This window comes from Mucilaginibacter sp. KACC 22773, assembly GCF_028736215.1.
GTDB lineage: Bacteria > Bacteroidota > Bacteroidia > Sphingobacteriales > Sphingobacteriaceae > Mucilaginibacter.
This window is the reverse complement of sequence record NZ_CP117883.1, coordinates 173,015-230,685: the sequence shown is the minus strand read 5'-3', so window position 1 is coordinate 230,685 and position 57,671 is coordinate 173,015. Positions and strand designations below refer to the sequence as shown.

Genomic DNA, 57,671 nt, shown 5'->3' with positions numbered 1-57,671 from the left:
GTTTATTACCATATTTGTTTGGGCCTTTTTAATGTATGATGTTTGCTTTTAAAGCCCTCTCATTTGCAGGGGCTTGGGTGAGGCTTTTACCTCACCGGCTTCGGAAACACCGGCAAACTCTCATGCCCGTCAGCATCTACCGATTGCACCGCAAAAAAGTAATTATCCTTTGAGTAGGCCAGCGTAGCCATTGTATCGGTTACATAAAACTTACGTTCCCAAAAGGCGCTGGTGGTTTCGCGCATCAGTACGTAATAGCCTGCGGGCTTTTTGCCTGTAGATGGCGCTTCCCAGGTAAGTTTGGTTTTGTTGGTGAGGTCGCTGGTTATGATGCCTACATTTTGGGGCCGGGCAGGGGCGAATGCCAGGTTGGCCAGTACCGACAGGTTCATGCGGGCTACTTTTTGTACGTAGTTAAAATCAACAAAGTCGGGCAGGTCGCCATAGTCTACACCGTTTTCGGTGCGGATGCTCTGGTGCTGGCGGTTAAAATCTTCGTTCATTTCGGTAAACCTTACCGCGGTAAAGCCCTGTTCTAAAAACGGGAGGTGGTCGCCGCCGCGCAGGTAGCGGTCGCGGCGGTATATCAATTTTACATCCAGCTGGTCAACGTAGCGTTCGCCGGTTTCTTTGGCATACCGGGCCAACTCGCGCGATGGGCTGTCATTTTCGCCGCCCAATGATTTTAGCGCAGCCACCTGCTTATCGGTAGCATTGGTGGGGATACCATCGCTGAACACCCTAACACTGCGGTTATCCTTTAAATCGGTTTCCATGCCATGAGTGTTGCCTACAATATCATTGTTCAGCATGGCATCTACGTTCCAGTTTTCGGCTTTGGCGCGTTTGGCCACATTGGCCGATCCATAAAGCCCCTGCTCCTCGCCTACCACGGCCATAAAAATTATGGTGGCCGGGAATTGGCGTTTGGCCATCACCCTGGCCAGTTCCATCGAAAGCGCCGTGCCCGATGCATCATCATTAGCCCCAGGCTCCACCCCGTTTGCGTCCATCACATCGTTAATCCGTGAATCATAATGGCCCGATACCAGGTAAACACGGCTATCTGTTGGGTCGGTACCCTTCAGTATAGCCAGTACATTTTTCAGCTTTACCGGCTTATCAATCCTTGTACCTTTTGGCTGGGTGAATGTATCAAAAGCAACGGTCATCCGCCCGCCCGATTCCAGGGCATATTTTTCCATTTCGGCCTTTATCCAATTTCGTGCCGCGCCGCTGCCGGTGGTTTTGCTGGTTGTATCGCTTAGGGTATGCCTGCTTTTAAAGGTTACCAGTTTGCGAATGGTTGTTTCAATGTTTTGGGAGGATACCTCATCGGCCATTTGTTTAATCCGGGCATCGGGTTTGATGATGGTTTGGGCCGAGGCGGCTGCAGTAATGAACAACAGCAGGGAGATGGTAATGTATTTCATACGGCAATTTAGCTGTTTTTATGCTGACGAGGAATTACATCTGCCGCATTTAATTTTCAGGCTTTAATGCAATTAGCCTCTGTTTAAACAAACCTCTTGTCGTTCACCAGTTGGACTACGTATCGCGAAATATCTTTTAACGGTAAAATCTTATCGGCAGCATTCAGCAAAATAGCTTCCTTTGGCATTCCGAACACAACACAGGAACTTTCATCCTGTGCGATGGTTTTACCGCCTGCCTGCTTAATTTCAAGTAAGCCCCGCGCGCCATCGTCGCCCATGCCTGTTAAAATTATTCCGATGCCATTTTGCCCGGCATAAATAGCTGTAGAGCGGAACAATACATCCACCGCCGGGCGATGCCGGTTTACCAGCGGACTATCACTCAACTCAACATAATATTGCGATCCTCTTCTTTTAAGTAAAAGGTGGCGGTTCCCGGGGGCTATTAAGGCCATGCCGGGCTTAACCAGGTCTCCGTCTTCTGCTTCCTTAACGCCAATCTTACACAAACCGTCCAGCCGCTCGGCAAACAGGCGGGTAAAGTTTTCGGGCATGTGCTGTACTATTACAATACCCGGAATATCAACGGGGAGGCCTTCTAAAAATACCCTTATGGCTTCGGTACCGCCGGTTGATGCCCCTACTGCAATTACTTTATCACTAATAATGCTTTGGTTTTTAGGTTTAACGTATTGCAGCACGGCATCGGCTGATAATTTAGGCACCACCGAAGGTTTTTCGGCAATGGATTTGCGGGCAATCTTGGTAAGTGCTGCCGATTTAACAATTTCGCAAATCCGGCCCCTGGCTTCACTGGTAAGCGCCTGCTCGTCAAACATCTCTTTTGTAAGCACCTCAACAGCACCGTACTCCAATGCTTTCAGCGTTACTTCCATATCCCTCCCGGTGTGCCCCGTTATGATAATAACCGGGATAGGGTGCTGGGACATTATTTTTTTGAGAAAGGTAATCCCGTCCATTCGGGGCATTTCCAAATCAAGGGTAATAACATCCGGAACCTGCATGGTCATTTTGCTTGCTGCAATATATGGGTCGGCCGCTGTGGCCATAACTTCAATTACCGGGTCGGCGCTTAAAATTTTGCCCAGCAATTGCCTGAATATGGCAGAGTCGTCAACAATAAGAACTTTAATTTTATTCTTCATACGGGTGAGGTATTAGCCCTTGGTATCTATTTGCTGATCAGGAAAGTTTTGTTTAATATATTTGATCATTACCTTACCACTTTCCGAGTAAAATAAAACCTTCCGCCCACGGTATCCTCCAACATTATGGCTTAAAACCGGTATTTGCTCCTTTTTTAACACCTCAATAGCCAGCCCGATATTGCGTTCGCCAATATGGAATACGCCATTGGGGGCGCCAGTTTCGCAGCCCCCGAATACCTTGGCCCTTAAATTACTTTTATTGCTGCCCAAGGCCAGCATTTTATTAATAATAGCCGGTATGGCAATGTCGCCATATTTATTTGATGGGGTGCCTTCACCATTCCAGTACGGCAGCATATAATGGTTAATACTTCCAAATTCCAATACAGGGTCCCAAAGGGTCACTGCTACACATGAGCCTAAAATAGTATCGACAATGTGAGGCTTTCTGCTCGCAAAAATCGACCCGGGGTATAAATAATATCTATCCATTATAAAAATAATAGTGGCCGTTTATTTCCTTTTAAAAATATTGGGCCGTATTTGCGTTAATGGTAAATTCATATTCGACACGGATTCTGAATGGCCCAGGAACAAATACCCTCCCGGCTCTAATTTCGAACATAGCTTCAGGATAACTTTTTCCTGTGTTGGCCGGTCAAAATAAATCAAAACATTGCGGCAGAAAATGACATTGAAATTTGCTATCGGACCAAAATCTTCGTCGATGAAATTTAAACGGCCAAACTTTACTTTTTCCCGTAACTGGGGTACAATGCGCACGGTTTTGTTATGCACATCCTTGCTTTTAAGCAGGAACTGGCGTTTTAATGCAATTGGCACGGGGGCTACTTTATCTTCGGTATATACCGCTAATGCCGCAGCCTGCAAAACCCTGCTCGAAATATCGGTACCCCATATATTAAAGCTAAACCCCATATGTGTTTCGGCAAACAGGCTTAAAACCATAGCCAATGTATAGGGCTCTTCGCCGGTAGAGCAGCCGGCGCTCCATACCTTAAAAGGTTTTGCGGCGGAATAATCGCGAAAAACCTCGGGCAATATGTTATTTGATAAATAATCAAAGTGTACAGATTCTCTGAAAAAATCGGTTTTATTGGTAGTCACCACATCAATCATGTGGATAAGTTCAGAACGCTGGCCTTCGTTGCTGAATATAAACTCGCAATACTTTTTATATGATGGTATATTTAAAGTTCTGAGCCGTTTAAGCAAACGTCCCTCCAGCATTATTTTTTTTGATGGCGGCAACTTAATTCCATAATTGGTATAAATAAATGTACTTAGCCTGTTAAAGTCCAGGTCGGTCATTTTGGAATTGTCAAAACTATCAATGTTAAAATATACCATACGGGACAGCTCAAAACATCATGTTAAAACTTTTCATAATCTGCATCAAGGCTATCCATGTTCAGGCTAACCCCGTTTGAGGATGATTTGTATTTTGGCAGATGGCTTATCTTTGTCGTATTCCGCCTGGGCCTTATTAATGAGTTAGGCTGGGCAATTGACGCCTTGTATTTTGAGCCGTTTTCGAACCTGAAAAATGAAATAATTTCCTTTAGCTGATCGGCCTGGGATGAAAGCTCTTCGGCGCTGGCAGCCATCTCTTCGGAGGTAGCGGCATTTTGCTGGGTAACCTGGTTTAGTTGTTGCAAGGCGCTATTGATTTGGCCCGCGCCCAGGTTCTGTTCAGAACTTGACGCGTTAATTTCTTCAACCAGTTTGGCCGTATGCTGAATATTAGGCACAATTTCGCCCAGGAGCCTGCCCGATTTTTCGGCAATGGTAACGCTCGATTTTGAAAGTTCATTAATCTCGGTTGCGGCAACCTGCGATTTTTCTGCCAGTTTCCTTACCTCGGCTGCAACAACGGCAAAGCCCCGTCCCTGGTCGCCGGCGCGCGCGGCCTCAACGGCAGCGTTAAGGGCAAGTATATTTGTTTGCCGCGCTATATCGCTTATAATGGTAATTTTCTCGGCAATAAGCTTCATCGAGCTAACCGCTTCATTAACAGCAACACTGCCATCCTGGGCATCGGCCGAGGCCTTAATGGCTATTTTTTCTGTTTGATGGGCGTTGTTGGTGTTTTGCTGTACGCTTGCCACCATCTCTTCCATCGACGACGAAACCTGTTCGGTAGCGGCAGCCTGCTCGGTCGCCCCTTCAGACATTTGCTGCGACGATGAGCTTAACTCCTGGCTTGCCGCCACAATATTATCAGACGCCGAGCTTACGTACGAAATAACATTTTTAAACTTATTGATCATGCCTTTTAAATCTTCCAGCAAAAAGCCAATCTCATCATTGTTAGCCACGTTAATATCAACTGTTAAATCTCCTTCGGCAAGTTTTGATACTACTGTTGTTGCATTTAAAATGGCCTTTTTGATGCTGTATACAATAAGCAATGATATTGATAGTGAAATGGCTATGCCAAATAATATAATAATATAAGAGTGCACTTTTGCGTCTGAATATATTTCCTGGCCTTTGTCATACTCCTCTTTAGATACCGCTACCTGTAGGTCAATCAATGCGTTGATATTGCTTATAATGGGGTCTATTTTCTGAGATAGCTCATTTTGGGCAAAAGCTGACAGGGCAACTTTATCCTCTTTGTCTATAATCGACTGGAGCGACTCCAACGATTCGTCGGAATTGCGCATCAGCTCTTCGGTTTGAGCCGACAGTTTTTTTTCTTCAGGTGTGGCATAGGTAGCTGTATAGGCTTTCCAGTTGGCATCAATTTCTTCCTGGGCCCTGATGATTTTTCTTTTACCCGCTTTTAAATCAATAACGCCGTCCTTCATTTTTTGAGTAACGCCTTCAATATTTATAGCGTACATTTCGTCAATTAAAGTCAGTTGTTTAAGGCATACTACGCGGTCCTTAAATACCGTTTCCAGCGATCCGTTTACGTTGCTTAAGTTGTTCAGCCCATATAAACCTATTGCCACAAGGGTAAATGAAGTGAGGAAAACCATGACAAATAGTTTTGTCGAAATTTTAATATTGTTCATAACATATGGTCGTTTAAGTTCGGTTTAATATTTCTCATATTTTTCGTCTATCGGGTCTTTCCCGTTCATATCTATGTTGATACCTTTATAAAAACGTTCGGGTGCGGGTTTCTTCTTAACCGGATAATGGCTACCGGCAAAAGTTTTCTGGTATGGTTTATTAGCCGGAACCCGTCGTATCTCTGTCCGGGATTTAACATCGTTTCCGATGTCAAAATTTACAATATCCTTCAACTGATCTGCCTGGCCCGAAAGCTCTTCCGAGCTCGCAGCCATCTCTTCGGAAATTGCAGCATTTTGCTGTATAACCTGGTTTAATTGCTGCAAGGCATTATTAATTTCATTGGCGCCGGTATTTTGCTCCATACTGGATATGCTAATTTCCTGCACCAGCTTACACGTTTTCTGAACTTCGGGCACAATTAAATCGAGTAACTTACCCGATCTCTCGGCTATAGTTACACCCGATTTAGACAGGTTGTTAATTTCATGGGCTGCTGTTTGGCAGCGTTCGGCAAGTTTCCTTACTTCGGCAGCTACCACAGCAAAGCCGCGCCCGTTATCGCCGGCCCTTGCGGCCTCAACTGCGGCATTTAACGCTAAAAGATTGGTTTGGCGGGCAATATCACCAATAATTGAAATCCGCTCGGCAATCTCTTTCATGGATTGTACGGTAATATTAACCGCCTTGTTGCCTTCAACAATATCTTCAACAACCTTTAGGGCTATTTTTTCGGTTTGCAAAGCGTTTTCGGTGTTTTGCTGTATGCTGGATACTATTTCCTCCATTGACGACGAAACCTCTTCGGCAGATGCAGCCTGTTCTGTAGCGCCCTCAGACATTTGCTGCGCCGATGAACTCATTTGCGAACTGGCCGATGAAATATTTTCTGAAGCTACCTGGGCATATGAAACCAGGTCTTTAAGCTTGGCAACAATACTGTTGATGTTTTTAATGATAAAAAAGGCCAGCAATAGCGAAATAGTTATGCCCGAAAATATCACAATATAAGCGTGGGTTTTAGCTGTTGAATACACATTTTGGCCATTTATATATTCGTCATTGGCTACTGAAACCTGGATATCAACAAGCGCATTAACATTATTGAGGATAGAATCAACCTTTGGGTTAACATCGCTGAAAGCAAGGGACGCTACCGCGGGCTTATCCTCTTTGTCCATAAGAACTTTAAGCGACTCTAACGATTCATCTGTGCTGGCCATCAGCTCTGTAGTTTGTGCCGATAGTTTTTTTTCTTCGGGAATAGCGCCTGTTGCTACGTACGCCGCCCAATTAGTCTTAATTTCCTTTTGCGCCTTTGCTATTCTTTTTTTGCCGGTTTTAAAATTGATACTGCCATCATTTATTTGCTGAGTAACATCTTTAATATTAATCAGGTACATATCTGAAACAACTTTTAATTGTTTAAGGCACACAATCCGGTCTTCAAATACAGTTTGCAGCGATCCGTTTACTTCTTTTAAATTAAGCTGCCCGGTAATGCCAATTGCTCCAATGGTAAGGAACAGTACACCAACCAGGATGTAAAGTTTGGCCGAAACTTTTATGTTTTGTAAAATCATATCACGTTTTAATATTAACTTTCAGTAATGGCATACACATCGTCGGCCGAGAAAACTTTATCGATATTTAATATCATCACAAAATTATCCTCTACCTTTCCAATGCCGGTTATAAAATCTTCGCGGTACATAGCGCCCATACTTGCCGAAACCTGTATGTCCTCATCAGGAATATCGATTACCTTTTGTACCGAATCGACAATGGCGCCTACCAGTAATGGTTCTTTTCCGCTATCGATATTCAATACCACAATGCAGGTATCAATAGTAAATTCGGCGTCGGGCATGGCAAACTTGTTGCGGGCATCCATTACGGGCAAAATGTTGCCCCGTAAATTAATTACCCCTTTCATAAATGCCGGCGATTTGGGCACTTTAGTAATAGGGCTCATTTCTAAAATTTCTAATACATCGCCCACGTTGATAGCAAAAAGCTCGTTTTGAAGCTTAAACGTTAAGTAAGATTGTGTTTGCAGTTTTATTGACATATTGCAAGGCGTTTTTGGTGTAAGTATTCTTCAACAACTTTATTGGTATCTAATACAAGAGCAATTTTGCCATCCCCCAATATGGTTGCCCCCGAAATGTGGTCCATGTTCTGGAAATATCTCCCAAGCGGCTTTAAAACGGCCTGAAATTTCCCAACGATATTATCGACAATTAAGGCTACCCTTTTTTCATCGTAGTATACCAATATGATTTCCTGCGAACCCGACAGGTTTTCTTTGCCATCAAATTCTTCGCTTAAGCTGATGAAAGGGATTTGTTCGCCATCAAGTATGATGAGGTTGTTGAAGCGGTTTAGTTGCTGCACGGCAGGCGCTTCAAAACAACGATCGACGGCCGCCAGCGGAATAACAAATGAAACATCGTTAATTTTTACCAGCAGGCCATCAATAATAGATACCGTGATTGGTAATTTTATAGTAATGGTTGTGCCGGTATTTGGCTGAGAAGTTATTTTAATCTGCCCCCTGATATCTTCAATCCTGCGTTTTACAACATCCATACCCACACCCCGGCCCGAAATTTCACTTACCTGTTCTGCAGTTGAAAAACCGGGGAGGAAAATAAGGTTGAAAATTTCTTTTTCGCTCAGTACTTCATCTTTGCCAATAATTCCTTTTTGTATGGCCTTATCCCTTATTTTTTGCGGATCGATGCCTTTTCCATCATCCTGAATTTCGATGTAAACATTAACCCCGGCGCAAAAGGCTTTAAATAAAATTTGGCCGTGCCTTTTTTTTCCGGCCTTAACCCTGTCATCCGGGTACTCAATGCCATGGTCGATACTGTTTCTGAGCAGGTGCATGATTGGGTCGGCCAGGCCCTCCATAATGTTTTTATCCAGTTCGGTATCGGTACCTTCGGTAACAAAGTCTATTTCTTTATTCAGTTCGTTGGCCAGGTCCCTAACCAGGCGGTTAAACGGGTTGAGCATATTTTTAATAGGCACAAGGCACATACTAAATGCGTTGTCCCGAAGCCTGGTTGATATTTTCTCGAGGTTTTCGGTAACTGCCAATAACTCCGATTGCGGGTTTTGGTCGGTAAGTGTGCCAAGCTTGGCCTGTAAGGTCATTAACTCGCTTACAAGGCTCATGAGGCTGTCTAATCTTTCGGATGGCACCCTGATGCTCGATATCACGTTTTTTTTGACTGGTTCTGCAGCTGCCGTTTTTGAAACCTGCGGCACAACATCTTTAGCTTCTTCGGGATAGCCGGCGCTCTCATTTTGCTGCAGCATGGCCTCTTCGGGCTGGGGCATTAAATTAATTTCGAGCTTGCACCGGCCTTCAACAAAAACAAACACCTCCCTGATGGTATCGATATCAACGCCGGTAGCAAGGTAAATATCCCAGGAGGTGTAACAATATGTTGGCTCGATATCCTGCAACGAAGGGATGTCGTCGATATTTGGAATAACTGTACAGTTACCAAGTGTTTGCAATTCCTCTAACAGGTAAACAGGATTAGTGCCATTGTAAAATATCTCTTTATCGGGCGCAAAAATGATGTGATAATTTTTTAACCCGTTATTTTCATATGCTGCTGTTTGGGCAACCGGGCCAAGCGGGTTGCTTTCTATGTTTACTCCGGCCAAAATATCCTTCAAAATTTTCACTACCCTTGCAGTAAGGCTATCGTGTGTTTTTTGATGCTGAATATCCAATTCGCCCTGGTTTTTTGCCAGGTAAGTTAAGTGGTCAAGCGAATCGAGGGTAACATCAATAATTTCTTTGGTGATTTTTTTCTGCCCGCTACGTACGTGCTCGTATATTGATTCAAGGTGGTGAGTAAATTCTGTAATTACCTTAAAGCCAAACATCGAGCTATTGCCCTTTAAGGTATGCATGGCCCTAAAAACCTGCTGTATCAGCGCAGGATCGTCCGGACTGGTTTCCATTAAAAGCAGGCTCTTTTCCATGTCGGCTATCACCTCCATGGCATCGTCGCTAAAGTTTTGTTGGTATTGGTCCATTATCCTATCATTTTTTTAACCGTGGAAACCAATTTTTCTTTGATAGCATCTTTGTTCAATAACACAGTTGCGCCAGAAGTTTTGATGTAATCGCGAATACTGATGGTACTATCCGAAACAAATAGCACAACAGGTAAAAAGCGGTAATACTGCATGTTTCTTATCTCGTTAATCAGTTGCAGGCCATCTTTATTGGGCATGTTAAGATCGGTAATCACCAGGTCGATATTTTTTTTATCAAATTGAGTTAAAGCATCTTCGCCATCGCAACCGGTTAAAACCTGGTAGCCTGCTTTTTTAAGCATGGAGCTTATCAACCTTATCACCATTTCAGAGTCATCAACCAATAACACTGTTTTGCTTGCACCGTTCATTAAACAGATATGAATTTATTAAACCCCGAATTATTTAACACTTCGCTGATGTATGCCGTTGGCTCAAAAATATAGTCAACTTTTTTGCCCTGGTCTGATGCACTTCGCGATAAGGCCATGAGCAGTTGTAAAGCTGTGAGGTCTATTTTTTCGATATTTTTAAAATGCAACTCAACGTGGCCATGATTGGTAAGGAGCAACAAAAGCTCATTTTTTATTTCGGCAGCATCCCTGATCTCCAGGCTGCCGCTAATCAGTACCTGTATACCGGTGTTGCTTATTAAAGTATTTTCGAAAGAAACATTTTCCATGTATAAGCCAATTAATTAGCGTGTTTATTTAACTTATTGGTCTTTAACGCATAATGAGCAGTCAAGGTTATGTTTTGAGCAAAACAGGTTTTAGTTTCAAAATAACAGGTATAAACCCGTTAAAAAATTTGGCCGCGAAGTGATATTGGCCAGTTCAGAATATTTTAAAATTGCAATGGCGACGGGTACGATAGCAAGTAAGCCAGGCAAAAAAAACTGCCCATGTGCGGGCCTTAAATGGTATGCCTAAAACAAATTGGGTAGTATATAATGGTTATAGTCTCGTTTCAGGCGGTTGATTATAGCTGCCCGTAAAAAGGTGCATTTAACGCATGGCACCTGGTAAGTATATAGAATTTAATTTCCCAATCCCATTTTTAAAACTTCAAAGGCCAGCATGATGCAGTGATGACCTTTAAAGATTGGTTATCTGTTATCAAGATTAATCATTTAAGCCTTTTCCGTTAAGAATTTGCGGTATGCATTTTTCAACCCTTTCCTGCCGGGTTTTGGCTTGTTTGGGGGCCGAAAAATGCAGCATGTATGCCCTTTGCCGTCCGGGGGTTAATGCATCAAATGCCATTTTAAGGGTGGGCATCGCATCTAATTTATGTTGAAACTCTTCAGAAATTGTAAATTCTGCAGTTTTTTTAAACTCTACTTTCAAACCTGCTTTTTCTACTTCAATAGCTTCATAAATATAGGTTTTCAGGATGGAGGCTACTTCAACTATCTCCGTTAAGTTGGTAAAGCGCACCTGCCGCGCCGCCTGCACATTTTCTGTTTGTTGTATTAAAATACCATTGGCATCATTTAACAACGCGCCTTTAAAAAACAAAACCGCGCAATACTCTTTAAATACATGTATTAAAACAACGTTACTTTTATGAAAAGTGTAGCAAGGAACGCCCCACTTCAATTCTTCGGTAAGGCCACAGTCAAGAACAATCATTCTCAGCCGTTCCAGTTCCTGTTGCCACTTTTGGGCTTTGTTAAAATAAAAATCAACCTTAGGATTTATCATATTCTCGGGTTTAAATTTATCGCTTGCACAAATTTACACTTTTAGCCAGCCACGGAAACCCCTGGCAGCATAATAGGATTCGGCCCCGTTGTGATAAAGAAATACGGTATCATAACGGCGATCGCAAAAAACAGCCCCGCCAAGTTTCCTGATACCGGCAGGTGTTTTTACCCAGCTCGATGTTTTCAAATCAAACTTCCCAAGCTTTTGCAATTCCCGGTATTGCTCTTCTGTTAAAAGCTCAATACCCATGGCAGCCGCCATGTCAACGGCGTTATTTTCCGGTTTAAATTCTTTTCTTGCCTCATGCGCTTCACGGTCATAACAAAGGCTTCTGCGACCTTTGGGGCTTTCGGCCGAGCAATCGAAAAAAATGTACTCGTTTGTGCTTTTATCATAAGCAACAATATCCGGTTCGCCGCCGGTTTTTTCCATTTCGTTAAGCGACCATAATTTTTTTGTATCCGCTTCCAGCTTTGCTTGTACATTAATCCATTCAACACTGCTATGGCGGTTCTTGTTTTTCTCAAAGCGGGCTTCCAATACTTTGAGTAGATCTTCGCGATGTTCTGGCGACAAATTTAGATTCATGCTATTCGTTTTTATTGGTTAACTGAATTGATCTTTCTATCGGCAGGCCTGAAATACCACGACACTACGGTCAGGATTAACAATAATAATGACGGAAATATCTCAATAGCCGGATGGCCTGACGCAATATGCGAAAATGCCGCCCCCGATGTCACAAAGAAAAATCCGGCGTAAGCCCATTCTTTCAGCAAAGTAAATTTAGGTATCAGCACCGCTATAACCCCTAAAAATTTCCAAACACCTATTATGGTTAAAAAATAGACGGGGTAACCCAGGTGTATTATACTATCAACCCCGCCCTGCCCCTCTTTCATTTTAAGCAATTGTACTGCCGCGGTTGATACCATACCTAATGCAAGCCAGATAGTGGCAACCCAATAAATGATTTTATTTTTTTTTGTCATGATGTGTATTATTTTAATTTGCTTACTATATCCTGCAACCGGTTATGCGCCATATTAAGGCCCTGGGCAAAGGGCAGCTTCAGCAATTGGTTCCTGTCTTCAACTGATTTATATACAATGCGGATGCTGATCTTACTGGTAGCATCGGTAAGCCGCTCAAATTCCAAAAACTCAAGCTGAACAGGAAAAGGCGTGTTTTCCATTTCAAATGTGCGGGTAATTTTTTGCTCCGGAACAAACTCGTGGATAACCCCATTGGCCCTAAACACTACGTTCCCTTTGGCATCAGATGTTTCGAATTGCCAGCTGCCGTGCTTTTTGCCTTCGAGCTTCAAAACCTTGGTCCCCATCCATTGCTCAACAATTTCGGGCTCTACATGAGCTTTAAACAGTAATTCTAACGGCAAATCAAATTCCCTGGTAATCACCAGGTACTGTTGACCTTCCCCGGCATCTATTTTTGTTTTCAGTTCCATATATGCTATTTTTTTGATTGATAGTTTTTCATGATATCTTCCAGTTTGTTAAACCGGTCATCCCACATCTTGCGGAATGGCTCAATAAAGTCGGCTACTTCTTTCATGTTCTTTGCATTAATGTAATAGTATATTTCCCGGCCGTTTTGCTTTTGCTCAAGTAATTCGCACTCGGTAAGTATTTGCAGGTGTTTTGAAACTGTTGGCCTCGCAGTGTCAAAGTTTGATGCTATTGCGCCTGCCGTCATAGATTGTGAGGCAACCAACAGCAATATAGCCCTTCTTGTTGGATCGGCTATGGCTTGAAACACGTCTCGTCTTAAATTCATTGCGTAGCTATTTGACTACAAATATAAATGTAGCTATTTAACTACGCAATTTTTTTCAGAATTTTTTTTCGAATATTTTCACACGTCTATTGAACTTTCTATACGTCAATAGCTGGCAGGACTTCCGGCGGATATCAATACTGAAAATATTGCTCACCGGATTGTGCGCTTTTTAATAAAACTTGATGCAGATACTATCAGGGAGAGGTAAGCACGGCTTCCTAAAACAATTACAGCCCCAATTTCATAAGAAAACGGGCCTTCTGCCGTCGGTAAAAACGTATTGTATCGCCGGCACTATAGGCTGGCAGGCTGCTGGCTGCCTGCCAGGGACATTAATTTAAAACACTTAGCGCTTCTTCTACAGAAATGGCGCCATGCGATTGATCAAGCACGCACTCGCCGTCTTTGATCAGTAACAATTGCGGCGACTCGTGGTGAACATGAAAAAGCTGGGCTACCTGGGCCGATAACTCGCGGTAGCTAATCAGGTCTAAAAAGTAAAGGGGCATATCTTCGGGAAGGTCTTCCCAATCCAGCTCAAAACGGCGCTTGGCCATCATACTGATAGAGCAGCGGGTGCTATGTTTAAAAATCAGGCTGTAACCATTACGGTTCTTTATCTCGTGCAGCTGGTCGGCCGACGTAAGCAATATCCAGTTCATTTTTTTTAGTATTTAGTATCAAGATAGCTGCAATGATGTATGCAATTTCTGCTAAAAGGTATAAGATGTTTTTATAAATATTACATGGGCATACATTGCCTGACTGTAATATTTTATTTTTGTCTTAACTCTTTATTCTAACCTCTTGACTCTGTCACAAACGTAATTATAACACAAAATCTGCCGATAGTGGTCGGCAGATTACAAAAATGACATTTTCCTGTTAGCGGCCACTCTTAGGGTATGAACCATAAGCAGGGCATAATTTGTTAGAGCATGACGATATGCTACCAGCCGCAAGCGCTATAATAGCTATGTAAATAAATTTTTTCATTGTGTTTTGTGCTTAACAGTATAACGTAAATCAACCCTTCAATGTTTCGGCCAGCGCTGCCATTTTTATAGCGGTAATTGCGGCTTCGTCGCCTTTATTGCCATGCTTTCCGCCCGCGCGGTCAATAGCCTGCTGCTGATTATCAGTAGTTAATACCCCAAATATAACAGGTTTTGCATATTTTATGGCAACATTGCTTACACCATTTGCAACCGCATTGCAAATAAAATCAAAGTGGCGGGTTTCGCCCTGTATTACGCAACCCAAACAAATTACGGCATCAAGCTTTCCGGTTTTTAGCAGCAGGTCGGCGCCGGATGTAAGCTCAAAACTGCCGGGTACCGTATAACTCATAATATTATCGGCTAAAGCCCCATTGGCAACCAGGCTATTGTAAGCGCCCTGGTATAGCGCGTTGGTAATTTCGGCGTTCCACTCGGCCACCACAATGCCAAAACGGTACGGCGTCGCAGATGGTATGGTAGTATGCGAAAAATCTGAAAGGTTTTTTAATTGCGATGCCATTGTTTATTGTCGTTATTTTTTTAACCTGTCATCCTGATGAGGCACGAAGGATCTATCAGCTGTGCCTGACCGATAGAAAAGTTCGCCACTAGATCCTTCGTACCTCAGGATGACAGTCGTTTATTTTTGATTGTCATTCCCCTTCAGAGTTTCGGAAATTTTACCACTCAGCATGACAGGTGGTTATAAACCAAATGTTCGATTCCTGATTTGCCAAAGGTAATATTACCAATCTGCAAATCCGAAATCGAACATCTGAATTCCGAAATCCGAAATTATAGCTTCGCGTCTACACGAGCAATGTACTCGTCAATATTTTGTGCTTCGGCGCTTTCAGGATATTCTGTTTTAATCCTGTTGTAAGCCTCGCTTGCCGATTTATTGTCTTTGGTTTCTTCGTAAACCAAACCTAATTTTTTAAGGTAAAGCGGCGATAAAAATTTATTTTTTGCCTTATCAACAGCTTTGTTAAAATAGGTTGCGGCATTGCTGTAATCTTTCAGTTCAACATAAGCATCACCTGCACTTCCAAAAGCTTCGGCAGCAACCATACTGTCATCGCCGCGGTAATTGGTCAGGTTTTCTATCGCTTTATGGTATTCGCCTTTGTTAAGGTAAGCGGTGCCCAGGTAAAAATAAGCCAGGTTTGCAGCTTTGGTATTGCTGTAATCGCTTATTATTTTTTTGAAGCCCGGGTAGCTGGCATCGCCGTTGATGGCTTTGTCCCAGTCTTTTTTAGCCCAAAAATCCTGCGCAACATACATTTGATTGGCAGCCTTGGTTTCCAGCGGACCTAAGTACACTTTAAGGTATAAAAAGTAAATTACAATAAGGGCCACTACAGCACCGCCTATAAAAAGTAAGCTTTTTTGATTCTCGCGTACGAAGTTGCCACTCTGGCCGAAAGTAGTATCCGGTGTTGCAACTTTGGTATTCGCCTGGGTTTTTGACATTGTTATAACAAAATTAAGTTTGCAAAGTTACGGTTTTCAAAATTTCTGGCAATAGCTTAGTGTTAATTATTTAAGGGCAAGTTTATTGGGCCGGATTAGGTGAGTAGTTGATTGCCGCGAACAGCAATCAACCACTCACCATATAAGAATATTTTAGCCCGATTAACCATTCACCCAACAAAGGTGTTTTCCTGTTCATAGAACTATTGTGTACACATTTTTTAACTAAACGAAAATGTCGATAGCGCACGCGGTAGGATTGTGTGGCGCGAAAGAGAAGCTATATCCTGAGCGTAGCGAAAAATCTTGTACGCCCTGGATTCCAAGCGGTTAATCGTGATGCAGGGCGTCTAATTTCTCCTCGCCCCCGCCATTCAAATCACGTCTGATTCGTTCGTGACAAATGGATAATACTATCTGTAATTGGCCCGTTTTACCAGGCCTTTAATATCCGTAACCACAATCTTTCGGCCCTCCCTGATTAATAAGCTTTCATCTTTGAATTCTTTGAGCAGTCGGGTTACATTTTCTTCGGCAATGCCGGTTATATCGGCCAGGTCGGCCCTTGAAATCGTCAGGGCCACGTTTGGATTAACAGTGTCCTCTTTGTATTTTTCGCGAAGCACAATTAACGCTATCGCGAGCCGCTCTGCTGCGTTCCTTTTGGCAAACACCAAAACAGTATTTGCCAAAACCATAACCTCATGACTTAAAGCACCCAGCAACTGCTGTGCAAAGGGAGGGCAGTTTTTTATGGTAAACATAAAGTCTTCGATAGGAATAAAATATATCCGGCTGGCTTCCAATGCTGCTGCCGAGTCGGAATAACGATCCCTCGAAAGTACGGCGTGATAACCCACCAATTCTCCATTACCGGCAACATATATGGTCTGCTTTTTTCCGGCGTGGTCAACTTTATATTTCTTTACCTTACCATTAACCATCAGGAAAACCCCGGCCGGCAAAGTATTTTCCCTGAAAATTATTTCTCCTTTTTTATAGATATGACAAGTGCTATTTATAAGCAAACGGTTATAGTCATCAACTGTCAACAACTTTAAAGCAGAGGCCGTAATAAAGTTCCATTTCTCGATCGGAAAAATCCTGTTTAGGCTCATGTGCAAAATTACAGAAACAGCGTATTATATACATATGATATAAGTATGATAAAAACGTGATAAGTATCACGTTTGCGGGTGATTATTTTCTTTCACTTAGATTAAATAACACATTAAATTTGATTCGAAAAGCAATGTTTGTCTTAACAGGCAATTTAATTTAATCATCTATTAATAAAACAATGTCAATCATTATCCTCATAAGTTTAACTGATTACCTAACTGTTGGAGGAATATGGCAAAATATTGGCTTCTATGCCATATTATTAGTATTAGCATGGATATTAACCAACCAGTTTGCTTTGTTAAAGAGACGCAATAGCGAGAGACAAAAACCCCGGTAAGATGATTGGCAATAAACACAAATAAGGTAATTGTGTGCGCACTTTAGTGCATACCTGCGTTGCGGCCTTATGATTATCGCTTAAATAATGGGAAGACCGACACGACTCAAGCCTTCCCACCCCTAATTAATCTCGTTTAGCTAAATATCAGAACATTTAACTGATTATTATTGCACCATTTGCAAGTTGTATTAAAAGTGTACAATAGTGTATAATAAATGTGTAGTGCCTTATACTAATTTAAAATTTGTACAGCCTTATCATTAACAATTGATAAAATACAAATCCCGGATAACGGGTGATGGATAGTTTTTAGCCAAAAGTGTTAAGTCTTGAATCCAGCCAAAAAAGAATAAATTTAGCTTCTGACTCTGGACTTAACACTATTAACGCAACCCTATTTGCTTATAACAACAGGGCTTATCCCTTTATGCGTAGGTACCACTTCCTTTATACTACCATCATTATTAAACTCCAGCTTATCTATACAAACCTCGCGGTTGTAGCCGGCGGCATCGCCCATGGTAATGCCTTTGGGGTAATTAAAGCGGTGGTATACAATATACCATTCGTCGCGGCCGGGAATCTGTATAACCGAATTATGCCCGGTTCCGTAAATGCCTTCTTTAGCATTTTTGGCAACTACCACATTGTTTGCCGGTACCGTTATTGGCCCAACGGGCGAATTGGATGTACCATAATGCACGGTGTAATCGGGGCTGCGCGTATCGTTTTGCGACCACATAAAATAATAGATGCCTTTACGGTAAGCTACATAAGTACCTTCGTTATAATGCTTGTCGGGTGTTAATATCTTTGTGGTACCGGCTTTTAGCGATACCATATCGTCATTTAACTCGGCGCAGGCCATATAACCGTTGCCCCAGTATAAATAGCTCTTGCCTGTTTGCGGGTCGGTAAAAACATCAGCATCTATTTGCTGGCCGCCTTTTACACCCGCAGGCAAACTATCAAGCAGCGGTTTCCCCGAATCAACAAAAGGACCAGCCGGATCATTGGCCACAGCTACGCCAATTTTTTGGGCGGCAGCAAAGTAGTAGAAATATTTATAGCTGCCGTTTATCTTTTTTTCGATAATGCAGGGCGCCCAGGCATTCTTTTTTGCCCAGCTTACATCTTTGGGTAAATCAAGTATCACACCTTCATCCTTCCAGTTAACCAGGTTGGCCGATGAAAAGGCTTTAAAATAATTGCCGCTCCAGCCGTCAAAACCATCGCTGGTAGGGTACAAATAAAACCTGCCCGTTTTTTCGGCATACAATATCTCGGGATCGGCATAGTAGCCTTCAATTGCCGGGTTGTGATTTTCCTGTACTTGTACATTATAGGTTTCAGGCTTTTTCCCTTTGATGGTCACTGTATATTTTACCGGGCCTTTGGTAAAGTTTTGTGCCGCGGTTGGTGTCACAGTAATACCGGGCAACGCATTGAACGCCGGATTAAATGCCTTTAAACCCGTGCCAGGCAGTACCGGCAACGTGAGAGTGTGAGTGGCAGAATCTAACACAATGTTAATCTTTTTTACCTGGCCCGACCGGGGCGACAGCATTACATCATCTGTGCTTCCCCATTTGGCGGTTAGGCGGGCAGCCTCTTGCGCAGTAACCGGCATAACAGTACCGTGACGCGGATGAAAATTCATGGTTACCTCGTTATCAATAGCAGTAAAATGTTCCAGGTCGGTAGTGCGGGTAAACTGGTATTTACCTTCGGTATATCTGTCATACATTAGTATATAGGCATCACTATTGTTCAGTTTAAAAGTACCGGCGCCTTCTACCGGCGATTTGGTTTGCTGAACATATTTATCTATCAACACATAACCTTCGGTCAGCTTATCCGATACGGCAATTTTGATTCCAGATCCCGAACCTTCTGTTTTAAAAAACAAGTGATATTTGCCGTCTTTATAAACAATATCCCCATCAATACAGGCACCGTTGTCGGGTTTAAAAAATAGTTGTTTAGGTGCGGTTTCCAGGCCCGAAAAATCTTTGTTGGCATAGGCATAATAAATTTTGTCGGGCTCGTTACCAAAACGCATCGACCAATATATCATGTACTTGTGCAGCTTGGGGTCGTAAATAGTTTGGGGGGCCCACACCCGGTTCACACCTTCAAACTCCTTAAATACCTGCGGCACAACAACCGTATGCGATGTCCAGTTGATTAAATTGGTAGATTGCATCAGTACCATAGCCGTGTCCGGCCCCCAGCCGTACTTTTCGGTATTCATGTCGGTAGCCACCATGTAAAACGTTTTCCCGTCGGCCCCTCTCAGGATGTGCGGATCGCGTACGCCTCCTGTTGTACTTATAGCCGCCGAACTTAAAACCGGCAGGTTATTATTAAGAGCGCGGTAGTGGTAACCATCATTACTTAAGGCAAACCGGATAGCTTCGCCTTTTTTGCTGCCGGTAAAATAGGTAAACAAATACGCCGAATACGCATTTGCTTTAGTGGCCTTTTTAGCGGGCTTGTTACCGGCCGACTGAGCAACAACGCCTGACGCATGTGCAAATATTGTTGAAAATACAATTAAAAAAAGCCGCGTGCATTTCAGGATGTTCATACGTAATAAGTCTTTTCTTTAAAAATATACAGGTTATAATGGTGTTTGATATCAAACCGGGGCAATTTTATACGCCCGGCGAATCCGATGCCAATATTAATTTAAAAGTGTCAAAAACACAATTATTTTGGAAATTTTATTTTTTTTACAGGGACTGGTGCCTAAATATACTTCTCACTACCTGTTTAAATTTAATTTTCAAATATTCACAGTTTGCCCAAAGTTTATTAATATTTGTTATCGCTTTCGGCATACCTGGTTTTAATAAAAACAACCGAATATTACATGCTAATTAACTAAACATACCCGTATATTTAGTTGCACAGCGGCTATAGATCATTGAATGTAACAAAATTTGATAATAACCTAAATTGTTGACCTATGAAATTTCAGAAGTTTTTGGAGCGGTATTTTTTGGCCAAGTTTTGCCTGGCAACAATGTTTACTGTAGCCCTTACAAGCGTTTTGGTACAGGCGCAAGTTAGGCAGAACAAAAAAAATGCTGCCAAAAAACCCAACATAGTTTTTATTATGAGCGATGACCACTCCTACCAGGCCATCAGCGCATACGGCGGGATGCTTTCCAAATTGGCACCCACCCCTAATATTGATAAAATTGCAAACGGAGGCATCATTTACAAAAAAGCCTTCGTAGAAAACTCGCTTTGCACTCCCAGCAGGGCCTGCCTTATGACAGGCTTGTACAGCCACCAAAATGGCCAGCGCCAGCTTGCCGAGGGCATCGACTCATCGAAAGTATTCTTTAGCGAGTTGCTTCAACAGGCTGGATATCAAACGGCCATTGTTGGCAAATGGCATATGTCTACAAGCCCTAAGGGATTTAATTACTACCACATACTTGACGATCAGGGCAAATACTATAACCCCACTTTTAAAGGCCCCGAAACCGGGTATAAATTTGTACAGGAACAGGGCTATGCTACAGACCTTATTACCGAACATGCCCTTGATTTTTTAGAAAAACGGGATAAGGGCAAACCCTTTTGCTTAATGATACACCATAAAGCCCCCCACCGCAATTGGATGCCCCCCGGCAAATACCTTGATTTGTACAACGATGTGAATTTTCCTGTCCCCGAAACTTTTTTCGATGATTACCAATCGCGGTGCGACGCCGCCAAGACTCAAAAAATGTCAATAAGCAATGATATGGAACTGGTTCAGGATTTGAAAGTGGAAGAGCTGAAAGATCAATTGGTAAGCCCATATGATAAACTTTCTTATACGTTTTTAATGAGCGAACTTGGCCGTTTAACACCAGAGCAGCGTGCCGCGTGGGATAAGCATTATAAGTTGAGAAACCAGCAGTTCATAAACGCTAAACTGACCGGGAAGGCGCTTGCATTATGGAAATACCAGGAGTTTTTAAAGGATTACCTGCGCTGTATTAAATCGGTAGATGACGGTGTAGGCGCAATTTTGAAATACCTGAAGGATAATAACCTGGAAAACAATACTATGGTTGTTTATACATCAGACCAGGGGTTTTATATAGGCGAGCACAACTGGTTTGACAAGCGGTTTATGTACGAGGAATCATTCCGGACGCCCCTGTTGATCAGATATCCAAAGGCTATAAAACCAGGAACGCAAAGCGAAGCCCTGGTACAAAATATTGATTATGCACCAACATTTTTATCGCTCGCGGGCATTAAAAAGCCAGAACAAATGAGTGGCACTTCGCTCGATCCAACATTTAAGGGGCCTAAGCCTGCGGGATGGCGCAGTGACTTATATTATCACTACTATGATTACCCGGCATTTCACCTTGTGCGCAAGCACGATGGTATACGTACCGAACGCTATAAACTGATTCATTTTTATGGCAAGGGCGGCATGCGTGGCGCAACCACCAAATACCAAACAACTCCCGGCTACAGGGAATATACTGTTCTTAAGCTGCTCAACAATGCGGGCTACGTAACTAATGATGCGGATATTGACTGTAATGAGCTTTACGATTTAAAAACCGACCCGCAGGAACTTCATAACCTTTTTGGCAAACCCGGGTATGAAAAACTTACCGCCGATTTGCAAAAACGGCTTGATGGATACCGGAAGAACCTGAAAGTACCTACCGACGAATTTTGATTACCAACATCATGTTGAATAATGATGTACCGGTATTTATTTAACCCGGTATATCATCATTCAATAGCGGCATATGAAAAGCACTTTTGCAACGGCCTACAAGACCAATTTTTCGTTAAAAGACTAAAGAAATCCTGTATTCTACTCATTATTGGCATAAATTACAACTTGCGGTTTTACCAATCGTACCCACTATCAAATTTAATCACCCGTGTTCAGCACCGGTATTAATGCCCTTTTCGTATCCGCGGGGCATTATCTAATAAAAATATATGGGGATGATTTTATTAACACAGGCTGCGATTGGCAAAAAACTTTCGGAGGCACTTGTTTTGTAATACAAGGAAACAATGAACCTCTTTATAAAAAACATGGTGAGCAGCCGCTGCAAAATTATCGTCGAATTCGAATTGCGAAGGGCAGGGCTCAAATGCACCGCTATTGACCAGGGAAGGGCAATTATTACCGGTGATGTGGGGCTGGCCCAAATTCAGCAGGCGGGCATCGCTTTATTAAAATACGGCCTGGTATTAATGGATAATAAGAAAAACATCCTGGTTGAAAAAATAAAGCAGGTAGTTACCGATTTGATCTTTCATTCAGAAATTCCGTTAAAAACCAACTTCTCCGATTACCTGAGCAACAAGCTTAACCTCGATTATACTTACCTGGCCAATACCTTCTCGGATGTGCAGGGCACCACTATTGAACAGTTTATCATCATGAATAAAATTCAACTGGTAAAACAGTTAATATGGCAGGATGAATTAACCCTTACCGAAATTTCGTGGAAACTGCATTACAGCAGTGTGGCGCACCTATCTGCCCAGTTTAAAAAAGTTACCGGTTTAACACCCTCGCAGTTTAAACATTTTGATTTTCAAAACCAAAGCAGCTTTGCTAATGTGTGAATTATATAACTAATACAAAAAGTTGTATAACATGCCTGCCGCCAGGTAGCCATAAGTTTGTACCATCCTGCAATCTGACCCAATAGGACCCCGGGACTTTACAATTTATCTTTCAATAATATATTCATGAAAAAAACATTTACTATGCCAATGGAAGTCATCTGCATGCGTCAGCGCGGCGGTTATTCCAAAACATTCGGTGCAATTTTGTCGTTGGTGTTACTTATTACTATGTTAACCTCCGGGTGCAAAAAGGACAATTATAAAGGCGAAATCAAGGGCGACTGCCCGGTGGTGGTGGCAACCGACCCGGCGGATAAAGCTGTTGACGTTGTTTTAAACAAAGCCATCTCGGTAACCTTTAACACCAGCATGGCGCCGTCAACAATTACCGACAAAACATTTATAATAAAACAAGGCGCTACTGTTGTTACAGGTACCATAACAAACGCCACCAACGGCACAGTATTTACTTTTACCCCAAGCCAGCCCCTGCTGCCTTTCGCTATTTATACGGGCACTATAAAGGCAGCAGTAACCGACACTTTGCGTACCGCGATGGTAAGCGATTATACCTGGACATTTACTACCATTCCGCAAATTACGCTAACAGCAACGCCTACCCTTGGCGGTGTTACCGAAGGTGAAGGCACATTTGCACAAGCATCTGCCGTAACTGTTAGTGCAACGCCCAATACCGGCTACATATTTACCAACTGGACTGATAATGGAGTTATTGTTTCAACAAGTTCCAGCTATCAGTTTACCATGGCGGGTAACCGGGCATTGGTTGCCAACTTTAAACTGATACCTGCATCGCAATTTGCGGTAGTACTTACCTCGAGCCCTGCTATTGGCGGTACAACCAGCGGATCTGGCGCTTACAACGCCGGTACCATCGTAACCGTAACCGCCGACCCTAATAACGGCTTTACCTTTGTGAACTGGACAGATAACGGCAACGTGGCTTCTACAAGCTCAAGCTACCAGTTTATACTTGCAGCCAACCGTAAATTAGTGGCCAACTTTAAAGCTATACCGGCATCGCAATTTGCACTGGTATTAAAATCAAGCCCGGCAGCAGGCGGCTCAACAACCGGATCAGGTGCATACGCTGCAGGTTCATCAGCAAGCGCAACGGCAACAGCAAGCCCCGGCTATACCTTTACCTCGTGGAGCGGCGATGCAACAAGCACCAATAACCCGTTAACTATTGTTATGAGTGCCAACAAACATGTAACGGCCAACTTTACGCTCAACGTAATCATTATACCCCCACTTTTGGGTGATGCTGCAAAATTTGGCGCTTTCGGCGGTAATGCAGGCGTAACCAACCAGGGCCTAAACACAGTAATCAATAACGGTGCGATAGGCACAACGGCCGCATCAACCCTGGTTACCGGTTTCCATGATGGTTTAACTGCCGATATTTATACCGAAACACCACTAAACAAGGGTAATGTTAAGGGCGGCATATTTACAGCGCCACCAGCCCCAGGTACTGCTACCTCTTTTGCGGTTGCTACACAAGGGTTGCTTGATGCCACCATAGCTTACAACAGTATATCCCCAGCCTCGAAACCAGGTGGTATCGACCCGGGCGCAGGCGAATTAGGCGGCTTAACTTTAGCCCCCGGCGTATATAAATCCGCAAGCGGCACATTCAAAGTAACCAATGGCGACCTTACGCTGGATGCCAAAGGCGACCCTAACGCAGTATGGGTATTCCAGACAGCTGCCGGCCTTACGGTAGGTACAGCAGGCCCGGCAGGTGCCAGGAGTGTTATTATGAAAAATGGCGGCCTTGCTAAAAACGTTTACTGGTACGTAGGCAGTTCGGCTGTAATCAACGGCGCGGGTGGCGGCATCATGACGGGTACTATCATATCCAGTGCAGGCATCACCTTTTCAACAGCCGGCAACGCGGTACAAACGGTATTAAATGGCAGGGCAATATCCCTGGTAGCTTCGGTTACTATGGTAAATACCACTGTTAACGTACCACAATAAGCCAACATCAGTATCAACAGTATTCAATCCCTATTTGGGGGATTGAATACTATCTGTCAACAACATATTTAAAAGAAACATCTCATGTTACCAATCAATAAAATAATTAAAACAACCATCATCTGCTGTTTGATGGTTGCTATGGCCGGCATAACGGTTAAAGCACAAACCACTACTGTACCAACATGGTGGTTTGGTGTATCCGGCGCTGCAAATTTTAACTTTTACGATGGCACCACCCAACGGTTAAACAATTCATTAATAGCGCCTACCGCCTTTCATAAAGGCCATGATGTACGCCCTTATGGGTCTATTTTGATGGAATACCGCCCGGCAAGTGTGTTGGGTGTAATGCTTAACGTAGCTTATGATGGCCGCGGTGGCAAATTTAAAGATGTGGTGGCCCCCTGTAATTGCCCCGCTACTTTAGAAACCAACACCAGCTATATTGCTGTTGAACCAAGCCTGCGTTTAACGGTGCCTTCAACCGGTTTATACTTTTTTGCCGGCCCAAGGGTTGCTTTTAACATCAGTAAAGATTTTGAGTACACCCAGCTTAGGCAACCAAATACAAATGGCCAGTTAAGCGCCATGCACAAAACCCTCATCTCGGGCCAGGTTGGCGCCGGTTACGATATTATGGTTTCGCCGGCAAGTAGTACTACCAAGGTGAGCATCTCGCCATTTGTCTCTTTTCATCCATACTTTGGACAGGAGCCGCGCAGTATCGAAAGCTGGTCGGTTACCACGCTACGCGCCGGGATAGCGCTTAAATTTGGTAAAGCTTCAAAAATTGCACCTAAAACGGTAACCAGCGTACCGGCACCTATGCATGTATTTGTTTTTACGGTAACCGCACCAACAGCAGTACCTTTAAAACGCCAGGTGAGCGAAACGCTGCCTTTGCGTAATTCGGTGTTTTTTGATGAAGGATCGGCCCAGATCCCTGCCAGATATATTACGTTGTCAACAGATCAGGCAATTACTTTCAAAGAACAGCAACTGCAAAATGAGCAGGCCGATAACACGGCCGGCCGGTCTGCAAGGCAGCTGAATGTTTATCACAACATCCTGAATATTTTGGGCGATAGGTTAAGGGCAAACCCAGGCGCTGTAATTGTGCTAACCGGTGCATCGGCTAAAGGTCCTGCAGATGGTAAAGAACTGGCACAAGCTGTAAAACAATACCTGGTTACCCAATTTGCAGTTGATGCATCAAGAATAACCATTGCCGGCCGTAACAGGCCGCTTATCCCGTCGGAACAACCGGGTGGCACTAAAGAATTGGTATTGCTGCGTGCAGGCGACCGCCGTGTTGATATTACCAGCACCTCGCCCGAATTATTGACCGAGGTGGGCGGCGACATGATGAAGCCAGTTCAAATAAATGCTACACAAGCCAATCCACTTGATAGTCAGGTGATTTTAAATATCGATAGCGCCAAACAGTTGCTTAAATCATGGTCTGTAGATGTTACAGATGATAAAGGTACCGTTCAGCACTTCGGACCATTTATTGATGACCAGGCCAGCATTCCGGGTACAACTATCTTAGGCAGCAACCCTTCGGGCGATTACAAAATTGTAATGACGGGCGAAACCCGTGCCGGTATTCCTGTAAAGAAAGAAAGCACTGTGCATTTGATACGCCAGGACGAAACACCAACCAAAGGCCTGCGCTATAGCATCCTGTATGATTTTGACAGATCAAACGCCATTGTATCCTATGACAAGTTTTTGGCCGATGTTGTATCCGCTTCAATTACTGATGGATCAACAGTTATTATTCATGGCCATACTGATAACATAGGCGAAGAAGATCACAACATGAAATTATCCAAAGCCCGCGCTATGGATGTGCAGCATACACTGGAGCAAGCCTTAACCAAAGCAGGCAAGACCAATGTAAAATTCGAAACTATAGGATTTGGCGAAGATGCAGGCAACGCACCCTTTGAAAATAATTTAGTTGAAGAGCGGTTTTACAACCGGACTGTTATTATAGATATTATCCCCGTTAAATAACAATAAACGATATAAATGAAAAAAGCAGCGGGAGAAATTCCGCTGCTTTTTTGCGTTAAAGATGTCTTCTTAATTCAATTTACTAAGCATCATATCTTCATTTGCCGTGGCGGATTTATAGTTTATCTTCAATTCGCCGTTTACATCACTTTTTAAAACTTCGGTCTGTTTCCCGTTAACTGCAAAACTATAATCCGTATTCGGGTTTAATTGATGTAAAACATAGGTAACCGGTTTGGCCGCCTGCTGATGCCATTCCATTTTATCGCCATCCCAGTTTTTTATATCGATGGTTAAATTACCTGCCGAAGCAGCATTCAAAGCAACAGCGGGGCTGCCGCCATTAAAGTATGATAACTGGGTACTGGTACTATTAAAACCGAAGCTTTGTTTTGCGGTTACCTTAAATTTCCCGTCGGCCACGGCATAGTTATCATTATCGAGGTTGATAGTTAGCTTTTTATCCCTGAACCTGTAATTCAACACGGTGCCCGCAAGTTCGGGCGTGATATGAGGGTTGAGGTAAAAACGATTATACAAAGGATTGATACCATAAATGGCCTGGTACAAGCCCACTATAGCCAGGCTATTGCCAGATAGGATATCGTCGCCAAGGCCATCTTGTTTTATCCTGCCATAACGCTGAAAAGCCAAACCATCTTTACCATATTGCTCCAGCACATTGCGCACATATTTAAGGGCAAGGGCTGGTTTATATTCGGCATAGGCTTTTACCGCGATAGACCCCCACGATAAAAACAAGTCGCCATTTTCATAGGATGGAAAAGGGTATTGGTATTCCTTAGCTTCGCCCGGCAAATATGTTGTCATACACAAGGGCCAAAAGAAAAGCTTTTCCTGTTGCATTTGCATTTCAATATTATCCAGTATTGTTTGCTTGCGGGCATCCTTATTGCAAATATCATAGGCAATGGCCATAAAGTTTACCGGTGTTACCATATTGCGGCCATGCACGCTTTTGTCCTTATCAATCCAATAAGCATAACAGCTTTTTTCCTGGTCCCAAAAACCGCCGTCGGCAGTCGGCTTGTTAAAGCTTTCCTTTAGTTTAGCAGCAAAGTTTTTATAGTAAGTTGCCTTGGCATCGTTATTTAATTGCTGCTCAATATCGGCCCATTTTACCAGCGCGTGGTAAAGCTTGGCGTTTACAAAAGCATTTTCGTACGACGCCCAAACAATATCAATCCAATCGCTGCTGCGCTTTTGGGTATGGTTATCGGTCATCATTTCAACCAGCCCATTGTTATTGCTGTCGCGTTTCAGTATCCAATCTAAAGCTTTCTCGCACGACAGCTGGTGTTGCTTAACCCAGCTTTTATCACCCGTCATATCATACAGGTCGGCAACATTTATCACCAGATCGGGGTTCGAATCCATCAGGATGCCCCATTGTGCCTCGTAAAAACCGTCGCTGTTAAATTGATTAGGCATGGCATCCTCATTAGTGTAAGCCCAACGCGGGTATACCCGGCCATCGGGTTTTATGGCGTGATCGCGGTAATAATCAAGGCAGGTTTCATCGCCCTTTAAATATTTAGCGTCATTTATGGCAAGGCCAAGCTGCGCTATATATTGCTCATGCAGGCAAATAGGACCATAAGGTGTAGCCCAACTATTACCGCCAAAATGCAGCGAATCAATTACCCCTATGCGGGCAATGGTGTTAAGCACCGCGCCAACTTTAGCGCCATCAACACCACTAAATTTACCGCGGCCATACTTTTCATCAAAATTAAAATAGCTAAGGGTAATACTTTGGCTGCCCGGCCCGGCCGCAAGATTAAATGGCGCCCAAACATCGGTACGCCCTCTTAAAAACCTGCGCCTTTGGGTGTCACTATCCTGCTTTAATGCCATTTCATTATTGCTTACACTTATGGTGTAAGCAAGTTTATCATCGGCAGTACGGCTATATTTCATAGCCACGTTTTTGCCCGGGGCAGCCACGGTTATATTTAAACCGTTACCGGTTTTACTGTTCCAAAAATCAGACGACCGGGTGTGCACGCCGTAGGTACACAGTTTTTCGTTAAAAAGGTAAAACCAGGCCAGCCCGCCATAACCCTGGTAAGCGCCTTCCCATGTATTTATGTTATCAAAATTAAATACAGGCGCAGCAGATTCATTTACCTGCAATGGCTTGTTTGAACTTCGTTCGATTGTCCACCTGATGGCTTTATCGTTGATGGTAAAAATCCAGTTCTCAGTTATGGTGAAGCTTTTATCGCCATAGCTTATGTTGCTGAGCTTATAAACATTGCCTGTTTTTAATAATACCGGCGTTTTCTTTAAATGCAGCGACGAATACGTAATGCCATTAATGTTCACCGATGTAAACACCCCATCGGCACTGCTTATTACTTTTTGCCCATTAACCACCAGCGAGGTGATACTTGCCTTACCACCGTAGTTAAGTACCATGGTCATTTTGGGATTGGTGATTTTTATTTCGGCTGCTAATGCGGCCGTTGACCAAAAAGCAAGGACGAGATAAATTAAATTGATGTGGATTTTTTTGATAGGCATGGTATCAGGGTTGATGTGAAATGTGTTCTGTCATCAAAATTAGCATATAAGTTTCAGGATGGAAATTTAATGTATAGTGGCATAACGAAGGCAGAATAGGATCGTTAGCAGATGCCTTTCTCAAACAAAAAAAGGCACAGTCGTAAAACCATGCCTTTTATATCCATGCAAAAACCTTTCAGCTTTCGCCTTTAACCTTTTACCTAAAAAATTAGTAACGATAGTACTCCGGTTTAAACGGACCATCAACAGTTACGCCAATATATTCGGCCTGGTCCTGGTCTAAAACTTCCAGTTCAACGCCAATTTTGGCAAGGTGTAAGCGGGCAACTTTTTCGTCAAGGTGTTTTGGTAAGGTGTACACTTTGTTTTCGTAAGCGGCACCGTTTGTCCAAAGCTCTAACTGAGCCAAAGTTTGGTTAGTGAACGAGTTACTCATTACAAAGCTTGGGTGGCCTGTTGCGCAACCTAAGTTAACCAAGCGGCCTTCTGCTAAAACGATAACATCGCTGCCATTAATGGTATATTTATCAACCTGTGGTTTAATCTCGATTTTGGTGTTGCCATAAGCGCCGTTTAACCAGGCCATGTCAATCTCGTTATCAAAGTGACCGATGTTACAAACAATTGCCTTATCTTTCAAAGCGCGGAAGTGCTCTTCACGAACGATGTTTTTGTTACCAGTTGCAGTAACAACAATATCAGCTTCTTTAATAGCAGTACCTAATTTTTTAACCTCGAAACCTTCCATAGCTGCCTGTAATGCGCAGATAGGGTCAATCTCGGTAACGATAACACGCACACCAGAGTTACGCAATGAATCTGCAGAACCCTTACCTACGTCGCCATAACCACAAACAACGGCTACTTTACCGGCCATCATTACATCAGTTGCGCGGCGGATGGCGTCAACCAGCGATTCGCGGCAACCATATTTGTTATCAAATTTCGATTTGGTAACCGAGTCATTAACGTTAATTGCAGGCATTGGTAATGTACCCGCTTTCATACGCTCATATAAACGGTGTACACCTGTAGTAGTTTCTTCAGATAAACCTTTAATATCAGCAATCAGTTCAGGGAAACGATCTAACACCATGTTGGTTAAATCGCCGCCATCGTCTAATATCATGTTCAGCGGTTTGCGGTCTTCGCCAAACCAAAGGGTTTGCTCAATACACCAGTCAAACTCTTCGGCGTTCATACCTTTCCAGGCGTAAACAGAAATACCGGCAGCAGCAATAGCAGCAGCCGCATGATCCTGGGTTGAGAATATATTACATGACGACCAGGTAACTTCGGCGCCAAGTGCAATTAAAGTTTCAATTAAAACAGCGGTTTGGATGGTCATGTGCAGGCAGCCGGCAATACGGGCACCTTTTAACGGCTGGCTTGGACCGTACTCCTGGCGCAAAGCCATCAGGCCCGGCATTTCGGCCTCGGCCAGTTCAATCTCCTTGCGGCCCCATTCGGCCAGTGAAAGGTCTTTTACCTTGTATTTAACAAAAGCAGTTTCTACTGATGACATATCGTTTTCAATTTTGTGCAGCAAATTTAAATCATATCCGGGTTAAAATGAAATAGGCCGCAAGTTAAGGGGTTATTAGTTGCCATAGGGCAAGTTACGCCCTGTTGTCGAACGAAGAGGTACGAGGAGAAATGACATTGGGGATAGACGACGCTACTACTTCTCCACCACCCCCATGCTTAACAACCCATTATAAACGCCGCCGGTTTCAACCAGCAGGGTTTGGGTGGTTATGGTGCCGGTGATTTTGCCGGTGGCTCGTATTTCAAGGGATGAGGTCTGGATATCGCCGGTAACTGTACCGTAAACCACAATCTCTTTGGTATTGATATTGCCATTGACAACGCCTTTTTCGCCAAGGATAATACCTTCGTCAACAGTAACGTCGCCGGTTACCTGTCCGTCAATACGGGCAAACGCCGGGGCTTTAAAATTACCACCAATTTCGCAGCCTTCGCTAATGAGGGTTGATATCGATTGCAGGTCGAGCGATACTTTGTCTTTTTTACCGAAAATAGCCATAGTTTTTTAGTATCAAGTAGTTAGTAGCAAGTATAAAGACCGCAGCTTTTTTACTTTGCTACCTTCCACTGTTATTTATAGTTTAGTATTAAATAGCAAGTACGACAACACTGTCTTGATACTTACTACTAACTTCTTGCTACTACTTATTAAGTGTTAAAAAATTAACCGGATTTACGGGTTTGCCGTGCCTGCGCACTTCGTAGTGCAGGTGTGCACCCGTTGAGTGGCCAGTTGAGCCAACAAGGCCAATCTCATCGCCCAGGTTTACTTCCTGTCCTACTTTTACTTTTATCTTAGACAGGTGCCCATAAACGGTCTGGATATCATTAATATGCTGAATGCGGATGCAGTTGCCATAACCGCCGGCCCAGCCGGCAAAAACAACCTTGCCGCTGGCAGTACATTTCACCTCGTCGCCACGTTTGCCCTTAAAATCAATCCCGGGATGAAACTCGGCGCTTGCGCTATCGAAAGGGTCGCTGCGGTAGCCAAAAAAGGAGGTGAATGAGCTGATGCGCGGGTAACCCATGGGGGTAAAAGCAATGGTTCCCATCAGGTGGTTAAGGTAGTCATTGTACAGCGAGTATACTTCGCCATCATTTAGCTTCTTACCTTCTGTATTGTTATCACCGCCAATGCCTTTGGTGCTGAAACCTTTTAAGCCACGGCGGCGCAGGTAATCGTTGATTGTTTTAAGCTTACCTTCTATCGATTGGATATAGCTTTGCGCGCTGCCTTGTTTAGCCTCGGCCGGCGCTGCAACCTGCGCAGGTACGGCGCCTTTTAATTTTACAATCTGGGCCATTAGCGCCTGCTTTTCAACTTCCTGTTGCTGGTTTTGCCATCTTAAATAAATAATACCTCCTACCAAAACCAGCACAACCGAAAGGATGCCAAGCGCGTAATGTTTAAGATTGTTAAGGTGTTTTGTTTTAATTTGTAAAGACCGTGTAGGTTGCTGGTTTTTATTAATAACAACAACGGTACTGATATCAGATGTCTTTTGTTTCATCAAAATCATAAATTAGGGTTGGCAATATAACGATAACATCGAACAAATCAATAGTCATTATAAACAAACGCCTTACGGCCTGATGGTTATAATAAAGCTACATAGTCAGCACATTGTTATTATTGCGTTTTTTAAACGGAAACTATTAATCATTTGTTATTTTTGTGGTTGATAAAATTTAAAAAAATAAACATACCATGTATCCAGAATATTTAGTTGCCCCCATGCGGGAAGATTTAACCAGGGTTGGTTTTGAGGAGTTGAAAGATGCCGAGGCAGTAAAAAACGCTATTGAAAGCGAAGGTACTGTATTTGTAATGGTAAACTCTGTATGTGGTTGCGCTGCCGCAAATGCCCGCCCAGCCGCCAGGATTGCTGCCGCAAATGAAAAACACCCCGACAAATTGGTTACCGTTTTTGCAGGGATGGAAAAAGACGCCGTAGACGCCGCACGTAACTATATGTTGCCTTACCCTCCGTCGTCTCCAGCTATGGCATTGTTTAAAGATGGTAAACTGGTGCACATTATTGAGCGCTACCAAATTGAAGGCCGCCCTGCCCAAATGATTGCCGATAACCTGATTGGCGCTTTTGAGCAATACTGCTAATCAAGCTGAAGGCCAAAGGCATATAGCTTAAAGCCAACATCTTCATAATAACAAAGCCCCGGGATTTAAATAACTCCGGGGCTTTTCCTTCATCTGCCCATTTGAAATCTGAAATCTGAAATCTGTCTTTTTTCATTTTCAAATCTTCAAATTACCAAATTTTCAAATTCCTTTCATCTGCACATTTGAAATCTGAAATCTGCACATCTATTTAGCGTCGTTGATCTGTTTAATAGCATCGTCCGCAACTTTAACAGTTGCATCATCATGCATCTGCGCACGCTTTTCTTTAATGTCGGTTATAAATTTGATAGCGGGATCGGCAATACCCTGCGGTTTATATTTTATGCCAAAATCTTTAATCTGACTGATCCCTTGCTGGGCGTATTCTGGTTTTTGAACACGGCCTGCCATGGCGCTAAATTTATCGAGGGCATTATATTTAGCCTGCGGTGCAGCTTCATCAAATTGCTTGTAAACAAATGTCCATTGGGCATCCGTGCCGCTGGTAGCGTAAACATTCATCATGGCTGCAGTAAGGCCGCCTTTGTTATCGGCTTCATAATTTTTTGCCAGGTTCATGGCCAACGCCGGGTCGAGCAAATTAATAGCGTTTAACGCAGCACCCTGAACAGCGTATGACTGACTGCCTAAGGCCTGTTTAAATAAATTCATATTACCGGATGCTTTAAGGCTGCCCAACGCGGCAATGGCCTGGGCCTGCACCAATGTATTATTATCTGTTTGCGCCAACCTGGCCAAAATAGGCTGTGCCGCATTGCGGATGGCATCATTATCCAGCTTAATTGTGCGGATGGCTTTATCCCGCAATCCATAATATTTATCGTTCAATGCTGCAATCAGAACTTTTTGCGCGTCTTTTTCGCTTTGCTTATCGGCAGCTGCATTAATGGCTTCCAATCTATCCAGGTAAAGCGGCGCGTTAAAATACTGGAAAGCAAATTCCTGCAAAGTTTTATGGTCAGTCTTCTTGGTTAAGAGTATTTTATCACCGTCGACATTTACCAGGTCGGGTTTAGATGCCAGTTTGAAAGTAAGGGTATCGTTCTGATTGTTCATCCAAACTTTATGACGTGTTTTTTTGCCGCCTGTGTAAATATCAATGGCCATTGGCAGTTTAAATATCTGCCCGTCCTGGCTCTGCTGCAGGTAAACGGTTTGTGTTTTGGTAGCATCGTCCCATTTATAGCTGATATCCAGTATCGGGTGGCCTGCCCCATAATACCATTGGTTAAAAAACCAATTCAAATCAAGCCCGCTGGCTTGTTCAAGGGCTAAGCGCAATTGCTGGGCTTCGCCATTTTTAAAGGCATTGGTGGTCAGGTAAATATTCAGACCTTTATAAAAAGCTTCGTTGCCTAAATAGTTGCGCAGCATATTTAATATGCGACCGCCTTTTTGATAGGTAACCACATCAAATACATCCTCCTTATCGGCATAATGAAAGCGCACCAGGTTTTTGGTACGTGCATCTGGCGACCGGAAGTAGTTTTGCATATCAATATAGTTATGCTCGTCGGCTACATCATGGCCGTATTTATGTTCGGCCCAAAGGGTTTCGCTAAAGTTGGCAAATGATTCGTTTACCGTTAGGTTGCTCCAGCTTTCGGCAGTCACATAATCACCAAACCATTGGTGAAAAAGCTCATGCACGATGGTGCTGCGGCCATCGTCATAGTAAGCATCTAACAGTTCGCGGTGGGTGCCTTGCACATAAGCGCCATGCAGGGTAGCCGAGGTGTTTTCCATCGCACCGCTTACATAATCGCGCACCACAATTTGCGAGTACTTATACCAGGGATAATCTACCCCCAAAGTTTTGGAGTAAAACTCGATAGCTTCGGGTGTCATCCCAAAAATCTCCTTAGCGTATGGCGCGTACTTTGGCTCCAGGTAATAGTTTACCTCTTTGTTGCGCCATTTATCCTTAAATATCTTAAAATCGCCAACGGCCATCATAAACAGGTATGGCGAGTGCGGCAAATCTTGTTTCCAGGTATCGGTGCGGGTGCCATCGGCGTTGTTTTTTTGCGATACCAGTTTGCCGTTTGATAGGGTTACGTATTTGGACAGCACGGTCATGCTAATCTCTCCGGTAGTTTTTTGGCTTGGTTTATCAATGGTAGGGAACCATGTCGATGAACTTTCAGTTTCGCCTTGCGTCCATATCTGGGTTGGCTTATCTTTTTCTGTACCATCCGGGTTAATAAAATATAACCCTTTGGCATCGTTAATAGCTGCGCTGCCTTTTACTTTAAGCTCATTGGGTTTGGCAGTGTAATCAATGTAAACAGTATAGCTTTCGTTGTTGCGGTAAACTTTATCCAGTTTAATGGCCACGGTCAGGCTATCCTGATAAGTAAACTTCAGCGGCACGTTTTTACCGTTTTTTACGACGGCAATTGTTTTTAAGTCCATGCCTTTGGCATCTAAACGGAGCGTATCGGTAGGATAAAAATGTGGTTTTAACGTAACCCATTCCTTGCCGTACATATAGCGTTTTTTGTAATCGAACTTAACATCCAATTTGGTGTGCACCAAATCGTTTACCTTACGGGGTGTTTCGCGGTAAATTTTAAGGGCGGGATCTTCGGGTTGGGCCGCTTGCTGGGCCTGGGATGATGTAAACGTGGCAGACAAAGCCGCGGAAAGCAGTAGTGTAGATAATAGTTTCAAATCAGTCATATATGAAAAATGATAAACAAACAGCAGTGGGCGTGTTACAAAATGAATACACCCGCTGTGGGCAAAAAGTTTTGACACATAAAGCACGTAAGACGCGCGGCAAACATTAATGTTACCGCTATAAGAATTTATTTACCATTATAAGCTGTATATTTTTCCCTCTTTCATGATAAAGCTTACGTTTTTCATCGCTTTTATATCAAGTAAAGGGTCGCCGTCAACCGCAACAATATCAGCCGATTTCCCGCTGGCTATGCTGCCTATTTTTGAACTCATGCCCAGCAGATCGGCGGCGCTGCCTGTTGCCGACTTTATGGCTTCCATGGGCGTCATGCCACCCTCAACCATATACTGAAATTCGATGTAGTTTTTACCGTGCGCGTATACTCCGGCATCGGTGCCAAAGGCAATTTTTACCCCGGCTTTATAAGCTTTGGTAAACGTTTGTTGTATCTGGGGCCCTATTTCAAGGGCTTTACGGGCAATTACCGGCGGAAAATATCCCGGCATCCGGGCCGAATCGGCAACCGACTTTCCGGCGATGATGGTGGGTACGTACCAGGTGCCGTATTGTTTGGCCAGTTTAATATCTTCATCATCCATAAAAGTGCCATGCTCTATTGAGGTTACGCCACCCAGTATAGCCCTTCGTATGCCCTCGGCGCCATGGGCATGACAAGCCACTTTAAGGCCATAATCTTTGGCTGTTTCTACAACAGCCTTTATTTCGTCGATACTGAACTGTGCGCCCGACCCATCCTCGCTTAAATCCAGTACACCACCGGTAGATGCTATTTTGATTACGTCGGATCCGCGTTTAAATTGAAGCCTTACCGCTTTTATCAATTCGTCCTTACCATCGGCTACGCCTTCATCAGGCCCCGGGCGGTGGTTAAAAGCATCGTCCCTAAACCCATCCGATGGATCCATATGGCCGCCGCTTGCTGATATTGCCCTGCCGGCAGTTATTACCCTGGGCCCATCAACCAGCCCCTGCCTTATTGCTTTACGCAGGCTGATATTTACGCCGGTGCCGCCAAGGTCGCGCACGGTGGTAAAGCCAGCCATCAGGGTGCGTTTGGCAAATACTGATGCCTGGTAAGCAATATCGGCATCAGTTAATGTAAAACCCTGGATAGCCGAATTTTTATTAAATTGAGATTCCAGGTGTACATGGCAATCAATTAGCCCCGGCATTACCGTTTTGTTTTGCAGGTTAATAACCTTGTCTGTAGCGGTTCCTGATGTATACCCTTTTTGAATATCGACAATGGTTTTACCCTCGACAACTATAGTTATTTGTGTTTGCGCTGCCGGCGAGGTCCCGTCGATCAGTTTTCCGCATTGTATATAAGTTTTTTGAGCGAATGCGGTTTCTGCAACAAAAAGAAGAAAAACGAAGAGTATGATTTTTTGCATATAAAGATAGGTTGCTGATACTTAAGCTAATTTATGATAATTTTCCTCAAATCTGTACTGCATACCTCAGAACTTCCGCATAAAACCGAACACCAGATGTTCGTATTCGAACACCCGGCACATTCACATCTACATAAACAACTGATTAACTGCCACTTAAATAAATGGCACATATTTTATTCCATGTAATTGGTGGGGTTTACCATTGTATGTCAATTTATCTACCTATAAAGTATGAACATAGAGGAACACGTTTGGCAACTGGCGACAAAAAAACTGGCTAACGAGGCATCGGCAGCGGAATTAGGCGAACTGGATAAGCTGTTAACGGAAAATCCCGAGCTAAAAACCTCACTCATGCTAATTTTTGACTGGTGGCAGGATGAAAAAGAGGATACAGAAACCAACAGCTCCTTGTTATTTGAAAGGATACTGCAAAATATAAAGCCCGCAGATACGATGGCCGAAGAAAACACCAGGGTTGTGCCACCTTATTTGCCTGCATACAAAGAACACCAGAAATCGGATAAAAGAAGTTCAATTTTAATTAATACCGGTATGATCAAGAATTATTTAAAAGTTGCCTTAAGGCAGTTGCAAAAGCAAAAAATGTACGCGGCCATTAAAATTGGAGGCTTTGCGTTTAGCATCGCCGCATGTTTATTGATAGCCTTATACATCCGGGATGAGCTTAGCTTTGATAAAAGCTACCCGGATGCCGATAGGATTTACCGGATTGTGGGTGCCTATAACATAGATGCCATACACGAGAAAGGTACTTCCTGGCCTGCTGTTATGGCTAAGACGTTAAAAAACGACTATCCGGAGGTGGAAAAATCGGGCCGGATAATGAATAACTCGCTGTTTTGGGGTGCGGGCAGTAACGAGCTGAAACGTGCGGATGGCGTACAAAACACCCATGAAGATGGTTTTGCTTACGCGGATCAGTCGCTGCTGGAAATACTAAAGATCCCGATGGTATACGGCGACCTGGCGCACGCGCTTACCGAGCCGCAAACCATGGTGATATCAAAAAGCAAGGCCGATAAATATTTCCCTGGTGAAAACCCGGTAGGCAAGGTGATGTACCTTAACAACAATAAAAGCCGCCCTTATAAAATTGGGGCCGTGATGCAGGATTTTCCCACTACATCACATTTCCATTACAGCTTTTTGCTTACCCTAACCGGTGTTAAGTTTTGGGATGGCGAACAGGAAACCTGGGGAGCCAGCAATTACGATGTTTACGTGTTACTTAAGGCGGGGGCAGATGTTAAAGCATTAAATAAAAAGATAACCGATGGCATAATACAAGGCTATTACATACCCGATATGAGAAGAGGTGGCGATAAAAACGCGGATAGGATTGCCGCCGCTTTAACCATGTTTTTGCAAAATATTAAAGATATCAACCTATACTCTTATGATATCCGCGATGGCCTTTCGCACGGTGATATACGTTTTGTGTGGCTGTTTGGTGCGGTGGCGGGCTTTATATTGGTGATAGCCTGTATTAATTTTATTAACCTGGCCACGGCAAAATCGGCCAACAGGGCAAAGGAGGTGGGCTTACGTAAAGTGGTAGGTTCACAGCGCAGCGGCCTGATTGGCCAGTTTTTGGCCGAATCATTGATTTACAGCTTTATCTCCTTTATTATAGCCATTGTTTTGGCGGCATTATTAATGCCTTATTTTAATACGCTTGCAGCAAAAACATTAACCATACCGTGGCAGCACTGGTGGTTTATGCCCACTATAATGGCTGCCGCTGTGGTAGTTGGCATACTGGCCGGTGTTTATCCCGCATTCTACCTCTCCGGCTTTAAACCTGTAGAAGTGTTGAAAGGCAAGCTGGCTACGGGCAGTAAAAGTTCGTTTTTGCGCAACGGGCTGGTTGTTTTTCAATTTACCACATCCATTATATTAATTATCAGCACGGTGGTTATTTATAACCAGATGCATTATATACTGAACAAAAAGGTAGGCTTTGAAAAAGACCAGGTGCTGATGATACAGGGCACGAACACGCTTGAAGGAGAAGTGCAAAACTTCAAAAACGAATTACTAAAGCTATCGGCAGTAAAAAGCGCCACCGTGAGCGATTTTTTACCCGTATCGGGTACCAAGCGCAACGGCAATGAGTTTCATAATGAGGGTAAACAGAAATTGGAAGCCGGTACGGGCGGCCAGTTTTGGGATGTTGATGCCGATTATATAAAAACTCTGGGCATGACTATAGTAGCCGGCCGGGATTTTAACCCTAAACTAAAAACCGATTCGCAGGCGGTTATCATTAACCAAACCATGGCCCAAAAATTAGGCCTTAGAAACCCCATCGGCAAAAAAATAAGCAATTACGGCGCGCCTGTGCCCATTATTGGCGTGGTAAAGGATTTTAATTTTGAAAGCCTAAAAGGTACACTTGATCCGCTGGTGATGCACCTGGGTAACAGTCCGTCTATCGTGTCAGTAAAAATTAAAACCGATAACGTAAAAGGTACGTTGGCGCAGATAAATGCGGTATGGAAAAGCTTTTCGCCAAACCAACCCATCCGTTACAGCTTTATGGACGAGCAATTTGCCAACATGTATGCCGATGTGCAGCGCATGGGTCGCATATTTACCAGCTTTGCTATGCTGGCTATTATCATAGCATGCCTTGGCCTGTTTGCCCTGGCTGCCTTCATGGCCGAACAACGCAGCCGCGAAATAGGCATCCGCAAGGTACTTGGCGCAAGCATAGCCAACATTACCCGGCTGCTTTCGCTGGATTTTGTTAAGCTGGTATTTATAGCCATACTGATAGCGTCGCCCATATCCTGGTGGGCCATGAATAAGTGGCTGCAGGATTTTAACCCCAGCAACCGCATCAGTATCAGCTGGTGGATGTTTGCCCTGGCGGGGATAATGGCCATTGTAATTGCTATTTGTACCGTGAGTTACCAAAGCATCAAAGCCGCGTTAATGAACCCGGTAAAGAGTTTGAAAGCGGAATAGATCAGTCATTGGTCATTTCGCTTCGCTGTCATTAGTCATTGGCTGCCAGACTCATTAATGACTAATGACCAGTGACTAACGACAATGCACCAATGAACTAATGAACCAGTGAACCAATAAACTATGATCAAGAGTTATTTAAAAACAGCGTGGAGGTTTTTGTTAAAAAACAAAACCTTTAGTTTCATCAACATTATAGGCCTGGCTACGGGTACTTTGTGTTGCCTGTATATTTTGTTGTATGTGCAGGACCAGTATAGTTACGATAAACAACATAAGGGTGTCGAGAATATTTACCGGGTGACTACCGACCTGGAGCTGACCGGCGATAAACACCATAGCGGGGCAAGTTCGCCGCCGATAACCCCGGCTATGCGGAATGACTTTGCCGAGGTAAAGCAATTTACCCGCGTGGTAACCACCGAAAAGTTTGGTGCCAAACAACACCTGCTGCGCTACAAAGAAAAGTCGTTTTATGAGAAGGACGCGCTGTTTGTAGATTCTACATTTTTCGACGTATTCAGCTACCACTTTGTGAGTGGCAGCGCTAACAGCGCGTTAACCGAGCCATATTCTATAGTGCTGTTTAAGCCTGTGGCCGATAAGCTTTTTGGCAGTGAGAATGCCGTTGGCAAAATGATATCTATTGATAATTCCTTCGGCAAACACGATTATAAGGTTATGGGTGTGGTTAACGAAAGCCTGGGCAAATCGCACATTCATGGCAATATGTACATAGCGATGAACAGCGGAGGCTTTGGCGAATCGGTAAGGAGGAATGATGCCTGGGCCGGCAACAACTTCCTGTATGCCTACATCAAATTAAGGACCGATGCCAGCGCCGCAGCACTGGAAAAAAAGCTGCCCGAATTTTTGAATAAATATGCGGCCCAACAGCTAAAAGCTATCGGCATGAAAAAGGTATTACACCTGCAGCCGGTAAACAGTATTCACACCACCCCAGGTTTTGAAAACGAACTGAGTAAAACCCTCGACCCTTCGTTTTTATTCCTGCTGATATTAATTGCCGTAATGATCCAGGTAATTGCCTGTATCAACTTCATGAACTTATCCACCGCCCGCGCCTCAAAACGCGCCAAGGAAGTTGGTGTACGCAAAGTGATAGGCGCAGGCAAAGGCGATTTAATCAAACAGTTTTTAGGCGAATCGTTCCTGCTGGCTTTTATAGGTGTTGCCATTGCATTGCCGCTGCTTATATTGCTAATGCCTTACCTTAACCAGGTTACCAGGGCTAATATCCAATTAGATTTTTTTAGTAATTACAAAATCTGGATAATGCTGTTAAGCCTTATAGCGGTTACCGGTTTGGTGGCGGGCAGCTATCCTGCATTTTACCTGTCGGCTTTCGAAGCAATTAAAGTGATCAAGGGGAATTTTACCAACCAGGTTTCGGCAACCGGCATTCGTAAATCGTTGGTTGTTTTCCAATTTGTTTTATCTATAGTTTTGGTTACAGGTATCATTGTTATCTATAGCCAACTAAACTACATCAAGAATAAAGATCTTGGCTTTGATAAAAATCAAAAGCTAATCTTCAATTTTTACACCGAAGCGTCGCAGAAAAAAATGGCTGCTTTTACTAATGATCTGAAGGAACTATCAGAAGTAAGAGCGGTAAATAATGCGGATAACTATTTAGGGCAATTTGTACCGCATGATCACGGCGTTTTCCTGGCAGGTGGCAACATGGCTGCCGCTGTTGATGCCCAAAACATTAATACCGACGAACATTTTGTAAAAGCCAATGGCGTAAACTTAATAAGCGGCCGCGATTTCAGGCTGAACGATACCAACCGCGTATTGATCAATGAAACTTTGGCCAAACGCCTTGGCCTGGATGTGCAAAAAGCACCCGGCACCAGGCTGTACTCCCAATATGATGGCAAACCTGCCACCTTTGTTGAGATAGCGGGCGTAATGAAAAACTTCAATTACAATTCCCTGCACAGCGAGGTACGGCCCTTTATGATGGTTTACCAAAACGATCCCGGCTATTTTAATTGCATGCTGGTATCGGTAGGCAGCAGTAATTATAAAGCGTTGCTTGATAAAATATCGGCAGTTTGGCGTAAAGATTTCCCCGAGGTGCCATTTGAATATACTTTCCTGGATACCGAGGTTCAAAAACAATACGAAACCGAGATCATGCTATCGCAAATCATCAATTCATTTACGATGGTGGCTATTGTGATATCATGTCTTGGCCTCTTCGGCCTGGCAGCTTTTAGTGCCGAGCAGCGCAGCAAAGAGATAGGGATCCGTAAAGTATTAGGTGCAAGCGTAACCGGTATAGTGCAATTGCTATCGACAGATTTTTTAAAGCTGGTGATCATCGCCTTTGTAATAGCCACACCTTTGGCCTGGTGGGGCATGAGCAAATGGCTGCAGGATTTTGAATACCGCGTAACCATTAGCTGGTGGATGTTTGCCCTGGCCGGTGTATTGGCAGTAATAGTGGCCCTGTTTACCGTAAGTTTCCAGGCTATAAAAGCAGCACTAATGAACCCGGTGAAAAGCTTAAAAGCGGAATAAAAAAGAATTAAGAGAGAAGCATTGTTCATACTGGTGGCGTAAGCCAACAGACAAGACCAATGAACCAGTGAACTAATAAACCAATGAACTAACATATGTTAAGGAATTATCTAAAAATCGCATGGCGAAACCTTATCAGGAATAAGGCACATGCGTTTATAAATATTGCGGGACTTTCTTTAGGGCTGGCTTGTAGTTTATTGATCTTACTATGGGTGCAAAACGAACTGGAGATGGATGCTTATCACAAAAACAGCAGCCGTTTATTTTCCGTTTATGAACGCCAGTACTATGATAATAAGGTTGTTGGCCAATATAACACCCCTGGCTTGTTGCCCGATGAGCTTAAAAAGCAAATTCCCGAAATTGAGGCATCAACAGGAATTTCCTACGGCGGCGAAAGCACGTTCCGTGTTGGCGATAAAATCCTGAAAATGGGCGGGGTTAATGGAGGTGCCGACGTTTTTAAAATGTTTACCATCCCTCTACTGGAGGGCAACGTGCAAACGGCTTTAAATACGCCGGTCAGCATGGCCATCTCCAATAAAATGGCAAAAGCTTTTTTTGGCAACGCGCATGCGGCTATTGGCAAAACCATCCGCTATGAAAACCGGAAGGATTTTAAAGTAACCGGCGTTTACCACGACCTGCCCAAAACTTCTTCGCAGCAGTACGATTTTATTATGAACTGGGATGCATTTTTAGCAGATAACGATTGGGCAAAAATCTGGGGCAACAACGGCCCTTCAACCGTTATTATGTTGCGGCCTGATGCCAACCCGGCTTTAGTAGAAAAAAAACTCACCCACTTTTTAGACAACCTGAATAAAAACCAAAAGAAAGGCACATTTACTGAAGAGTTAGGCATGCAACCATTTAAAGATGGATACCTGCATAACAATTTCGAAAACGGCGAATTTAAAGGAGGCCGTATTGAGTACGTGCGCCTGTTTACCATTGTGGCTATTTTTATTTTGCTGATAGCCTGCATCAACTTCATGAACCTTACAACAGCCCGCTCAGTTAAGCGTGCCCGTGAAATTGGCGTGCGCAAAGTTGTCGGTGCGGTGCGTTCGGTGCTAATCAAACAGTTTATAGGCGAATCTATGCTGGTAACTACGCTGGCTGTGATGGTTTCATTATTATTATTGGTATTGCTGCTGCCGGTGTTTAACAGCATTACACAAAAAGAGATAGCGTTGCCATTTCATCAGCCTGGCTTCTGGTTAAAATTAGTAGCCATCACTTTAGTTACCGGCTTTATATCAGGCAGCTACCCGGCTTTGTTTTTATCATCTTTTAACCCGGTAAACGTTTTAAAAGGAACATTGAAGTTAGATACCGGTACAACTATGTTCCGTAAAGGACTGGTGGTATTCCAGTTTTTCCTGTCGGTAGTCATGATTACCGCTACCATTGTGATATCCAAGCAAATGGATTATGTGCAATCAAAAAACCTGGGCTTTGATCGCGAAAATCTTATTTACATCCCGATGAATGGCGAACTGATTCATAAATACCAGGCTTTTAAAGATGAAGCTTTGCAAATGCCGGGCATCAAGTCAATAAGCCGGATCACGGCTACACCAACGGGGCTCGATAACGGCACCAGCGATGTTGATTGGGTAGGTAAAGATCATAACGTACAAATCCAGTTTACACAGGTATCGGTAGGGTACGACTTTGTAAAAACCATGAAACTTAAAATGGCTGCCGGTCGCGATTTTTCGAAGGCTTACGGTACCGATTCAGTAGGATACCTCATCAATGAAACAACGCTAAAAAGATTAAAATATGCCGATCCTATAGGTAAGCCTTTAACCTTTTGGGGCAAAAAGGGACAAATCATCGGCGTATTAAAAGATTTTCATTTTGCATCATTGCATGAGCAAATCCAGCCGCTGATTATTAGGTATGGCGAGCAGGAGGGCTATGGTAATATCCTGGTTAAAACACAGCCCGGCAAAACCCGCGAAGCATTGGCCAGTTTGGCAACCCTGGCTAAGCAAATTAATCCCGCATTCCCATTCAGCTACACCTTCAGCGATGACGAATACCAAAAGCTTTACCAAAACGAACAGATAGTAACCAAACTTTCAAACACGTTTGCGTTCCTGGCTATATTTATATCGTGCCTTGGCCTGTTGGGCTTAGCTATGTTTACTGCCGAGCAACGCATCAAAGAAATAGGCATCCGCAAGGTGTTGGGTGCAAGTGCAGCTTCGTTATTTGCCATGCTATCATCAAAGTTTTTGCTACTGGTTGTCATATCGTTGTTTTTGGCCCTGCCGGTATCCTGGTATGCCATGAGCGCCTGGCTGCGTGATTTTGCTTACCAAACGCCCATGCATTGGTGGATATTTGCTATAGCGGGTGGTATTATCATTGTAATAGCCATGGTAACCGTAAGTTTCCAGGCCATAAAAGCAGCGTTGGTTAATCCTATAAAGAGCTTGAGATCGGAATAGAACCAAGAATTAAGAGTCAAGAATCGACAGAATTAGTCATTAGTCATTTCGCTGCGCTGTCATTGGTCATTAGTTGAGTTAAAAAACGTATCACGTACACCTTAAAACGTACAACATGTTCAGGAATTACCTCAAAATCGCATGGCGAAACATCGCCAAAAACAAGGTGCATACATTTATTAATGTAGCCGGATTATCTGTGGGCATGGCGGTGGCTATGCTGATAGGGCTTTGGCTATGGGATGAGTTATCGTTTGATAAGTATCATCAAAACTATAACCATATAGCCCAGGTGATGACCACCCAAACGGCCAACGGCGAGACAGTCACATTCGGGTCGACCGTGGTGCCCCTTAGCGCCGAACTGCGTACCAAATATGCGGGTGATTTTAAGCTGACCGCGCTTACCTGGGAGGGCACACATATATTAGCTATTGGCGATAAAAAGATATCACAAAACGGCATGTGGGCCGAGCCCGATTTGCCCGCTATACTTTCATTAAAAATGATAAAAGGGAGCTATGCCAGCTTTAAAGACCCTTCATCTTTTGTATTATCGCAATCTGTAGCAATAGCCTTGTTCGGCAGTGCCGACCCTATAAATAAGGTTGTACGCATTGATAACAAAACCGATATGAAGGTAGCCGGGGTTTACCAGGATTTGCCTTATAATACCAGCTTTTATCCAACTAAATTTATGTTACCCTGGAGCAACCCGGCAAACTGGTGGAATACGCAAAGTACTGCCTGGGATAACCATGGCTGCCATTTATTTGCTTTGATGAATGAGCATGCCGATTTTGCCAAAGTATCAGCAAAGATCAGGAACATTACCAAGCCTCATTTCAAAATGAACGACGAGGCAATGCAAATACATCCCATGGCCAAATGGCACCTGTACAGCGATTTCAAAAACGGCAAAGCAGTTGGCGGCCGCATTGAGTTGGTGTGGCTGTTCGGCATCATCGGTACGTTTGTATTGCTGTTGGCCTGTATCAATTTCATGAACCTAAGCACCGCCCGGAGCGAAAAACGGGCGAAAGAAGTGGGCATCCGTAAAGCGATAGGTTCCGTCCGCTCGCAACTGATAAAGCAGTTTTTGAGCGAATCGCTGATGTTTGCATTTTTAGCTTTGGTGGTTACGCTTGTTTTGGTTTTAGTTGCTTTGCCCTATTTTAATAACATTGCCGATAAGCAAATTGCTATGCCTTTTACTAATCCCTGGTTTTGGGCAGCAGCTTTGAGCTTTACTTTTTTTACCGGAATTATAGCAGGAAGCTATCCGGCATTTTACCTTTCGGCCTTTGAACCAATTAAGGTATTAAAAGGGACTTTTCGTGTTGGGCGCTTTGCTTCGTTGCCGCGTAAGGTTTTAGTGGTTGTACAGTTCACGGTATCTATTGTGCTCATTATAGGCACCATTATCGTTTTCAGGCAAATTCAATTTGCACGCAGCAGACCTATTGGCTATACACGCGAGGGGTTAATTACGGTTGATATGAACACGCCCGAAATTTATGGCCATTATGAAGCCATGCGGAACGACCTGATCCAAACCGGCGCGGTGGCCGACATGGCAGAATCAAACAGTTCAACAACCCAGGTATGGTCAAACAACGGTGGTTTCGATTGGGCTGGCAAAGCCCCGGGCTTCGATCCAACATTTGGTACAATAGCCGTAACTTATGATTATGGTAAAACCGTTGGCTGGAAGATAATTGAAGGCCGCGATTTTTCAAGAAGTTTTCCTACTGATACAGGGGCGTTTATCTTAAACGAATCGGCAGTAAAGCTAAGCGGACTTAAAAACCCCATTGGCAAAATTATGCATTGGGCAGGTAAAAACCACGTTATAACCGGTGTGGTAAAAGATATGGTAATGGAATCACCGTACAAACCTACCGTCGCTACCGTTTTTCATATGAACCCGACTTGGGTTAACGTCATCACCTTGCGCATAAACGCTAAAATGCCCATGCGCGAAGCGTTGGGTACAATTGAGCCCGTGTTTAAAAAATACAACCCCGGCAGCCCATTTCAGTTTAAGTTTAATGATGATGAGTACGCCCGCAAATTTAGCGACGAACAACGCATAGGCAACCTGGCAACGGTGTTTGCTGTGCTGGCTATCTTTATCAGTTGCCTTGGCCTGTTTGGCCTTGCATCATTTGTTGCCGAACAACGGGTGAAAGAGATTGGCGTACGCAAAGTATTGGGAGCATCCGTAGCAAACCTGTGGCGCTTATTATCAACCGAGTTTGTGTTGCTGGTAGTTATATCATTACTTATTGCAATCCCCGTGGCTTATTATTTTATGAACGGCTGGCTTCATCAATACCAGTACAGGTCGCCAATAACCTGGTGGATATTTGCATTATCGGGTACCGGGGCTATTGCCATTACATTAATTACAGTAAGTTTCCAGGCCATCAAAGCAGCCCTGACGAACCCGGTTAAAAGCCTGAGATCTGAATAGTCATTAGTCATTTCGCTGCGCTGTCATTAGTCATTGAAAAAAGGTAAAAATTAAAAACGTATTACCTATAACTTAAAACGTACTACATGTTAAAGAATTATATCAAAATCGCCTGGCGAAACCTTATAAAAAATAAGGCGCACACTTTCATCAACGTTACAGGGCTATCGGTTGGTATGGCTGTGGCTGTGCTGATAGGGCTTTGGATCTGGAACGAACTATCATACGATAAGTATCATGATAACTACGACCGAATTGTGCGGGTAATGCAGCACCAAACCTTTAACGGCGAAGTTGGGACGCAAAACTCTATTCCCCTGCCACTGGGTTATAAGTTAAGGGATGAATATAACAGCGACTTTAAATATGTGGTATTATCTACCTGGAATTTTAAGCATATAATTGCATCGGGCGAAAAAAAATTATCTTACGCGGGCTCCTATATGCAGGCCGAAGCACCTGATCTGCTTACCCTTAAAATGCTGAAGGGGACACGTTCGGCATTAAAAGATCAATCGTCTATCATACTTTCGGCATCATTGGCAAAAGCCATTTTTGGTAATGCCGACCCTATGTTTAAGTCTATAAAAATAGATAATAAATGGAACGTAAAGGTGACAGGGGTGTATGAGGATTTGCCCCATAATACCAGCTTTAAAGAACTTGGCTTTATTGCACCGTGGGACTTGTTTATGACAACGCAGCCTTACCTGAAACAGGCGCGCACAACCTGGGGCAATAACTCCTGGCAATTGTTTGCCCAACTACAACCTAATGCCGATCCGGACAGGGTATCTGCCAAAATAAAAAACCTGAAAATGGAGGGGTTAAAGCTTAATAACGACAAAATTGGCTTAACCTTTAAGGCCGCTATTTTTCTACATCCCATGAGTAAATGGCACTTATACTCGGAGTTTAAAAACGGCATCAATACGGGCGGCGATATTAAATTTGTTTGGATGTTTGGCCTTATCGGCGTATTTGTATTGCTACTGGCTTGTATTAATTTCATGAACCTGAGCACCGCCCGCAGCGAGAAACGGGCCAAGGAAGTAGGCATCCGCAAAACAGTTGGTTCGCTGCGTAGCCAGCTCATTGGGCAGTTTTTTATGGAATCGATGCTGATAACTATTTTCGCCTTCTTCCTGTCGTTAGTTTTGGTGCAGCTGATATTACCGTGGTTTAACCAGGTTGCCGATAAAACCGTTACTATACTATGGTTTAATCCCCTGTTCTGGATTATGGGTATTGGCTTTAGTATTTTTACAGGTATCATAGCAGGCAGCTATCCGGCGTTTTACCTGTCGTCATTCCAGCCTGTAAAAGTGCTAAAGGGCACCTTCAAGGCGGGCCGCTTTGCTGCCCTGCCGCGTAAAATATTGGTAGTATTACAGTTCACTGTTTCAGTTACCCTCATTATCGGTACCATCATTGTTTTCAGGCAGGTGCAGTATACCAAGAACCGGCCGGTAGGCTATGATCGTACCGGGCTGATCCAGGTTGATATGCGTACCGACGAGATCCATAATCATTTCGATGCGGTACGAAACGACCTGATCCAGTCGGGCGCTATCGTTGACATGTCTGAATCTGACAGCCCGCTAACGGATATATACTCTGACAACAGCGGCTTTAAATGGCGCGATAAAGACCCAACTCTTCAGGATGATTTTGGTACGATATCCATAAGCGCAGAATTTGGCAAAACAGCTCAGTGGAAAGTATTAGATGGCCGCGATTTTGACAAAAACAACTTAGCCGATTCATCAGCCATGGTGGTAAACGAGGCTGCTGTTAAATTTATGCATTTGAAAAACCCGGTAGGCGAAACGCTGGAATGGTATAAAAAATTCCAGATCATTGGTGTAGTAAAGGATATGGTGATGTCATCGCCTTACGAGCCAATACAGCCAACCGTTTTCTATCTTACAAAAAACAGCGGCGGCCTCATTAATATCCGCATTAACCCTAAAGTGAGCCCGCATGAAACGCTGGGTAAAATCGAGGCTGCCTGGAAACAATATGCCCCCGGCAACCCCTTTGAATACAAATTCACCGACGAAGAGTACGCCCAAAAATTTGCCAACGAAGAACGTGTAGGTAAACTGGCCGGTTTCTTTACCCTGCTGGCCATCTTTATCAGTTGTATGGGGTTGTTCGGTATGGCATCATTTATGGCCGAGCAGCGCACCAAGGAAATTGGGGTACGCAAGGTATTAGGGGCATCAGTATTTGGCCTGTGGCGCTTAATGTCGATAGATTTTGTAGTGCTGGTTTCTATATCATTACTGATAGCTATACCAACCGCTTACTACTTTATGCAAGACTGGATAAAGGATTACAAATACCACGCCGAACTTTCCTGGTGGATTTTTGGGGCCACGGCTATTGGTTCTATCACAATTACCCTGCTTACTGTTAGCTACCAAAGTATTAAAGCCGCGTTGATGAACCCGGTAAAAAGCCTTCGGTCGGAATAGAGGCAAGATGGAATTAGTCATTGGCCATTTCGCTACGCTGTCATTGGTCATTAGTAAAATAAAAACGTATCACGTACAACTTAAAACGTACAACATGTTCAAGAATTATATCAAGATCGCCTGGCGAAACCTTACGCGTAACAGGGCGCATACTTTTATTAATATAACCGGCCTATCAGTTGGTATGGCAGTGGCTATGCTTATTGGCTTGTGGATATGGGACGAGCTGTCATACGACAGGTACTTTAAAAACTATGACCGCCTGGTACAGGTTATGCAGCACCAAACCTTTAATGGCAGTGTAGGCACACAATCCGATATACCTATGCCGTTGGGTTATAAACTGCGGGATGACTATCAGAATGATTTTAAGTATGTAGTACTATCTACCTGGACATACGCACACATCATAGCATTCGGTGATAAAAAACTAACCCAACAGGGAAATTATATGCAGGCCGAAGCACCCGACGTGTTCAGTTTAAAAATGATTAAAGGCACACGATCCGGTCTAAAAGATCCATCGTCTATCATTCTATCTGCATCACTGGCTAAAGCACTTTTTGGTGACACAGATCCCATGTTTAAAGCCTTAAAGATCGACAATAAATGGAACGTTAAGGTTACCGGCGTTTACGAAGATCTGCCGCATAATAACAGCTTAGCTGAAGTGGCATTTATTGCACCGTGGGATTTATACATGACTACTCATGTAAAAACAAACATTACACAATGGGGCAATAATTCATGGCAGCTATTTGCACAGCTAAGCCCCAATGCAGATATAAACAAGGTATCGGCCAGGATAAAAGATTTGAAGCTAAATGCTTTTATCGCAGAGGGCAATAAGCTGGGTTTATCTTTTAAGCCAACAGTGTTTTTGCACCCGATAAGCAAATGGCATTTATATTCGGAATTTAAAAATGGTATTAATACCGGGGGGGCTATACAATTTGTATGGATGTTTGGCATTATTGGTGTATTCGTATTATTGCTGGCTTGCATCAATTTCATGAACCTAAGCACGGCCCGGTCAGAAAAACGGGCCAAAGAAGTGGGTATACGTAAAACGGTAGGATCGTTGCGAGGCCAGCTTATTGGTCAGTTTTTGGTAGAGTCGGTACTGATCTCGGCATTTGCCTTCCTGTTTTCCATAGTTCTTGTACAGCTTATTTTACCCTGGTTTAACCAGGTAGCCAATAAAACCATGCAGGTATTATGGGCCAACCCGATGTTTTGGATACTGGGAATTGGTTTTAGCCTCATAACAGGGCTCATCGCGGGTAGCTATCCTGCTTTTTACCTGTCATCATTTAAGCCGGTGAAAGTTTTAAAAGGAACATTTAAAGCCGGACGAATGGCTGCATTACCCCGTAAAGTACTGGTGGTTTTACAGTTTACGGTTTCCGTTGCTTTAATCATAGGTACTATTATTGTTTTCAGGCAGGTGCAATTCACCAAGAACAGACCAATAGGTTATGACCGAACAGGCCTTATACAAATAGAAATGAAAACGGATGCCATTCACCAGCACTTTACGGCAGTAAGGAATGACCTGCTGCAGTCGGGAGCAATAGTTGAAATGGCCGAGTCTGATAGTCCGTTAACTGGGGTATATTCTAATAATAGTGGCCTTACCTGGAGGGATAAGGACCCTAATCTGCAGGATGATTTTGGCACAATTGCCGTAAGCCCCGAATTTGGAAAAACGGCTGGCTGGAAACTTACCGACGGGCGCGATTTTTCAAGAGATATTTTAACAGATTCATCGGGAATAGTATTGAACGAAGCCGCCGTAAAGTTCATGAACTTTAAACACCCGGTTGGCGAAACCATTAAATGGTACAAAACTTTTAAAGTTATAGGCGTAGTGAAGGATATGGTTATGTCATCACCCTATGAGCCTGTAAAACCAACTATATTTTATATGGTTCCGTATGCTCCCGGGATAGTTGATATCAGGCTGAACACCGGCAAAAGCGCCAGCGAAGCATTACGTAAAATTGAAGCTGTATTTAAACAGTATGACCCGGCCAGCCCTTTCGATTATAAATTCACAGATGATCAATATGCTCAAAAGTTTGCCAACGAGGAGCGGATAGGTAAACTGGCTGGTTTCTTTACCCTGCTGGCTATTTTCATTAGTTGTATGGGCCTGTTTGGTATGGCATCATTTATGGCCGAGCAGCGCACCAAAGAAATTGGCGTACGCAAGGTATTAGGGGCATCAGTATTTGGCCTGTGGCGCCTGTTGTCGATAGATTTTGTAGTGCTGGTTGTTGTATCATTAATCATAGCTATACCAACCGCTTATTACTTTATGCAAGGCTGGATAAAGGATTACAAGTACCACGCCGAGCTGTCGTGGTGGATATTTGGCGCGACTGCATTAGGGGCTATCATGATAACGTTGCTCACGGTAAGCTATCAAAGTATTAAAGCCGCGTTGATGAACCCTGTAAAGAGTTTGCGATCTGAATAGTAGTTAATTACAGCTAAAGCGAAAAAACTTAAAGTTTTAAATAACATGATTAAGAATTATTTAAAAATAGCCTGGCGTAATATTGTAAAAAACAAAGCGCATTCTTTTATCAATATTGCCGGGCTGTCGGTTGGGCTGGCATGCAGCCTGCTTATTTTGCTGTGGGTACAAAATGAGCTCAACATTGATGCCTATCATCAAAATGGAGACCGGCTTTATAAGGTTTATGAGCAGGAGTATTATGATCATAAAATAGATGGCAACTACGACACGCCGGGCCAAATGGCAGCCGAATTAAAAAAGACGCTGCCCGAAGTTGAATATGCCATCAATATGGAAGATGAAAATGACAATCATACTTTTAGGGTTGCTAATAAAATATTGAAGCTAAACGGCACTTTTGCCGGAGCTGATATCTTTAAAATGTTTAGCTATCCACTTTTAATAGGAGAAGCTGGCACGGCGTTAAATTCGCCGGCGAGCATAGCTATATCCCAAAAAATGGCAGTTATGTTTTTCGGGCAACCCGATGTGGCTATCGGTAAAACTATCAGGTTCGATGATGAAAGAGATTTTACTGTTACGGCTGTATTTAAAGACCTGCCCGGCAATACTTCCCGCAAATTTGATTACTTAATTAATTGGGGCGCCTATTTAGCCGATCATCCCGGCTCAAAAAGATGGGATAACAGCGGGCCGTTAACCTTTGTTATGTTACGTAAGGATGCCAACCCGGCATCAGCCGACAAAAAAATAACGCACTTTTTAGATACTTACCGCACTTTTCAAAAAAGCTACCGGGTTGAGTACGGCTTGCAACGCTTTGACCAGGTTTATCTACACTCCAACTTTGAAAATGGCAAAATAACTGGCGGCCGTATAGAATACGTAAAGCTATTTAGCATCATTGCTGTATTTGTGCTGCTTATTGCCTGCATTAATTTCATGAACCTTACAACGGCCCAGTCGGTAAAAAGGGCGCGGGAAATTGGTGTACGAAAGGTTATGGGCGCCGTGCGCGGGGTATTAATCAGGCAGTTTATAGGCGAATCGCTGTTGCTCACTGTCCTGGCAGTTTCAGTAGCATTGATTTTAGCCATTGTGTTATTACCTGTATTTAACCAGGTTACTCAAAAGCAAATAATCATGCCCTTTAACGAAGCTTCCTTTTGGCTAAAACTCTTTATAATCACAATAACTACGGGCTTAGTTTCGGGCAGTTATCCGGCTCTGTTTTTATCGTCATTTAACCCGGTAAAGGTATTAAAGGGAACATTAAAGCTCGATGCCGGTGCCGTTTGGTTTCGCAAAGGTTTGGTTATAATGCAATTTGTGCTTTCGTCGGTATTAATTATCGCCACCATTGTGGTATCCAAACAGGTAAACTTTATCCAAACCAGGAACCTGGGCTATGATAGGGAAAACCTGCTGTACATCCCTATTGAAGGCGACCTGGGTGGCAAGTATGATATTTTTAAAAACGAGGCGATGAATTTGCCGGAGATTAAATCAGTTAGCCAAATATCAAACAACCCCACGTTTATTGATAACAGTACTATTAGTGTAACCTGGGATGGAAAAGACCCTAACAACACCGTCGCTTTTCCGAACATAGCGGTTGGCTACAATTTTGTATCTACCATGAAGCTGAAAATGTTAGCCGGGCGCGATTTTTCTGATAATTATCCTACCGACTCCAATAACTTTATCATTAACCAGGTAACGCAGCAAAAGTTAGGTTTTACAAATCCGATTGGTAAATCAATTACCATGTGGGGGCGTAAGGGAAAGATTATCGGGCTGGTGAAAGACTTTCACTTCCAGTCGCTGCATAAGCAAATTTTGCCGTTGATTATTCACCTGGTTAAGGGCAAACTGGATGGGGGCGATATTTTAATTCGCACGCAGCCCGGCAAAACAAAAGAAGCATTGGCGGGTATTTCCAAATTATGTAAGATACTAAACCCAAACTTTCCTTTCAACTACAATTTTTCTGATGAGCAATACCAAAAACTATATAAAAGCGAACAGATTGTAGGCCGGCTGTCAAACATATTTGCGTTTCTTGCAATATTTATCTCGTGCCTTGGGTTACTTGGATTGGCTATGTTTACTGCCGAGCAACGTATTAAAGAGATAGGGGTACGAAAAGTACTTGGTGCCAGTGCAGCCTCCATATTCGGGTTGCTTTCATCAGAGTTTTTGGTTTTGATAATAATTGCCATGCTCGTTGCATCGCCTGTTGCCTGGTATGCCCTAAATAGCTGGTTACAGGGTTTTGCCTATCGTACCACCATACAATGGTGGATATTTGCGCTATCCGGAGGCCTTGTTATATTAATAGCCCTTGCAACTGTTAGCGTGCAGGCCATTAAAGCAGCGTTGATGAACCCGGTAAAAAGTTTGAGAAGCGAATAATGGATATTAAAATGAAGAAAACGTTCCGCTTATTTTTAATTGTGCTAGCAATCATCAGCGGCCTGGTTACGCTGGTTAAGGCGCAGGATACTGTGCTTAGAGTACCCGAAAGAAGTAAACTCGACTCCTTGAATTCGGTAGTATTAAACCAAAAAAGACTAATACAGGTATTTACTCCCGCAAATTATAAACCGGGGAGCACTGATAAATATGATGTGCTTTACGTGCTTGATGGCGGCAACTGGAACACCGGCCTCATTAAACAGGTACAGCGCTTTGTTGAAGGCGAAGCCTATATGCCGCCAACGATAATTGTGAGCGTTTTAGGTATTGACAGGAATAAAGATCTTACACCAACTCATTTAGAAGGTTGGAAAACATCCGGCGGGGCCGATAAATTCCTTAGTTTCATTAAAACCGAGCTGATTCCTTATGTTAATAAAACGTATCCATCCAACGGCGATAATACGCTTTGGGGGCACTAATTGGGCGGTTTATTCGTGATTTACGCGATGCTAAATGAACCCAAAACGTTTAAATCGTATATAGCCGTCGACCCCAGCCTTTGGTGGGATAATTGCTATCTGCCCAAAATAGCTGGCAGTAAACTGCCCGCTTTAGCCGGTTCAAATACCACAATTTTCATAAGCGGCCGGGAGGGGCGTGATGGCAAATCTATGAGGATTGATACTATGGATCTCGTACTCAAAAAAGCCGCCCCGCAGGGTTTAAACTGGAAGATAGTTACCTATCCTGACGAAACCCATAGCTCGGTAAGGCTCAAAACCACGTACGACGGGTTGAAATTTACCTACGCCAGTTATACAGGGGCGTTGGAATTTCACCCGATGAATGGTATAATTTTAAAGGACAAGCCTATTAAGTTATGGTACTTTAACGACACCACAAAGGTGCGCTACACAGTTGACGGAACAGAGCCCACAATTTCCTCGGCAAAAGCACAACCCGAAATTACGTTAAGCGAGCCTGCCACTGTAATGTATAAACGGTTCACCAACCGCGACCGCTATGATAAAACCGTAAGCGGCAATTTTACAACCGAAAAAGAAATGCGCCCGGTTGGAATGCTAAAAAACGCAAGACCGGGCGGCTTTAACTATGCCTATTATGAAGGCTCGTGGGATAAATGGCCGGATGTTAAAAGTTTAAAGCCCACAAAAACAGGAATAACAAACAGCGATTTTGATGCAGATAACCTACCACGCAAAAACAATTTCGCCCTGGTTATTGACGGCTTGCTGGAAACAAAGGAAGATGGTTATTATATATTTATTTTAGATGCCGATAAAGATTCAAAGTTATATATCGGCAATAAGCTGCTGATACAATGGGACGGCGACTACAGGCGCCATACGTACTCATACATTTTACCGCTAAAAAAGGGATTTTATCCGCTCCGGTTGGAGTATCTTCACAAGAATGAGGACTTTAAACTCAAGTTGAGTTATCTCACGCCCGGCACCATCAGTGGCAAAAACCCTGCCCCCATTCCTTTAAACTTGCAATATAGCCGTAATTAGCAGGCAGCTATCAACAAAAAAGGAGCTTTACAGCTCCTTTTTTGTTGTGCATATGTGTTTGTTATACGCCAGCTTTTACATCCTGCATATTGTAATGCTTCAATACATCATCGGGTACGCCGATCCATTTGTTGGGGTTGTTGCCGGCAAAGCCAATATCATCAATACCCATTTTGGTGGTATAAAAACCAGATGCGGTTAAATCGCGCATGCGGTTAAAAAAGGCCACGCCCTGGGCCATTTCTGGTTTGGCTTTGGCGGGGTAGGCAATCATGTCTACCAGCTCTATCTGCTGGGCATGGCTGCAATCGGTAAATACCTTGCCAAAACGGTTAAGGCATTGCAAATCTAACCAGCGCAAACCGCCACGCATGGGGGTTTGATGATCGGGCATATCCTTAACAATAAACTCTATAAAATCAGGAACTTTGGCATCTGATGCGCTGCCCGATTTTTCGTCTTTAGGGATAATAATATCGCCCAAGACAGTGATCGTAGCCATTTCTGACGCTGTAAAAAATTTATCGCCATTCAGCTTTTTATCGCGCTCAACCTCAAAAGGCTGGCGGCCGGCCTCGGCTCCTGTGGCTGCCGGCGCTGCTTCTTCTGTTTTTGGCGCACCTGGTTTACAAGCTTCCAGTATTAATCCTGCCGAAAGTGTGGTAAAGCCTAATGCTTTAAGGGAATCACGTCTGTTCATAATATTTTGTTGGATTAACTTGTTAAACGTTTAGTGCTTTTCGTTGCTGTAATATGTATTCTGCGGTACGCATGCTCATGGCCAAAATTGTCCAGGTAGCGTTTTTATCGCCTTGTTGTACAAATGGCGCGGCATCAACCACAAACAGGTTTTTACAATCATGTGCCTGGCACCATTTGTTTAGGGCCGACTTTTTAGGATCGTTACCCATACGGATGGTTCCAACTTCGTGAATAATTTTGCCTGGCGCTTCCAGTCCGTAATTGGTTTCGGGGCCTTGTGGTGGGCCATAAATGGCGCCGCCCATATTGTGCATAATTTCCTGGAAGGTTTCCTGCATGTGCTTAGCTTGTTTTATCTCTTCATCGGCCCATTTGTAGTGGAAACGCAATACCGG

43 protein-coding genes (2 of these 43 running past the window's edge) are annotated in these 57,671 nt (G+C 43.5%); 14 read left to right on the top strand and 29 right to left on the bottom strand.

Features of this window, described 5'->3' with window-relative positions; all coding sequences use genetic code 11:
* From PQ469_RS00985 to PQ469_RS00885, 21 genes are all read right to left on the bottom strand, one after another.
* Positions 1–12, bottom strand: partial view of a hypothetical protein gene (locus PQ469_RS00985; RefSeq protein WP_274211317.1) — the start only. The gene continues 531 nt to the left of window position 1, outside the view; the window shows 12 of its 543 coding nt (coding positions 1–12); its start codon is at positions 10–12; its stop codon lies off the left edge, out of view.
* A 74-nt stretch (positions 13–86) separates the two neighbouring features.
* Complete coding sequence (locus tag PQ469_RS00980; protein WP_274211316.1) at positions 87–1,433, bottom strand: M28 family metallopeptidase; 1,347 nt, start codon at positions 1,431–1,433, stop codon at positions 87–89.
* Positions 1,434–1,516: 83 nt separating this feature from the next.
* Positions 1,517–2,602: a protein-glutamate methylesterase/protein-glutamine glutaminase gene (locus PQ469_RS00975; RefSeq protein ID WP_274211315.1), complete on the bottom strand. Its 1,086-nt coding sequence runs from the start codon at positions 2,600–2,602 to the stop codon at positions 1,517–1,519.
* Positions 2,603–2,614: 12 nt separating this feature from the next.
* Positions 2,615–3,097, bottom strand: coding sequence for a chemotaxis protein CheD (locus PQ469_RS00970; RefSeq protein WP_274211314.1), 483 nt, complete (start codon positions 3,095–3,097; stop codon positions 2,615–2,617).
* 21 nt (positions 3,098–3,118) lie between these two features.
* On the bottom strand, positions 3,119–3,976 hold the full coding sequence (locus PQ469_RS00965) for a CheR family methyltransferase (RefSeq protein ID WP_274211313.1): 858 nt from the start codon (positions 3,974–3,976) through the stop codon (positions 3,119–3,121).
* Positions 3,977–3,999: 23 nt separating this feature from the next.
* Positions 4,000–5,649 carry a methyl-accepting chemotaxis protein gene (locus PQ469_RS00960; protein ID WP_274211312.1) on the bottom strand — a complete coding sequence of 550 codons (1,650 nt, stop codon included), beginning with the start codon at positions 5,647–5,649 and terminating at the stop codon, positions 4,000–4,002.
* Positions 5,650–5,673: 24 nt separating this feature from the next.
* The gene (locus PQ469_RS00955) at positions 5,674–7,233 is read right to left on the bottom strand and encodes a HAMP domain-containing methyl-accepting chemotaxis protein (RefSeq protein ID WP_274211311.1); all 1,560 of its coding nucleotides are present in this window, start codon (positions 7,231–7,233) and stop codon (positions 5,674–5,676) included.
* Between the two features lie 14 nt (positions 7,234–7,247).
* On the bottom strand, positions 7,248–7,721 hold the full coding sequence (locus PQ469_RS00950; RefSeq protein ID WP_090640859.1) for a chemotaxis protein CheW: 474 nt from the start codon (positions 7,719–7,721) through the stop codon (positions 7,248–7,250).
* Complete coding sequence (locus PQ469_RS00945; RefSeq protein ID WP_274211310.1) at positions 7,712–9,715, bottom strand: chemotaxis protein CheA; 2,004 nt, start codon at positions 9,713–9,715, stop codon at positions 7,712–7,714. The genes PQ469_RS00950 and PQ469_RS00945 overlap by 10 nt, the downstream gene beginning before the upstream one ends.
* Positions 9,715–10,089 (bottom strand): response regulator, encoded by a 375-nt coding sequence (locus PQ469_RS00940; protein ID WP_274211309.1) that lies wholly within the window; start codon positions 10,087–10,089, stop codon positions 9,715–9,717. Before PQ469_RS00940 ends, PQ469_RS00945 begins: the two co-directional genes overlap by 1 nt.
* Positions 10,089–10,400 (bottom strand): STAS domain-containing protein, encoded by a 312-nt coding sequence (locus tag PQ469_RS00935; protein WP_274211308.1) that lies wholly within the window; start codon positions 10,398–10,400, stop codon positions 10,089–10,091. The genes PQ469_RS00940 and PQ469_RS00935 overlap by 1 nt, the downstream gene beginning before the upstream one ends.
* Before the next feature lie 442 nt (positions 10,401–10,842).
* The gene (locus tag PQ469_RS00930; RefSeq protein WP_337993750.1) at positions 10,843–11,424 is read right to left on the bottom strand and encodes a YdeI/OmpD-associated family protein; all 582 of its coding nucleotides are present in this window, start codon (positions 11,422–11,424) and stop codon (positions 10,843–10,845) included.
* A gap of 33 nt (positions 11,425–11,457) precedes the next feature.
* On the bottom strand, positions 11,458–12,015 hold the full coding sequence (locus tag PQ469_RS00925) for a DUF4256 domain-containing protein (RefSeq protein ID WP_274211307.1): 558 nt from the start codon (positions 12,013–12,015) through the stop codon (positions 11,458–11,460).
* 11 nt (positions 12,016–12,026) lie between these two features.
* Entirely contained in the window at positions 12,027–12,419 is a 393-nt protein-coding gene (locus tag PQ469_RS00920; RefSeq protein ID WP_274211306.1) for a DoxX family protein, read from the bottom strand.
* A gap of 8 nt (positions 12,420–12,427) precedes the next feature.
* On the bottom strand, positions 12,428–12,895 hold the full coding sequence (locus PQ469_RS00915; protein ID WP_090640842.1) for an SRPBCC family protein: 468 nt from the start codon (positions 12,893–12,895) through the stop codon (positions 12,428–12,430).
* A gap of 5 nt (positions 12,896–12,900) precedes the next feature.
* A complete protein-coding gene (locus PQ469_RS00910; RefSeq protein ID WP_274211305.1) occupies positions 12,901–13,224 on the bottom strand; it encodes an ArsR/SmtB family transcription factor in 324 nt (107 codons plus the stop codon).
* A 335-nt stretch (positions 13,225–13,559) separates the two neighbouring features.
* Positions 13,560–13,889: a bacillithiol system redox-active protein YtxJ gene (gene ytxJ / locus PQ469_RS00905; RefSeq protein ID WP_274211304.1), complete on the bottom strand. Its 330-nt coding sequence runs from the start codon at positions 13,887–13,889 to the stop codon at positions 13,560–13,562.
* A gap of 364 nt (positions 13,890–14,253) precedes the next feature.
* Positions 14,254–14,748 (bottom strand): 6,7-dimethyl-8-ribityllumazine synthase, encoded by a 495-nt coding sequence (gene ribH, locus PQ469_RS00900; protein ID WP_274211303.1) that lies wholly within the window; start codon positions 14,746–14,748, stop codon positions 14,254–14,256.
* Positions 14,749–15,023: 275 nt separating this feature from the next.
* Complete coding sequence (locus PQ469_RS00895) at positions 15,024–15,701, bottom strand: tetratricopeptide repeat protein (RefSeq protein WP_090640830.1); 678 nt, start codon at positions 15,699–15,701, stop codon at positions 15,024–15,026.
* A 413-nt stretch (positions 15,702–16,114) separates the two neighbouring features.
* On the bottom strand, positions 16,115–16,819 hold the full coding sequence (locus PQ469_RS00890; protein ID WP_274211302.1) for a Crp/Fnr family transcriptional regulator: 705 nt from the start codon (positions 16,817–16,819) through the stop codon (positions 16,115–16,117).
* A 741-nt stretch (positions 16,820–17,560) separates the two neighbouring features.
* Positions 17,561–19,756, bottom strand: a complete 2,196-nt coding sequence (locus PQ469_RS00885; RefSeq protein WP_274211301.1) for a glycoside hydrolase family 43 protein — start codon at positions 19,754–19,756, stop codon at positions 17,561–17,563.
* Positions 19,757–20,137: 381 nt separating this feature from the next.
* On the opposite strand from PQ469_RS00885, the gene PQ469_RS00880 reads away from it, so the two are divergent.
* The 4 genes from PQ469_RS00880 to PQ469_RS00865 all read left to right on the top strand — a co-directional run bounded on the left by PQ469_RS00880 (position 20,138) and on the right by PQ469_RS00865 (position 26,814).
* Entirely contained in the window at positions 20,138–21,868 is a 1,731-nt protein-coding gene (locus tag PQ469_RS00880) for a sulfatase family protein (protein ID WP_274211300.1), read from the top strand.
* A gap of 350 nt (positions 21,869–22,218) precedes the next feature.
* On the top strand, positions 22,219–22,779 hold the full coding sequence (locus tag PQ469_RS00875) for a helix-turn-helix domain-containing protein (protein WP_274211299.1): 561 nt from the start codon (positions 22,219–22,221) through the stop codon (positions 22,777–22,779).
* Positions 22,780–22,905: 126 nt separating this feature from the next.
* Entirely contained in the window at positions 22,906–24,789 is a 1,884-nt protein-coding gene (locus tag PQ469_RS00870; protein WP_274211298.1) for an ice-binding family protein, read from the top strand.
* 84 nt (positions 24,790–24,873) lie between these two features.
* Positions 24,874–26,814 (top strand): OmpA family protein, encoded by a 1,941-nt coding sequence (locus PQ469_RS00865; RefSeq protein ID WP_274211297.1) that lies wholly within the window; start codon positions 24,874–24,876, stop codon positions 26,812–26,814.
* Positions 26,815–26,883: 69 nt separating this feature from the next.
* On the opposite strand, the gene PQ469_RS00860 is transcribed toward PQ469_RS00865, so the two are convergent.
* From PQ469_RS00860 to PQ469_RS00845, 4 genes are all read right to left on the bottom strand, one after another.
* Positions 26,884–29,361 carry an alpha-L-rhamnosidase-related protein gene (locus PQ469_RS00860; protein ID WP_274211296.1) on the bottom strand — a complete coding sequence of 826 codons (2,478 nt, stop codon included), beginning with the start codon at positions 29,359–29,361 and terminating at the stop codon, positions 26,884–26,886.
* Between the two features lie 211 nt (positions 29,362–29,572).
* Positions 29,573–30,889, bottom strand: a complete 1,317-nt coding sequence (ahcY, locus tag PQ469_RS00855) for an adenosylhomocysteinase (protein WP_274211295.1) — start codon at positions 30,887–30,889, stop codon at positions 29,573–29,575.
* 156 nt (positions 30,890–31,045) lie between these two features.
* Complete coding sequence (locus PQ469_RS00850) at positions 31,046–31,411, bottom strand: bactofilin family protein (RefSeq protein ID WP_274211294.1); 366 nt, start codon at positions 31,409–31,411, stop codon at positions 31,046–31,048.
* A gap of 142 nt (positions 31,412–31,553) precedes the next feature.
* Positions 31,554–32,426, bottom strand: a complete 873-nt coding sequence (locus tag PQ469_RS00845) for a M23 family metallopeptidase (RefSeq protein WP_274211293.1) — start codon at positions 32,424–32,426, stop codon at positions 31,554–31,556.
* Between the two features lie 197 nt (positions 32,427–32,623).
* Between PQ469_RS00845 and PQ469_RS00840 the strand changes: the two genes are divergently transcribed.
* On the top strand, positions 32,624–33,034 hold the full coding sequence (locus tag PQ469_RS00840; RefSeq protein WP_274211292.1) for a BrxA/BrxB family bacilliredoxin: 411 nt from the start codon (positions 32,624–32,626) through the stop codon (positions 33,032–33,034).
* Between the two features lie 207 nt (positions 33,035–33,241).
* Here PQ469_RS00840 and PQ469_RS00835 read toward each other — a convergent pair whose 3' ends face one another.
* Both PQ469_RS00835 and PQ469_RS00830 read right to left on the bottom strand, forming a co-directional pair.
* Positions 33,242–35,740 (bottom strand): M1 family metallopeptidase, encoded by a 2,499-nt coding sequence (locus PQ469_RS00835; RefSeq protein WP_274211291.1) that lies wholly within the window; start codon positions 35,738–35,740, stop codon positions 33,242–33,244.
* Positions 35,741–35,878: 138 nt separating this feature from the next.
* Complete coding sequence (locus PQ469_RS00830) at positions 35,879–37,159, bottom strand: metal-dependent hydrolase family protein (protein WP_274211290.1); 1,281 nt, start codon at positions 37,157–37,159, stop codon at positions 35,879–35,881.
* 234 nt (positions 37,160–37,393) lie between these two features.
* On the opposite strand from PQ469_RS00830, the gene PQ469_RS00825 reads away from it, so the two are divergent.
* The 9 genes from PQ469_RS00825 (at position 37,394) to PQ469_RS00785 (ending at position 56,574) form a co-directional block, all read left to right on the top strand.
* The gene (locus PQ469_RS00825; RefSeq protein ID WP_274211289.1) at positions 37,394–40,156 is read left to right on the top strand and encodes an ABC transporter permease; all 2,763 of its coding nucleotides are present in this window, start codon (positions 37,394–37,396) and stop codon (positions 40,154–40,156) included.
* A gap of 123 nt (positions 40,157–40,279) precedes the next feature.
* Entirely contained in the window at positions 40,280–42,709 is a 2,430-nt protein-coding gene (locus tag PQ469_RS00820) for an ABC transporter permease (protein ID WP_274211288.1), read from the top strand.
* Positions 42,710–42,804: 95 nt separating this feature from the next.
* Positions 42,805–45,177, top strand: coding sequence for an ABC transporter permease (locus tag PQ469_RS00815; protein ID WP_274211287.1), 2,373 nt, complete (start codon positions 42,805–42,807; stop codon positions 45,175–45,177).
* 115 nt (positions 45,178–45,292) lie between these two features.
* On the top strand, positions 45,293–47,653 hold the full coding sequence (locus PQ469_RS00810) for an ABC transporter permease (protein WP_274211286.1): 2,361 nt from the start codon (positions 45,293–45,295) through the stop codon (positions 47,651–47,653).
* A gap of 86 nt (positions 47,654–47,739) precedes the next feature.
* Positions 47,740–50,133 (top strand): ABC transporter permease, encoded by a 2,394-nt coding sequence (locus PQ469_RS00805; protein WP_274211285.1) that lies wholly within the window; start codon positions 47,740–47,742, stop codon positions 50,131–50,133.
* Positions 50,134–50,227: 94 nt separating this feature from the next.
* Complete coding sequence (locus tag PQ469_RS00800; protein WP_274211284.1) at positions 50,228–52,615, top strand: ABC transporter permease; 2,388 nt, start codon at positions 50,228–50,230, stop codon at positions 52,613–52,615.
* Positions 52,616–52,660: 45 nt separating this feature from the next.
* A complete protein-coding gene (locus tag PQ469_RS00795) occupies positions 52,661–55,033 on the top strand; it encodes an ABC transporter permease (RefSeq protein ID WP_274211283.1) in 2,373 nt (790 codons plus the stop codon).
* Between the two features lie 11 nt (positions 55,034–55,044).
* Entirely contained in the window at positions 55,045–55,518 is a 474-nt protein-coding gene (locus tag PQ469_RS00790) for an alpha/beta hydrolase (RefSeq protein ID WP_274211282.1), read from the top strand.
* A gap of 27 nt (positions 55,519–55,545) precedes the next feature.
* Positions 55,546–56,574, top strand: a complete 1,029-nt coding sequence (locus tag PQ469_RS00785) for a PA14 domain-containing protein (protein WP_274211281.1) — start codon at positions 55,546–55,548, stop codon at positions 56,572–56,574.
* Positions 56,575–56,635: 61 nt separating this feature from the next.
* Here PQ469_RS00785 and PQ469_RS00780 read toward each other — a convergent pair whose 3' ends face one another.
* Positions 56,636–57,274: a gluconate 2-dehydrogenase subunit 3 family protein gene (locus tag PQ469_RS00780; RefSeq protein ID WP_274211280.1), complete on the bottom strand. Its 639-nt coding sequence runs from the start codon at positions 57,272–57,274 to the stop codon at positions 56,636–56,638.
* A gap of 22 nt (positions 57,275–57,296) precedes the next feature.
* A protein-coding gene (locus PQ469_RS00775; RefSeq protein WP_274211279.1) for a GMC oxidoreductase crosses the window boundary here: on the bottom strand, positions 57,297–57,671 show its end. It continues 1,362 nt past the right edge of the window; only the last 375 of its 1,737 coding nucleotides appear in the window; its start codon lies beyond the right edge, outside the window; the stop codon is at positions 57,297–57,299.

What these genes read in the sequence shown, in the direction of transcription:
- PQ469_RS00980 (WP_274211316.1), bottom strand. Translation starts at nt 1,433, where the DNA reads ATGAAATACATTACCATCTCCCTGCTGTTGTTCATTACTGCAGCCGCC.
- PQ469_RS00975 (WP_274211315.1), bottom strand. Translation starts at nt 2,602, where the DNA reads ATGAAGAATAAAATTAAAGTTCTTATTGTTGACGACTCTGCCATATTC.
- PQ469_RS00970 (WP_274211314.1), bottom strand. Translation starts at nt 3,097, where the DNA reads ATGGATAGATATTATTTATACCCCGGGTCGATTTTTGCGAGCAGAAAG.
- PQ469_RS00965 (WP_274211313.1), bottom strand. Translation starts at nt 3,976, where the DNA reads ATGGTATATTTTAACATTGATAGTTTTGACAATTCCAAAATGACCGAC.
- PQ469_RS00960 (WP_274211312.1), bottom strand. Translation starts at nt 5,649, where the DNA reads ATGAACAATATTAAAATTTCGACAAAACTATTTGTCATGGTTTTCCTC.
- PQ469_RS00955 (WP_274211311.1), bottom strand. Translation starts at nt 7,233, where the DNA reads ATGATTTTACAAAACATAAAAGTTTCGGCCAAACTTTACATCCTGGTT.
- PQ469_RS00950 (WP_090640859.1), bottom strand. Translation starts at nt 7,721, where the DNA reads ATGTCAATAAAACTGCAAACACAATCTTACTTAACGTTTAAGCTTCAA.
- PQ469_RS00945 (WP_274211310.1), bottom strand. Translation starts at nt 9,715, where the DNA reads ATGGACCAATACCAACAAAACTTTAGCGACGATGCCATGGAGGTGATA.
- PQ469_RS00940 (WP_274211309.1), bottom strand. Translation starts at nt 10,089, where the DNA reads ATGAACGGTGCAAGCAAAACAGTGTTATTGGTTGATGACTCTGAAATG.
- PQ469_RS00935 (WP_274211308.1), bottom strand. Translation starts at nt 10,400, where the DNA reads ATGGAAAATGTTTCTTTCGAAAATACTTTAATAAGCAACACCGGTATA.
- PQ469_RS00930 (WP_337993750.1), bottom strand. Translation starts at nt 11,424, where the DNA reads ATGATAAATCCTAAGGTTGATTTTTATTTTAACAAAGCCCAAAAGTGG.
- PQ469_RS00925 (WP_274211307.1), bottom strand. Translation starts at nt 12,015, where the DNA reads ATGAATCTAAATTTGTCGCCAGAACATCGCGAAGATCTACTCAAAGTA.
- PQ469_RS00920 (WP_274211306.1), bottom strand. Translation starts at nt 12,419, where the DNA reads ATGACAAAAAAAAATAAAATCATTTATTGGGTTGCCACTATCTGGCTT.
- PQ469_RS00915 (WP_090640842.1), bottom strand. Translation starts at nt 12,895, where the DNA reads ATGGAACTGAAAACAAAAATAGATGCCGGGGAAGGTCAACAGTACCTG.
- PQ469_RS00910 (WP_274211305.1), bottom strand. Translation starts at nt 13,224, where the DNA reads ATGAATTTAAGACGAGACGTGTTTCAAGCCATAGCCGATCCAACAAGA.
- ytxJ (WP_274211304.1), bottom strand. Translation starts at nt 13,889, where the DNA reads ATGAACTGGATATTGCTTACGTCGGCCGACCAGCTGCACGAGATAAAG.
- ribH (WP_274211303.1), bottom strand. Translation starts at nt 14,748, where the DNA reads ATGGCATCGCAATTAAAAAACCTTTCAGATTTTTCGCATACTACCATA.
- PQ469_RS00895 (WP_090640830.1), bottom strand. Translation starts at nt 15,701, where the DNA reads ATGTCAAAAACCCAGGCGAATACCAAAGTTGCAACACCGGATACTACT.
- PQ469_RS00890 (WP_274211302.1), bottom strand. Translation starts at nt 16,819, where the DNA reads ATGAGCCTAAACAGGATTTTTCCGATCGAGAAATGGAACTTTATTACG.
- PQ469_RS00885 (WP_274211301.1), bottom strand. Translation starts at nt 19,756, where the DNA reads ATGAACATCCTGAAATGCACGCGGCTTTTTTTAATTGTATTTTCAACA.
- PQ469_RS00880 (WP_274211300.1), top strand. Translation starts at nt 20,138, where the DNA reads ATGAAATTTCAGAAGTTTTTGGAGCGGTATTTTTTGGCCAAGTTTTGC.
- PQ469_RS00875 (WP_274211299.1), top strand. Translation starts at nt 22,219, where the DNA reads ATGAACCTCTTTATAAAAAACATGGTGAGCAGCCGCTGCAAAATTATC.
- PQ469_RS00870 (WP_274211298.1), top strand. Translation starts at nt 22,906, where the DNA reads ATGAAAAAAACATTTACTATGCCAATGGAAGTCATCTGCATGCGTCAG.
- PQ469_RS00865 (WP_274211297.1), top strand. Translation starts at nt 24,874, where the DNA reads ATGTTACCAATCAATAAAATAATTAAAACAACCATCATCTGCTGTTTG.
- PQ469_RS00860 (WP_274211296.1), bottom strand. Translation starts at nt 29,361, where the DNA reads ATGCCTATCAAAAAAATCCACATCAATTTAATTTATCTCGTCCTTGCT.
- ahcY (WP_274211295.1), bottom strand. Translation starts at nt 30,889, where the DNA reads ATGTCATCAGTAGAAACTGCTTTTGTTAAATACAAGGTAAAAGACCTT.
- PQ469_RS00850 (WP_274211294.1), bottom strand. Translation starts at nt 31,411, where the DNA reads ATGGCTATTTTCGGTAAAAAAGACAAAGTATCGCTCGACCTGCAATCG.
- PQ469_RS00845 (WP_274211293.1), bottom strand. Translation starts at nt 32,426, where the DNA reads ATGAAACAAAAGACATCTGATATCAGTACCGTTGTTGTTATTAATAAA.
- PQ469_RS00840 (WP_274211292.1), top strand. Translation starts at nt 32,624, where the DNA reads ATGTATCCAGAATATTTAGTTGCCCCCATGCGGGAAGATTTAACCAGG.
- PQ469_RS00835 (WP_274211291.1), bottom strand. Translation starts at nt 35,740, where the DNA reads ATGACTGATTTGAAACTATTATCTACACTACTGCTTTCCGCGGCTTTG.
- PQ469_RS00830 (WP_274211290.1), bottom strand. Translation starts at nt 37,159, where the DNA reads ATGCAAAAAATCATACTCTTCGTTTTTCTTCTTTTTGTTGCAGAAACC.
- PQ469_RS00825 (WP_274211289.1), top strand. Translation starts at nt 37,394, where the DNA reads ATGAACATAGAGGAACACGTTTGGCAACTGGCGACAAAAAAACTGGCT.
- PQ469_RS00820 (WP_274211288.1), top strand. Translation starts at nt 40,280, where the DNA reads ATGATCAAGAGTTATTTAAAAACAGCGTGGAGGTTTTTGTTAAAAAAC.
- PQ469_RS00815 (WP_274211287.1), top strand. Translation starts at nt 42,805, where the DNA reads ATGTTAAGGAATTATCTAAAAATCGCATGGCGAAACCTTATCAGGAAT.
- PQ469_RS00810 (WP_274211286.1), top strand. Translation starts at nt 45,293, where the DNA reads ATGTTCAGGAATTACCTCAAAATCGCATGGCGAAACATCGCCAAAAAC.
- PQ469_RS00805 (WP_274211285.1), top strand. Translation starts at nt 47,740, where the DNA reads ATGTTAAAGAATTATATCAAAATCGCCTGGCGAAACCTTATAAAAAAT.
- PQ469_RS00800 (WP_274211284.1), top strand. Translation starts at nt 50,228, where the DNA reads ATGTTCAAGAATTATATCAAGATCGCCTGGCGAAACCTTACGCGTAAC.
- PQ469_RS00795 (WP_274211283.1), top strand. Translation starts at nt 52,661, where the DNA reads ATGATTAAGAATTATTTAAAAATAGCCTGGCGTAATATTGTAAAAAAC.
- PQ469_RS00790 (WP_274211282.1), top strand. Translation starts at nt 55,045, where the DNA reads ATGAAGAAAACGTTCCGCTTATTTTTAATTGTGCTAGCAATCATCAGC.
- PQ469_RS00785 (WP_274211281.1), top strand. Translation starts at nt 55,546, where the DNA reads ATGCTAAATGAACCCAAAACGTTTAAATCGTATATAGCCGTCGACCCC.
- PQ469_RS00780 (WP_274211280.1), bottom strand. Translation starts at nt 57,274, where the DNA reads ATGAACAGACGTGATTCCCTTAAAGCATTAGGCTTTACCACACTTTCG.